Origin of the sequence: Tessaracoccus flavescens, assembly GCF_001998865.1 — a bacterium.
In the GTDB taxonomy this organism is placed as follows: Bacteria; Actinomycetota; Actinomycetes; order Propionibacteriales; family Propionibacteriaceae; genus Arachnia; species Arachnia flavescens.
The window spans coordinates 2,053,687-2,110,108 of record NZ_CP019607.1; the positions used below are offsets into that span (position 1 = coordinate 2,053,687).

Genomic DNA, 56,422 nt, shown 5'->3' on the forward strand with positions numbered 1-56,422 from the left:
TTCCAGCGCTTGTCCGGTCGGTCGATGCGTTCCATCAGGCGCCTTGCCTGCTCGTCGTAGGACGGCATCAGGGCGAACTTCAGCACGGTCGTCCCGCCGTTGACGAGGGTGCGCTCCCAGCGGTTGATCTCGGCGAAGCGCGGCTCCCACACGTCCTGGTCGACCAGGTTGTCGACGCGCACGACGAGCACGTCCTCGTACTGCGAACGGTCGAAGACGCCGATCAGGCCCGGCTTCGGAAGGGCCTTCTTGATCCGCCAGAGGTAGTGGTGGCTGCGCTCCTCAGCGGTCGGCACCCCGAAGCTCCTGAGGGCGACGCCCTGCGGGTCGACCATGCCCATCACGTGGCGGACGATCCCGCCCTTTCCAGCGGTGTCGAGGCCCTGGATGATCACCAGGACGTTGCGCTTGCCGCCCGCGCGCCCGTTGGCGAAGAGGCGTTCCTGCAGTTCGGAGAGGAGCTTTCCGCGCTCGGCGGTCAACGTCTCGGCGGCGGCCTTGTCCCCGGTGAACCCGGGGGTCGAGGCGCGGTCGAGGCTGTCCAGGTCGAACTCTTCGCCCGCCCGCAGCGCCTCGCGCGGGTCAACGGTCCACAGGTCAGACATCGGTGTCCTCTCGTCGTCGGATGGAGAGAGAGTCTAGTGGCCGCCGTCCGAGGTTGTCTGATGCTATGCGGGTATCCGACCGCCGCCGATCGACGGCCGTCAGGGGGCTGCGTGGATGAAGAGCGGCGGCCCCTACGAAGGGACGGGTGCCGCCGCCCAGTTCATGGGTTCAGCCGACCGACAGGCGGATCTCGTTGTTCCAGGGGTCGAGCACCGACATCGTCCTGCCGTCGAAGGTGGGCTGGAAGCCCTTGTGGCGGAGGCGCTCCTCGGCGCGACCCAGCTCGTCTGACTGCGGAACGAGGATGTCGACCACGCCCATGCCGAGGGTGTTCTGGCGAGGCCCGGCGCCCGCCGAGTTCCACACGTTCATCGCCATGTGGTGGTGGTAGCCGCCCGCCGAGACGAACAGCGCGTTGCCCGGCATGGCGAAGGTCTCGTCGAAGCCGAGCCCGTTGACGTAGAAGCCGCGGGCCGACTCGAGGTCGCCGACCTGCAGATGGACGTGGCCGAGCGTCGCCTCGGTAGGCGCCATCGTGGCCAGGTCGACGCCCGCCAGGTGGCGGTTCACGAACTCGTTCGGGTCGACGTAGAGGGTGTCCATCTGGACCTTCCCGTCGATCCAGGTCCACTGGTCGCGCGGGCGGTCGTGGTAGAGCTCCACGCCGTTGCCCTCCGGGTCGGTGAAGTAGAAGGCCTCCGAGACGAGGTGGTCGCCGGTTCCTGCGTACCGGTCGGCGTAGGAGTTGGCCATGCTGACCACGGTCCTGGCGAGCGCCTTCGGATCGTCGTAGAGGACGGCGGTGTGGAAAAGGCCGGCCTCGTTGCGACGGGCGGGGCGCAGGTCCTTCGATTCGGTGAGCCGGACGATCGGCCGTCCGCCGTGGCCGAGCGTCACGGCTCCCGGCTCGTCGCTGATCGGCTCGAGTCCGACGCCTTCGGTGTAGAAGGCGAGCTGGCGTTCCATGTCACGGACCCGCAGCTCGAGGCGACCCATGTGGGTCTCGGGGGCGAAGCTCTCGGTGGTCATCTCAATCCATACTTGTCTCTACAAAGGTTTAAGCTTCAACTATTCTATCACGATGTGGCTCCAGCGCAAGGGCGGGTAAGAGGGGGCGACCGGATGGTTCCTCTGGCAGGCAGGCGGCATGACCCGCCAGCGACTCGTCCATCTCGCAGGGACCCACAACACTCCGTGACACCGGTGGCTACCGCGCCGGTGCCTCCGTGACGCGATGGGAGCGCTCTTCAGGTCGGATGTCATCCACCGGATCGACGACGCCGGGCGCAGGAAGCTGGCTGAGCTGGGCGTGAGCCGCGTCGTCGACCTGCGCAGCGACCATGAGATCGATGCCGCACCCAACCTCGTCGACGGGCTCGGTATCACTGTGCACCGCGTGCCCGTCTTCGACGGTGCGGCGCCGACGGCGCAGATCCCGCAGGACATCACCCTTGGCGCGCTCTGCCGGAACATCGTCGACGTGCCGGACGGCGGGTCGGTCGTCGTGCACTGCACGGCGGGCAAGGACCGCACGGGCCTCGTGGTCGCCCTCGGCCTCGCTGCGGCGGGGCTCGCCCGCGGCGATGTCGTGTCGGACTACGCGCTGACTGAGGGAGACCTCCGCGGAGCCTGGGCCGATGCGATGCTCGCCGGAATCGTGGCCAAGGGCATCGAGTTGACCCCTGGGCTGATCGAGATGGTGAGGGCCAGCCCGGCGTCTGTGATGGAGGAGGTTCTCGCCGACCTCGAGGCCGCCCATGGCACCGTCGCCGGGTGTCTGCGGGCCAACGGCCTCTCGGAGGCGGAGCTGTCGGCCGGCGTCCATCGTGGAGGGCCGCACCCCGGCTGAGACGACGAGACCCCGCCACCTGCCTGGGTGACGGGGTCTCGAGGCGGCACTCAGCTGGCCTGCTCGGCCTCCACCTGGTCGATGGCGCCGGAGAACTGCGACTGGTACAGATCGAAGTAGACGCCCTTCTTCTCCAGCAGCTGCTGGTGGTTGCCCTGTTCGACGATGGCGCCGTTCTCCATGACGAGAATCAGGTCGGCGTCGCGGATCGTCGACAGGCGGTGCGCGATCACGAACGACGTGCGCCCGCTGCGCAGAGCGGACATGGCGTGCTGGACCAGCAGTTCCGTGCGGGTGTCGACCGAGCTCGTCGCCTCGTCGAGGATCAGGATGCTCGGATCGGCGAGGAAGGCGCGCGCGATCGTGATCAGCTGCTTCTCGCCGGCGGACACGTTCGAGCCCTCCTCGTCGATGACCGTGTCGTAGCCCTCGGGCAGCGAGTGGACGAAGCGGTCGACGAAGGTCGCCTTCGCGGCCTCCATGATCTCCTCCTCCGTGGCGTCGGGCCGGCCATAGGCGATGTTCTCGCGGATGGTGCCGCCGAACAGCCACGTGTCCTGCAGCACCATGCCCATGCGCGAGCGCAGCTCGCCGCGCGGCACCGTCGAGATGTCGGTGCTGTCGAGCATGATCCGCCCGCCGTCGAGGTCGTAGAACCGCATCAGCAGGTTGACCAGCGTCGTCTTACCCGCGCCGGTGGGTCCGACGATCGCCACCGTTTGGCCCGGCTGGGCGACGAGGTTCAGGTTGCGGATCAGCGGCTTGTCCGGGGTGTAGGAGAAGTCGACGTGCTCGAAGGTGATCCGGCCATTGGCCGTGCCGAGGCGACCTGCCGGTTCGGCCGACATCTCCTCGGCGTCGAGCAGCTCGAAGACGCGCTCCGCGGACGCGACGCCCGACTGGAGCAGGTTCGCCATCGAGGCGACCTGGGTGAGCGGCTGGGTGAACTGGCGCGAGTACTGGATGAACGCCTGGACGTCGCCGATGTTCATGGTGCCCGAAGCGACGCGGAGGCCGCCGATCACGGCGATCACGACGTAGTTCAGGTTCCCGACCAGGAACATGACGGGCATGATGATGCCCGAGATGAACTGGGCGCCGAAGCCCGCCTTGTAGAGCTCCTGGTTACGCCGGTTGAACTCCGCCTCCACCTCGCGCTGACGGCCGAAGACCTTGACCAGCGAGTGGCCGGTGAAGGCCTCCTCGATCTGGGCGTTGAGCTCACCGGTCGACTTCCAGTTCTGCGCGAACAGCTTCTGCGAACGCTTGCCGATCACGCCAGTCACGACCATGGCGATCGGCACCGAGACCAGCGCGACCAGCGCAAGCGTCGGCGAGATCCAGAACATCATCACCAGCACGCCGATCAGCATGAGCAGCGAGTTGAGCAGCTGCGACATGGTCTGCTGCAGCGTCTGCGACACGTTGTCGATGTCGTTGGTGACGCGGCTCAGCACCTCGCCGCGGGCCTGCTTGTCGAAATAGCCAAGCGGAAGCCGGTCGAGCTTGGCCGAGACCTCCTCGCGCATCTTGTAGATGGTGCGCTGGACGGCCCCGTTGAGCACCCAGCCCTGCACGCACGAGAACGCGAAGGAGGCGACGTACAGGCCGAGCACGATCAACAGGACCGAGCCGATTCCGCCGAAGTCGATCCCCTCGCCGGGGACGAAGTCGAGGTTGCGCAGCATGTCTGCCTGGTCGTTCTGGCCCTGGGCGACGAGGCCGTCGATCACCTGCTGCTTTGTGGTGCCAGGGGGCACCTCCTGGCCGACCTGTCGCCCGATGATGCCTGCGAGCATCAGGTCGGTCGCCCTGCCGAGGATCTTCGGGCCGACGACGCCGAGCGCCACGGACAGCACGCCCATGGTGACGGCAACGATCAATCCGACGCGCTGGGGCCTCAGGTTCGACATGAGGCGGCGGAGGGAGACGCCGAAGTTGGCCGCCTTCTCGCCTGTGCCGCCCATGCCGTGGCCGGGGCCGGGGCCGCGCTGGGGGCCGTACTTGGGGCGTTCGTTCGCCTTGACGGGGGTGGTCTTCTCGCTCACGCCGCGGCCTCCTCTGCGCTCAGCTGGGACTCGACGATCTCCTGATAGGTCGGGTTCGACGCGAGCAGTTGCTCGTGCGTGCCCCGTCCGACGATCTCGCCGTCCTCGAGGACGAGGATCTCGTCCGCCGAGGTGATGGTGGACACGCGCTGCGCGATGACAAGCACCGACGCATCGGCCGTCTCGGGCTCGAGCGCGGCACGCAGCCTGGCGTCCGTCGTCACGTCGAGGGCCGAGAAGGAGTCGTCGAAGACATAGACGCTCGGCTTCTTGACGAGGGCGCGCGCGATGGCGAGCCGCTGTCGCTGGCCACCGGAGACGTTGGTGCCGCCCTGCGCGATGGGCGACTCGAGCCGGCCGTCCTTCTCGTACACGAAGTCCTCGGCCTGGGCGACGCGCAGAGCGTCCCAGAGCTCCGGCTCCGTCGCATCGGGCTTGCCATAGCGCAGGTTGGAGGCGATGGTGCCGGTGAACAGGTACGGCTTCTGCGGGACGAGGCCGATCCTCGCCCACAGGTCGTCCGGCTCGTAGTCGCGCACGTCGACTCCGTCGACGAGCACCTTCCCGCCGGTCGCGTCGAAGAGGCGCGGGATGAGGTTGACCAGCGTGGTCTTTCCCGAGCCAGTGGAGCCGATGATGGCCGTCGTCCTGCCAGGGGTGAGGCGGAAACTCAGGTCCTTGAGCACGGGGGACTCGGCTCCCGGGTAGGCGAAGCTGACGTGGTCGAACTCCACGACGCCCTTCGCCGCGGGGGTCGCGGCCGGCTGCTTCGGGGGAGCGACGGAGGTCTCGGTGTCGAGCACCTCCATGATCCGGTCGGCGCTGACGGCCGCACGCGGGGCGAGCATCAGCAGCATCGTCGTCATCATCACCGAGATCAGGATCTGCATCAGGTAGGAGATGAAGGCGGTGAGCTGGCCGACCTGCAGGTCGCCGGTGTCGATCCGATGCGCGCCGAACCACATCACGCCGACCGTCGAGATGTTCATGATGAACGTCACGAACGGGAACAGGAAGGCCATCAGGCGCCCGACCGTCGTGGTGGTGTCGACGAGGTCGGCGTTGGCCCGCTCGAAGCGGCGGCTCTCGTGCGGCTCACGGACAAAGGCGCGCACGACACGGATGCCGGTGATCTGCTCGCGCAGGACCCGGTTCAGCGTGTCGATCTTGGTCTGCATGGCCTGGAACAGCGGGCCCATCTTCGTCACGAGGACGCCGATGCCCGCGCCGAGCACGATGACTGCGACCAGGATGATCCAGGAGAGGCCGACGTCCTCGCGCAGCGCCATGAACACCCCGCCGACCATCGTGATGGGGGCGGAGACGAGCATGACGCAGGTCATGAGCACCAGCATCTGGACCTGCTGCACGTCGTTGGTGTTGCGGGTGATCAGGCTCGGAGCGCCGAACCTGTTCATCTCCTTTGTCGAGAACGACAGCGCCTTGTCGAAGATGGCGGTGCGCACGTCGCGGCCGAACTGCATCGCGGTGTTCGCACCCGCCCACACCGCGCCGATCTGGGCAGCGGCCTGGACGGCGGACAGCAGCAGCATGACGGCGCCGGTGCGCCAGATGTAGTCGGTGTCACCCGTCACGACGCCCTCATCGATGATCCGGGCGTTCAGGGTCGGCAGGTACAGCGACATGATGGTCGCGATGATCTGGAGGACGATCACGACCGACAGGAGGCCCCAATAGGGTCTGACGTAGCGGTTGATGAGCCGCCCGAGTCGGGAAATCACAGTTGATCCTTTCGCAGGGCGCCGCCCAGGGCCATGGAGGCGGCGGTGTCGAGGTCGATCTCGGTGTCCAGGTGCAGGACTGAGCCGGTGGCGAGCAGTCTCAGGAATGAGACGTACTGGGTCGGGGAGAAGCGCAGTTCGTCCGCGTGCTCGGCGAACCGCTCGCTGAGCCATCCGTCGAGCTCGAGGCGCCTGGCCTCCAACTCGTCCTTGATGCAGTGGTCTGGGTGACCCTGCGTGTGGTGGATGGCCATCATCAACGAGCGGATGGTGTCCAGATGCCTGGTCAGCAGGGAGAGGGTCGAGCGGGTCTTCGTCTCGAGGTCAGGGCCGAGGTCGACGCCCTCGAGCATCTCGAGGAGCTTCTCGCGTGAGAAGGCGGAGACGATCGTGGCCTCGACCAGATCCTGGAGCGAGTCGAAGACGCGGAAGATCGTGCCCTCGGCCACGCGGCTCGCCTCCGCGACCTGCCTGGTGGTCACGGCTGTGCCGTGCCGGTGGATGAGGGGGAGTGTCGCTTCGATGATTGCGGCCCGGCGTTGCTCGGGCGGCATAGGGGTTGCACGCGTCACCGGGCCATCGTAATGAGTGAATACTCACTCATCAAATGGCGCCTACCCGAGGTTTTCTGTCGTTCCTGGCACGACGGGTCACACCTGGTCGCCCTGCTCAGCCCTGCGACAGTGCCTCACGCAGCGCCACGAGCAGCCGGGCAACCGTCGTGGCGCGGCCGGAGGCGGTGTCGTCGTGCCCTGTGAGAGGGTGCTCGCCTCGCCGACGAGAGAGGCCCCTTCACCCAACTCGAGGCTGCACTTGACCGCGAGGGCGGTGTCGCTGGGCCAGCAGTCGGCGCCGTCCATCCGCGCGGCGGTGGTCATGGGTCGGGCGGGCGCCTGATCGTCCCCGAACCGGAGCAGGGTGACATTCCCCTGCGGCGCATCCGGGTCGGCGTCCACGGTGTAGGACCCCGTCGCCGACAGTGCGGAGCCGGAGGACAGCCAGCCCTCGACCGCGAGCCAAGCAGGCGAGGTCACAGGGGGGCAGCGCCGTCAGCGCCGACCGCCACGGCGCCGTGGCGCGGGGTTCGCGGTCGCTCAGCCGCGAAGGGTAACCGCGGTGCCGTAGGCGGTCAGCTCGGTCACGGTCTCGCTGATCTTCCCGCCGTCGAAGCGGACCCCGATGATGGCGTGCGCACCCGCCTCCTGGGCCTGCTGCACCATGGCGCCGATCGCGTCCTGTCGCGCAGCGGTGTTGACGTAGCCCATCTCTGGGTTGTGCGCCATGTCGCGGGGTCGGGTCGCGATGCCGACGACGACGCCGACCACTGCGTCGATCTCGAGGCCGGGCAGGGTCTCGGTCGTGCTCACGGGGAGGGCGAAGCTGACGAAGCTCGGACGGCGCGGATCCACGTCACGCTGCGGAAGCGGCGAGATCGGCTCGGGGACTGGCTGCGCGCCCGGGGTCGTTACGTCGGCGGGGCGCGGGGAGGCCGACTCCTGGGATGGCGGGGCCGACCCCTGCGGCTGATCCTGCGCTGGCTGCGACCAGGTCGCCGAGGGCTGCTGGGCGGCAGGCTGACCCGATCCGTGCGGCTGCTGTCCGGGGGCGGATGGCTGATCGCGCTGCGCCCGGGGCTGCGGCTTCGGGGGCTTCACCGGGGCGGAGCCCTGGGGGTGCGGTGCGGCGGTGCGTGGCTGGGTTGGGGCGGAGCCTTGGGGTTGCGGTGCGGCGGTGCGTGGCTGGGCCGGCTGCGGGTTGGAGTGTGTCAGAGGCTGACCGCCCCGGGGAAGGCGTATCGGAGGGCCGGGCTGAGGGCGTGGCCTCGGCGTTCCTGCTGATCCCATCGGCGGCTGGCTCATCCCGACAGCCTACTGGCAGGTCGTTTCGTCGGCCCCGGTTGCGGGCTCGTGGTCGGGTTTCACCTTGAGCACTTTTCCGGGTTCGTTAGCGCTCAGGCGCGGTGGGAACGGTTCCGGGTGCAACGAGTTCGGGAAAGTGCTCATCGCAGCCTCCCTCCCGCAGCGCGGCGAGCTACCCGCGCGCGATGGGTTCCGCGCGCGGGTCGGGCTTCATCGCACCCTCTCCCCACGGTGCACCGCGAAATGGCCCACCGTGTCCCGGACGGTAGGATGTCGGCCGTGACCGACACGCCTGAACAGATGCCAAGCGACTCCGAGCAGACCACCATCCGCAAGGAGAAGCGCGAGCGTCTCCTGAGCGCAGGCGTGCAGGCGTATCCGGCCGACCTCGTGCGGACCCACAGCCTCAAGCAGATCCGCGACGGCTGGGGTCACCTCGAGGCCGGCGAGGAGACGCAGGACGTCGTGTCCACCGGCGGCCGCGTCGTGTTCATCCGCAACACCGGAAAGCTCGCCTTCGCCACGCTGCAGGACGGCTTCACGCCCGACGAGAACGGCGAACGGCTGCAGGTCATGCTCTCGCTCGCCGAGGTCGGCGAGGAAGCGCTCGCGGCGTGGAAGTCCGACGTGGACCTCGGCGACTTCGTCTGGGTGACCGGTCGGGTCATCTCGTCGCGCCGCGGCGAGCTGTCCATCATGGCGACCGAATGGAAGATGGCGGCCAAGGCGCTGCGCCCGCTGCCCGTCATGCACAAGGACCTCTCGGAGGAGGCCCGCGTCCGTCGTCGCTACGTCGACCTGATCGTCCGCGACGAGGCCCGCGACATCCTCCGGAAGCGCTCGGCCATCACCCGTGCCGTGCGCGACTGCCTGTACGACCGCGGCTTCCTCGAGGTCGAGACCCCGATCCTCCAGTTGGTCCACGGAGGCGCCGCCGCGCGCCCGTTCGAGACCCACATCAACGCGTTCGACATTGACATGTCGCTGCGGATCGCGCTCGAGCTGCACCTGAAGCGGACCATGGTCGGCGGCGCCGACCGCGTCTTCGAGATGGGGCGCGTCTTCCGCAACGAGGGCATCGACTCGAGCCACTCTGCCGAGTTCACCATGCTCGAGGCCTACATGTCGTGGGGCGACCAGCAGACGGTTGCGCGCCTGATCCAGGACATCGTTGTCGCCTCGGCCGACGCTGTCGGCTCCCGGGTGGTCGAGACGTCGAAGGGCGAGATCAACCTCGACGGCGAATGGGCCTGGGTGCCCGTGTACCCGGCGCTCTCGGAGAAGGTCGGCGAGGAGATCACCGTCGACACCCCGCTCGAGAAGCTGCAGGCCATCGCCGACGCCCACGAGATCGAGTACGACCCCAAGCACGGCGCGGACAAGATGGTGATGGAGCTGTTCGAGGAGCTCGTCGAGCCCTCGCTGATCCAGCCCACCTTCGTCTACGACTACCCGTCGATCGCGCAGCCGCTCGCTCGCCCGCACCGCGCAGAGCCGGGAAAGGTCGAGGCCTGGGACCTGATCATCGGGGGCATGGAACGCGGAACGGGATTCACCGAACTCGTCGACCCGGTCGTCCAGCGCGACGTGCTTGTCGCGCAGTCGCTGAAGGCCGCCGCGGGCGACCCCGAGGCGATGCAGCTCGACTCCGACTTCATCGAGGCCCTCGAGTACGGCGTGCCGCCGATGGGAGGCCTCGGCCTCGGCATCGACCGCCTGATCATGCTGCTGACCGGAGTAGGCATCCGCGAGACGATCCTCTACCCGCTGCTGCGTCCCCAGGGCTGAGCCTCTGCGGCGGGGCGCGCCCGTCCCTCGATCCGGTTAGGTTGGTGGGAACAGGCAACCGAGGAGCCCCATGGCGGTACTGATCGACCCACCACGCTGGCCCGCGCACGGCACGGTGTTCGGCCATCTCGTCTCCGACTCCTCGCTCGACGAGTTGCACGCCTTCGCCGCCCGGGCGGGCCTGCCGACGCGCGCCTTCGACCACGACCACTACGACGTTCCCGAGTCCCGTTACGCGGTCCTTGTCGAGGCGGGTGCCCTTCCGGTCGACGAGCGCGAGCTCGTCCGGCGGCTCGTCGCCTCCGGGCTCAGGGTCCGAGTGCCGGACAAGACTCCGACCCGCGCCCAGGCGCTCGAGCTGCTGCGCGCCGACTGGGCCAGCTACGGCCTTCCCGGATCGATCCGCGACGACCTGCTGGCCCGCTGGTCGCAGCCACACCGGCACTACCACGACGTGCGGCACCTCGCGTCCTGCCTCGGGGCCCTCGACGCGCTCGGCGGCACCGGACGGGCGGTCCGGCTGGCGGCCTGGTTCCACGACGCCGTCTATGACGGCAGGCCGGGCGAAGACGAGGAGTCGTCCGCCCAGCTCGCGGTCGAGCTGCTCACCGGGATCGTGGACTCCGATGAGGTCGACGAGGTGGCGCGACTCGTCCGGATGACCGCGGACCATCGCCCCGACGACGAGGCGGCCGCCCTCCTGTCCGACGCCGACCTATCGGTGCTCGGCCAGCTCCCCGGCAGGTACCACGTGTATCTGCGCGACGTCCGGCTCGACTACGCGCACGTCGACGACGAGGCCTGGCGGCGCGGTCGGCTGGACGTCGTCGACTCGCTGCTCGCCCTCGAGCCGCTCTTCCATACCGAGACCGGCCGACGGCTGTGGCAGGCGGCGGCAGTCGCCAACCTTGCAGCGGAGCGGGCCACCCTCACGCGGGGATGAGTGACGATCCCACGCCGAGTCGTCGCAGTGGCGTGGCCAAACCTGCGACGCCGTGCCCGCGACGAGCACCTCACTGGTACGGGCCGACGCCTGCGCCCCCCAGCGGGGGCCTGGACGCGGTCCGGGCAGGGAGACGATGAGCACTATTCGGGACTCGTTGACCGTCCAGCCGCGTTGTCTGCAGTCAATGCAGAACCAGGCGTGACGAACCCGGAAAAGTGCTCAAGATGACAGACCGGCCGCGCCGACGCAGAGCCCCTCGCGGGCCCCGTAAGCGGCCCCGGCAGGGGGAGCAGACGAGCACCTTCCTGGCCTGGTAGCGGTGTCGTCCGGAGAGTGCGGCAGGGTCAGGCGACGAGGCGGGCCAAAACGACGAGGCAGGGTCAGGCGTCTCCCCGCAGCAGGGTCAGGCGATGCGGCTGATCCGGACGCCCTCGTCGGTGTTCTCGAACGACAGGTCGGCGAGGGTGTCGACGCACCAGTCGGCGCCGATTTCCTGGTCAGTGTGGTGCGTTCGGATGCCGATCGTCGCGCAGCCGGCGTCGCGAGCACCACGCACACCGGCCGGAGCGTCCTCGAGCACCACGCAGCGCGCCGGGTCGACGCCCAGACGATCGGCGGCCAGCAGGAACGAGTCGGGGGCAGGCTTGCCGTTGACGACCATGTCGCGCGTGACCGTCACGTCGGGCAGCGGCAGCCCGGCCGCGGCCATCCTTGCCGTGATCAGCCGGTCGGTGCACGAGGTGGCGATGGCCAGGCGTGCCTGGGGAACGGCATCCAGAGCGGCGACGGCGCCCGGCAGCGGCACCACGCCCTCCGTGTTGGACGACTCGAGCTCGTCGATCCGCAGCCCCGCGGCGGGCGCGATGTCGGCGGGGAGCAGGATCCGGGCGACTGCCTCCGTCGGCATGCCCGTGTACCGTTTCGCCTCTTCGAAGTCGATGCCGTACTCGTCGGCGAAGATGCGGTAGGCCCGCATCATCGAGGCGTGCGAGTCGGCGAGGGTGCCGTCGAAGTCGAAGACGACCGCGTCGAAGACACCCAGCAGGGTTCGGCTCACTTCCAGAGCGTCATGAAGGAGAAACAGGCGACGATCAGCCCGAGGCCGATCGCGACGTTCCAGTCGCCAAGCGCACGCATGAACCCGATCGACTGGCCTGCGAGGTTGTAGACGACCATCCAGGCGACGCCGAGCAGGCCGACTGGGATGAAGACGGCGGGAACCCAGTTGCGGCTGGTCGGAGCGAGACGCGCGGTCTCTGCTCGCTTCTCTGCGAGCTCGACCTTGTCCCGGGACTTCTTCCTGGACTCGGCCTTGTTGCGGACCTTGGACTCGGGCACGGGTGCCTCCTCTAGCTGTCTTCTGACCGGCTAAGCCTAATTGAGCCGGACCCGATTGCCCACTTTCGCCCCGCACGCGTCACCGCGGCTGCCCGCTGAGGGCCGTGGCCGAGGCGGCGGCAGGTACGCTGGCGGGCATGAGTCTCTGGGGTCGCATCGCGCAGCGGGTTCCGCGCGTGCGCGCCAACATCGGCCGCAACCAGGAGCGGCGCCGATCCCCGAAGGGACGCATCGCAACAGTCCTGGTCTGCGTGCTCGCCGGGCTCATGATCACGGTCGCCGCCATCGCCGCCCGCGGCACCGACCTGCGCAGCGACCGCGGCGCCGACCTACGCGACCTGATCGTCACCCAGGGTCAACGCAACGAGGAACTACGCGACCAGGCCGCGTCGCTCAATGCCGAGGTGAACAGCCTCACCGATGCCCAGCCGGGCAGCATCGACCTCACGCAGGTGACGGCGGCGGAGGAGAACGCGAGCCTCGTCCCCGTCACGGGGCCGGGTGTGCGGGTGACCCTGACCGACGCCCCCAACGACGTGAAGCCGGCAGGCGTCGACGACGATGCCCTCGTGGTGCACCAGCAGGACATCCAGGCCGTGGTCAACGCCCTCTGGGCCGGTGGGGCCGAGGCGATGACCATCCAGGGCCAGCGGGTGATCTCCACCACCGGCATCAAGTGCGTCGGTAACACGGTCGTCCTGCACGGCATCCCTTACGCCCCGCCCTACGTGATCGAGGCGATCGGCGACCAGGAGGGCCTCATGGCCGGGCTCGACGACTCCCGCGCGGTCCAGATCTACCGCCAGTACGTCGATGCGTACGGGCTCGGCTACTCGGCCGAGAAGCGCGACGCCCTCGAGTTGCCCGGCTACAGCGGCCAGGTGGGCCTGCGGCACGCCAGGCAGGGGTGACGCCGGTTCTCCTCAGCTGAGGGTCGTCGACACCAGCGGGCTGAGCCCGACCGCCCGGACAGGGGCGCCCTCGTCGCCGCACTCGGCGAGCCAGTTGGCCAGCATCTGGTAACCACCCTCCGTGAGCACCGACTCCGGATGGAACTGGACCGCCTCGACGGCGAGCTCGCGGTGCCGCACGGCCATGATCACGCCCGTGTCGGTGCGGGCCGTCACCTCGAGCACCTCGGGCACCGTGTCCTCGACGATCGCGAGCGAGTGGTAGCGGGTCGTCGTGACCGGCGACGGCAGGCCGGCGAAGACGCCGACCCCGTCGTGGAAGACGGGCGAGGTCTTGCCGTGCAGCAGTTCGGGGGCCCGGTCGACCACGCCGCCGTAGGCGACGGCGATCGACTGCAGGCCGAGGCACACGCCGAACAGCGGAAGCACTCCGCCGAGGGTACGCACGACCTCGATGCACACGCCCGCCTGCTCGGGTGTGCCGGGACCGGGGGAGAGGAGCACGCCGTCGAAGCTGGCATGCCAGTCGGCCTCGTCGAAGCGTGGGTCGTCGTTGCGCCACACCTCGACCTCGGAGCCGATCTGGGCGAGGTAGGAGACGATGTTGTAGACGAACGAGTCGTAGTTGTCGATGACGAGGATGCGGGCCACGGGGCAATAATGCCATCGGCCACCCTCAAGGTTCAGAGGGTGGCCGATGGCTGGTCAGGCGGAGGTCAGGACTCCTCGCCGCCCGGCGTCTGGGACGCGCTGGGCGGCGGGCTCGCCTCGGCCTTTGCGACCGTGATGGTGATCGGCTCGCTGCGTGGAGCGGTCGCGCCGGCCTTCGGGTTCTGGTCGGTGACCTGGCCGGGCTGCGCACCGAGCACGACCTTCTCCTCGACCGTGACCTGGAAGCCTGCGTTGCGCGCCCGCTCGGTGGCGGCTGCCGCGGGGATGCCCGTCAGCTCCGGCACGACCGAGTTGCCGGTCGCGACGGTGAGCGTGATCTCGGTGTCGGCGGAGGCCGTCGAGCCGACCGGCGGGTTGATGGCAGTCACCTCGCCCGGGGCGGCGTCGGGACTCTCCTGGCTGGGGTCGGCGTCGACCCGCTTCACGTTCGTGAAGCCGAGGTCGGTGAGGACCGCCTCCGCCTGGTCGACGGACAGGCCGAGCACCGAGTCGGGGATCGTCTGCTGTTCGGGGCCGGTGGAGACGATCAGCTCAACCGGCGTCCCCGGGTCGAACTCGCCGGTGCGCGGGTTCTGGTCGATGACGGTGCCCGCCTCCTCGTCGCTAGCCCGCTCGGTGATCTTGTACGTGAACCCCAGACCTCGCAGTTCGCCGACGGCCTCGGTCTCGTTCATACCGATGACGTTGGGCACCGCAATCTTCGGCGTGGGGCTCGGGCTCGGCGTGGGCGTGGGCGACGGCGTGCTGGGTTCGGCAGTCGGGCTGGGAGCGGGGGAGACGGCGGTCGGGGTCGGGCTTGGCGTGGGGTTCGGCCCGGTCCTCGGCGGGTTGAGCAGCATCACGAGTCCGATGATCAGGCCGATCACGACGAGGCCTGCGATCACCAGAAGAGCGATCAGGCCCTTCTTGGACTTCGGCTCCTCGTCTTCGGGCGGAAGCTCATCGACCGGTGGCTCGTCGATCGGGGACGGCACGGGCGCGGGAGTGACCGCCGTCGCCGCGGGGGTGACGCCGCGCCTCGCGGTCGTCGTCATCGGGTCGCTGGGGATCATCCTGGTCGGCTGATCGGCCTGGTTCATCGCCAGCACCGGCTCGCCCGCGAGGCAGCGGTTGATGTCGTCTCGCATCTCGCCGGCGTCCTGGTAGCGGTCGCGGGCGTCCTTCTCCAGCGACTTCAGCACGATGGCGTCCATCGCGGGGGTGATCTCGGGGTCGAGCTGCGACGGCGGGACGGGGATCTCGCGAACGTGCTGATAGGCGACCGACACGGGCGAGTCGCCCTTGAACAGCGGCTGCGAGGTGAGCAGTTCGTACAGCAGGCAGCCGACGGAGTAGATGTCTGAGCGGTTGTCGACCTTCTCGCCGCGGGCCTGCTCGGGGGAGAGGTACTGGGCGGTGCCGATGACGGCGGCCGTCTGGGTCATGGTGGCCGACGTGTCGGCGACGGCGCGGGCGATGCCGAAGTCCATCACCTTGACGGTGCCGTTCGGCGTGAGCATCACGTTGGCCGGCTTGATGTCGCGGTGCACGATGCCCGCCCGGTGGGCGTAGGCGAGCGCGTCAAGCACGCCTGCGGTGAACTCCAGGGCACGCTCGGGCACGATCTTGCGGCCGTCGCGCAGCACCTCGCGCAGGGTGACGCCCTCGACGAGCTCCATCACGATGTAGGGCACCGACACGTCGGAGACGGCGTCGCGCTCCTCGCCGGTGTCGTAGACGGCGACGATGTTGGGGTGGTTCAGGCCGGCCGCCGACTGCGCCTCGCGCCGGAACCGGGCCTGGAAGGTCGGGTCGCTCGCCAAGTCGACACGAAGCCGCTTGACCGCGACGTCGCGCTCAAGTCGGATGTCACGGGCGCGCCACACCTCGGCCATGCCGCCGCGCCCGATGATCGCATCGAGCTGGTAGCGGCCGCCGAGCAAGGCTCCTCGCTCTGTCATCGCTGCCGATCCTTTCGGTTTGTCATGCACCATCTTGCCGAATGGTTATGAGAGGAGTCTGAGAACTTCACCGGAGCGCCTCCAGAACCTTGCGGAAGATGGGTGCGGCGAGTTTGCCGCCGGAGATGTCGTCGCGTGCCACGTCAGCGTCCTCGACGAAGGCCACGATCGCGACCTTCGGGTCCTCGGCGTACCCGACGAACCACGCGTAGGGCGGGCGGTCGGGAGCGGTCTGGGCCGTTCCCGTCTTGCCTCCGATGGTCACGCCGGAGATCTGGGCGGGGGTTCCCGTCCCGTCCTCGACGGTGGCGACCATCATCTGGCGCAGCAGTTCTGCGGTCGACTCGCTGACCGGCCGCGACTGCTCCTGCGGGGAGGTCGAGCTGAGCACCGTGAGGTCGCGGTTGGTGACGGTGCTGACCAGGTAGGGCTTCATCATGCGGCCGTCGTTGGCGATCGCGGCGACGACCTGCACCATCTGGAGCGGCGAGGCGGCCACGTCGTACTGGCCGATCGCCGTCAGCGCGGTCTGCGCCTCGTCCAGCTCGCCCGGGAAACGCGACTTGGCGGCGGCGATGTCGACGGTGGGGTCCTGGTTGAAGCCGAAGGCCTCCGCCATCTGGGTCATCTTGTCCGCGCCGAGCTCGAGGCCGAGGTTGCCGAACGCCGTGTTGCAGGAGGTCTGCATCGCCTGCTGGATCGTGACCCGGTCACCGCCGCAGTTGGTCGAGTTGCCCATCGAGCGGCTCGAGTTGGGCAGGGGAAGCGAGTCGGGGGCGTCGACCATGGTGTCTGGCACCATGCCGTCCTCCAGGGCGGCCGCCGCAGTGATCAGCTTGAAGGTCGATCCGGGCGGGTACACCTCGCGGGTGGCGCGGCCCTTGAGCGGCTCGTCGTCGGCGTTGAGCAGCTCGCTCCACGCCCTCTGCGCTTCGCCGAGGTCGACGGTGGCAAGCAGGTTGGGGTCGTAGGTGGGGGTCGACACGAGGCTGAGGATCTCGCCCGTCTCGTAGTTCATCGCCACGACCGCGCCCCGCTTGTCGCCGAGCGCGTCGACGGCGGCCTTCTGGGCGGCAGGATTGAGCGTGGTCTGGACGTTGGCTCCGGACGACTGGCGCCCGGTCAGCAGGTCGATCACGCGGGCGAACGACTGCTCGGACGACGTGCCAGCGAGTTGCTGGTTGAACGACTGTTCGAGGCCGGAGCGGCCGTAGTCGTAGGAGTACCAGCCCGTCACGGAGCTCCACAGCTCGCCGTCGGGGTAGGTGCGCACGAACGGGAACCGCCCGCTGCGGGGGACCGACTCGGCGATCGGCTCGTTGCCGACGAGGATGGCGCCGCGGTTGCGGGAGAACTCGGCGTCGCGGACCCGTCGGTTGCGGGTGTCGTTGTTGAGGGAATCGGTGCGCACCACCGAGATCCAGGTCGTGTTGACCAGCAGCGCTGCAAGCAGGAGCGACACGAAGATCGTCACCTTGCGGATGGGTCCGTTCATCGGGAGATCACCGCCGTGTGGGCCTCGAGGTCGCCTACCTCCTGCGGGGCGGCGGTGGCCGCCTGCGGCATGCGGGCCCGGTGCGAGATGACCATCAGGATGCCGATGATGATCCAGTTGGCGATCAGGCTGGAGCCGCCCTGGGACATGAACGGCGTGGTGAGGCCGGTGAGCGGAAGCAGACGGGTGACGCCGCCGATGATGGCGAACACCTGCAGCGCGAACACGAAGCTGAGCCCCGCGGCAAGCAGCTTGCCGAAGCCGTCTGGCGCGGTGAGCGCGGTCTTGAAGCCGCGGGCGATCAGGAGGCCGTAGACCATGATGATCGCCATCAGGCCGAGCACCCCGATCTCCTCACCGAGGGCGGCGGCGATCATGTCGCTCTTCGCAAGCGGGGTGAGGCCGGGCCGTCCGAGGCCCCAGCCGCGCCCGAAGAGGCCACCCCAGGCGAACCCGAACTGGGCGCTGATGATCTGCAGGTTCTTGTCATAGTCGCTGAACGGATCGAGCCAGGCGTTGACCCGTCGCGGGACATGGTTGGTGAACTTGTACGCGGCGAGTGCCGCCCCGATGAAGAGGGTGCCTGCGAGGATCGGCCATGCAGGCCGCTCCGTCGCGATGTAGATCATCACGGTGAAGAGGCCGAAGAACAGCAGCGAGGTGCCGAGGTCGTTCTGGAACACCATGACGGCGAGCGAGGCGCCCCACATGATCATGATCGGGCCGAGGTCGCGGGCCCGCGGCAGTTCGATGCCGAGGAAACGCCGTCCGGCGAGCGCCAGCACCTCGCGCTTCTCGTAGAAGTACGCCGCGAACGCGATGGCGAGCATGATCTTGGCGATCTCGGCAGGCTGGAAGGAGAACCCGGCGACCCGGATCCAGATCTGCGCTCCACCCGAGGCGTGGCCGATGCCGGGCATCAGGGGCAGCAGGAGCAGGAAGAGACCGCCGATGAACATCAGGTAGGGGTAGCGCTGGAGCCGGCGATGGTCGCGCAGGACGATGATCACGGCAGCGAACAGGATCAGTCCCAGCCCGGTCCAGATCAGCTGGGTCATCGAGTCGTCCTTGATCGGTTCCGGGATCTGGTCGATCCGGTAGATCATGGCGAGCCCGAGCCCGTTGAGTAGGAAGACGCACGGCAGGATGATCGGGTCGGCATAGGGCAGCAGGAAGCGCACGACCAGGTGCGCGGCGACGCCCATGCCGTACCAGATGCAGGCCACCACGATGAGGTTCGACGGCAGCTCGCCGTAGAGGTTCAGATCCGTGATGATCCAGCCGGCGAAGCCGAACGACTGGGCCAGCAGCAGGAGCAGAAGCTCCACGCCGCGGCGCTTGCGGTAGACGATGACCTCGTCGGAGACCGCTGGCTGCACTTGCTCGGACATCAGCAGGCCTCCGGGTCGGCCTCTTCGGTGGCCGTCGGTGTCGCGGTGATGCCGAGGTTGCCCTCCTGGACGCTCGGGGAGGCGGTCGGGTGGAGGGGAAGCCCGGGGCCGGGGGTGCCGGTGGGCCGGGGAGTCGGGGAGACCGTGATCGTCGGCTTCGGCTTCTGACGCTCGCGCCTGACCTCGACGCAGCGCTCGGCCAGGACGCGCAGCTCGGTGGTGGTTCCCTTCGCGGCCTCGGTGCTCTGGACGGCGATCGTCTGCTCGACCTGGCGTCGGAAGAAGCGTGGCAGGTCGGCGACGGGGATGTCGGTTCGTTCGACCAGCGTCGACATGTCGATGCCGAGGAAGCCGCCCGGGAGGCCGTTGTAGACGGCGACGTATCCGTCGTCGGCGCCCACGAAGTAGCGGCTCTTACCGTAGGCGTACAGGCCCCATGCGCCGCCGCCGAAGACCAGCGCGATCGCGAGGATCAGGGCCAGCAGGCCTGGCCAGCGGCGCTTGTGGTCCTCCGGCGCGTAGCGGGCCACCTCGGTGGCGTCGTGCTCCGGGGAGTTATCCGGCTCCGGCTTCGGGTACGGCGCCCCCTTGTCGGTGCCGCCTCGTTCCATGGCCAGCTGGCCGGTGCGGGGGATCTTCACCTCGGTGGCGGACCCGACGAGCACGCCTTCGACGGCGTCGAGCTCGTCGTCCTGCTCGGTCACCTCGCCGATGATGACGGTGATGTTGTCGTGCCCGCCGTTGTCGTTGGCGGCCTGCGCGAGCTGCGCCGCCGCCTCGTCGAGGTCCTCGGTGGCGAGCAGTTCGGCGATGGTGTCGTCGTCGATCAGCCCGCTGAGGCCGTCGGAGCAGAAGAGGAGTCGGTCGCCCAGTTCGGCGTCGATCAGCTCGTAGTCGGGATCGAACTGGTTCTGCCCGTTGAGCACCTTTAGGATCAGCGAGCGGTGGGGATGCACGGCCGCCTGGGCGGGGGTGATCTTTCCCTCGTCGATCAGCGACTGCACCCAGGAGTGGTCATGGGTGACCTGCGTCAGCTCACCGTCGCGGAGCAGGTAGCCGCGCGAGTCGCCGATGTGGGCGAGGCCGAACTGCTCGCCGTTGAACAGGGCGCCGCAGAAGGTGGTGCCCATGCCGTCGAGCTGCAGGTCCTCGTCGATCAGATCGGTGAGCTTCGCGTTGGCCCGCGCCATCATGCCTGCGATCCGCTCGAGCATCTCCTCGCCGTCGGCCGCACGATGGTCCGAGCGGGCAGCCTCGGTGGAGGCGACGGCGGAGGCGAGGTCTCCAGCGGCCGCTCCGCCCATGCCGTCGGTGACGAGCAGCATGGTCGGCGAGGCGTAGCCGGCGTCCTGGTTGTTCTTTCGGACCCGGCCGACCTCGGAGTGGGCGGCGAAGCGGAGGCTGAACACTAGTGGCGCGCCCCCGGAATCTGGATGCGGTTCGTCACTAGATCTCCAGCCTCATCAGCGTCTTGCCGATGCGCACGACGTCGCCGACGGTCACCTTGACGGGCTCCGTGACCGGCTTGCCGTTCAGGTAGGTGCCGTTGGTCGACTGGAGGTCGGTGAGGATCCAGGTGGTGGGGTCCTTCTGCACGAGCTGGGCGTGGCGGGCGGAGGCGTAGTCGTCGTCGAGCAGGAGGGTCGAGTCGGCTGCGCGACCGAGGTTGATCACCGGTTCGACGGGGACGGAGGCGCCCTGCTGGGGGCCGGCGGTGATCGCGAAGCGGGTCGGCAGCTTGGAGCGCCCCTTACCGCGGCCGCGGTCGGCCGGGATGGCCGTCAGCGAGGACGCGGGCACGCGCCGTCCGAAGAGGTCCGTGCGCACGGTGTTGGCCACGAACAGGATGAACAACCACAGCAGGACCAGGAATACGATCTTGATCGCCGCGACAATCAGGTCTGACACGGTCTAGGACTCCGACGGGGTGTAGATCAGCATGCGTGTGTTGCCGATCTCAATCCGGGCGCCCTCCCCGACGCGGGTCTTGCTGATCCGACTCCCGTTGACGTGGACTCCGTTCGTGGAGCCGAGGTCCTCGATGGTGATCACCGGATGGGCCGGGTCACCGGAGACGTTGATGACGGCGTGGCGACGCGAGACGCCGGGGTCGTTGAGGCGGAGATCGGCCTCGGTGCCGCGGCCGATCACGAGGCCCGGCGGGACGAGCGGGTGGCGCACGCCGTTGACCTCGAGCACGAGCTGGCCTGCGGACGTCGGGCGCGCCGAGTTCTGTGAGGAGACGGCCTCGCTCGCGACGGTGAACTGCCCGGTGGGGAGGGATTCGTCGAGCACGTAGTCGATCGAGATCGGGCCGTTGAAGACGTAGTGCCGGTCGGCCGCGTGGTCGCGGATGCCTGGCAGGATCTCGGCGTTCAGCGTCTTGGAATACGGGGCGAGGCGGTCGTAGTCGGCCTGGGAGAGGCCGATCCGGAACGCGTTGGGCACGAGGCGCTTGTCGCGGCTCAGGAGCTTTGCCTCGGCGTCCAGCTCACGCTGGATGCCTGCGACGATTTCCACTGGGTGCACGTACCCTTTGAAGGCACGTGCAAACACCTTGCCGACGGCGGATTCGATCCGCTTCTCGGCTTTGTCAAAGACCCCCATGTGCCTCCTTCCCACGCGTCAGACTAGTCAATAACCATCCGAAGTCTACCTGCAGGCCGGACTCCGGCGCGTCCCGCTGCGGTAGGAACCCGGGTGCTCGACGGTCGCGCTCAACCCTGATCTGACGCCCAGGGGAGCGTGGCGACCGAGCGCGCGAAGGTGCGCAGGATCTCCTGAGCGCCCTCCAGTGCGGACAGCGACTCGTCGGCGAGTTGGGCCTCGACCCGCTCCGCCGTCGCGCGCACCTCCGGTGAGGTGCGCAGCGCCTCCATGAGCTCGTCGCGCACCATGTTCCAGAGCCAGTCGCGCTGCTGGTCGAGGCGTCGGGCCGCCAGCGTGCCCGACTCCTCGAGCTCGGCGCGGTGCTTCGTGACGGCGTCCCACACCTCGTCGAGCCCCGCGCCGGTGTACGACGAACAGGTCAGCACGGGCGCGCGACGCTTCGAGTTGTCGCTGGTGATCAGCTTCATCGCGATGCTCAGTTCGCGGGCCGCGACCCGGGCGGCCTGCTCGTTGTCGCCGTCGGCCTTGGTGATGGCGATCACGTCGGCGAGCTCGAGGATGCCCCGCTTGATGCCCTGCAGCTGGTCGCCGGTGCGTGCCACCTGCAGCATCAGGAAGGTGTCGACCATGCCCGAGACGGCGACCTCGGACTGGCCGACGCCCACCGTCTCGACGAGGATCACGTCGTACCCCGCTGCCTCGAGCACGAGCATCGACTCGCGGGTGGCGCGGGCGACGCCGCCGAGGTGCCCGCCGGAGGGCGAGGGACGGATGAAGGCGTCCTCACGCTGGGCGAGCTCGCCCATGCGGGTGCGGTCGCCGAGGATGGAGCCGCCGGTGCGCGACGAGGAGGGGTCGACGGCGAGGACGGCGACCTTGTGTTTCCGCTCGTCGATCAGCTTCATGCCCATGGCGTTGATGAAGGTCGACTTGCCAGCGCCGGGGACACCGGAGATGCCGACGCGGAACGCCCGGCCCGTCCGCGGCGCGATCAGCTTCAGCAGCTCGTGGGCCTCCGCGCGGTGCTGCGGTCTTGTCGACTCGACAAGGGTGATGGCGCGGGCGATGGCCGCCCGCGATCCGTTCCCGATGCCGTCGGCCAGTTCCTCGACATTCACCTTCCGCATGTCTTCGACTCTACCGTCAGGGCTGTCGCGGACGACGGCGCCTCCCCGTCGGGTGGGGAATCGGTCCCGCAAAGCCCGATGGCGGGTGCTCTCACCGCACGGTTCGCAACACCGCACGGCGGCTGCTTCGGCGTGGCGGCGGTGTGGGGACCCGTTCCGGAGCGCGGGTCGCCCGCTGATAGCCTCACAAGGCTCCAACAAGACCGACCCGACGGAGGCCGCCGCCATGTCCGACCTGCTCACCGACACGATCTCCGCCATCGAGGCGCCCTCGCCGGAGGCGCTTCGGCTGGCGCAGCAGCGGCAGGCGATCCTCACCAAGCCTGCGGGCAGCCTCGGGCTGTTGGAGAGGATCGGGGCCCAGCTCGCCGCCATCGCGGGCTCCTGCCCGCCGCCGGTGCCGGAGCGAGGCGTCGTCGGTGTCTTCGCGGGCGACCACGGCGTCTGCGCGCAGGGCGTCACGCCGTGGCCGCAGGAGGTCACCGTCTCGATGCTGCTCAACATGGCCGCGGGAGGGGCCGCGGTCAACGTGCTGAGCAGGCAGGCGGGCGCCTCGCTCGTGCTCACCGACGTGGGCGTCGCCTCCGACTATCCGGCGACCGACGGCGTCCGAGACCGCAACGTCGCCCGCGGCACCCGCGACATGTCGGTCGGCCCGGCGATGAGCCGTGACGAGGCGCTCCGCGCGCTCACCGTAGGCATCGAGACGGCCGATGAGGCGGTGGCAGCCGGGGCGGACATCCTGCTGACCGGGGAGATGGGGATCGGCAACACGACCGCCTCCAGCGCCCTGATCTCGGTCTTCACCGGCGTCGGCGTGGCCACCGTTACCGGCCGGGGAACGGGGATCGACGATGACGTGCTCGCCCGCAAGGTCGACGTGATCGAGGCGGCGATCGCGCTCAACGCCCCGGATGCCTCCGACCCCGTCCAGGCCCTCGCCGCGGTCGGCGGGCTCGAGCAGGCGGCGCTTGCGGGCTTCATCCTCGGCGCGGCGCGCAACCGGGTGCCAATCATCCTCGACGGCGTCATCGCCTGCGCTGCCGCCTGCCTCGCCGTCGCACTGGCCCCGGAGGCGGCGGGTTACCTGATCGCCGGGCACGCCGGTGCCGAGCCAGGCATCACCGAGGCGCTGCGCCACCTCGGGCTCGACCCGCTGGTCGACCTGGGGCTCCGCCTCGGGGAGGGGAGCGGGGCCGTGCTCGCGCTGCCGATGGTGCAGGCCTCCGCTCGGATCCTCTCTGAGATGGCGACGTTCGAGGACGCCGGGATCGACGCGGGCCAGCGCGGGGCTGATCCGGACGGTTCTGCCACAGACCCGGCGAGGAGGGCTAGCGTTGGGTGCATGTCTGATTCCGAACAACCGCAGGAGGAACGCCTCGATCCGAAGGAGGCGATGCGCCAGGCCCTCGAGCGCAAGAAGCAGAAGGAACACTTCTCGGCTTCGCACGGCGTCGACGCCGAGCGCGGCGAGGTGCACGCCCATGGGCAGGTCGGCGGGAAGCGAGAATTCCGCCGCAAGTCGGGGTAGTCCGAAGACCGTCACAGGGGCCGTCCGGAAGGGCGGCCCCTTCACCGTGTAGCGGTGGCCTCAGGCGCTCTCGCGCCACAGGGGAAGGGGGGTGACGGTGACGTGCTCGGAAGGCTCGGCCGTCCCGTCAAGGACCCGCTCGATCAGATCAGTGACCGCCTCGGCGAGGCCGCAGTGGATCACATCGAGACTCGACAGCGGCGGGACGGTCAACGACCCGAGCGAGAGGCCGTCGGTGCCGACGATCCGCACGTCTCCGGGCACGGCGAGCCCGTCGGCGTGGGCGGCCGACAGCGCGCCCATCGCCATCAGGTCGGTGAAGGCGACCACGGTGTCGGTCTCCGGGTGCTCCCGCATCAACTGCCGGAACCCGACCGCTCCCGCGTCGATGGAGCGCAGATCCATCTCGCACACGACGATCGCCTCGCGCGAGTCGGGCCCGGCGTGCCGCTCGTAGGCTCGGCGCCGGTCGGAGTGGCGGTAGTCGCGGGTGACCAGGTTCGTCTCGAGCAGGCCGAACCGCTTCGATCCGCGCTGCCGCAGGCCCTCGAGCAGGGTCTCGACCCCCGTGCCGAAGTCGATCGAGACCGAGTGGAGGCCCGGTAGCTGCGGGGCCTAGACGATCAGGATCACCGGGATGGCCTGCGTCGCCGTGACGAGCTCGAGCGGGTCGCTGTCGAAGTAGCCACCACGACGTCGACCTCCCCGGCGAGGCGCCGCGGCAGCTCGAGCGGCGAGGCGACCTCCTGCGAGGAAACGTTCATCTGCCACCCGCGGGCCGCGGTGAGACTCAGCAGTTCCGCGGTGAACTCGCTGTAGTAGGGGTTGCGGAACGACTCGACCACGAACCCGATGGCCCTCGTCTTGGTGTTGCTTGCCAGGTTCTTCGCGAACCGACTCGGCTGGTAGCCGGGCCGCCTGCTGGCCTCGAGCACCCTCTCCCGGGTCTGGGGGCTGATCCGTGGCGCGCGTGACCGTCTGCCTCGACCCCCCCACCTCGGCGGCGATGTCCTCGATCGTCACCCGTCGCTTCACTCCGCTCGTCGTAGTAGTCGGTGAACAGCGCGACGGCCGCCTCGCCGTCCTTGACGGCCGGGACGTTGGCAGCCGCGTCGTCACGGGCGGCGACCAGCAGCGCCTTGTAGTCCCCGACGGCCTTCGTGACCTGTGCCTTCTGCTCCGCGCCGGTTCCGGAGAGCGAGAGGGAGACGTCACCGAGGGCGTCGTCGGGCTCCTGCCACGCGGCCTCCTGTGCAGGTGGCCTTGGCGAACGCGGCGGGCTCGACGCCCCCGTACTCGGGTTCGCCCGCCCCGCACCCGGCAAGGGCGAGGCAGGTCACGGTCACGGTGATGGCTGGCAGGCGCACGTTTCTCCTCGGATCATCCGGCCGCGGTTCGCGACCGGAGCGGGCCACGATAGCCAGCGCTGGGGTCAGGGCGACGCGCGTTACGGCCAGACGCAGAAGGGCCCGGACGCGGTGTGCGTCCGGGCCCCCTTGCGGAACCGGTGTCAGTCGTCGAGCTGAGCCGTCAGCTTGGTCAGCAGATCGACGGCGGCCTCGGGGATGATCGTGCCTGGAGGGTAGATCGCGTCCGCGCCGGAGTTGCGCAGCTCCTCGAAGTCCTGGCTCGGGATCACGCCACCGACGACGATCATCAGGTCGTCGCGGCCGAGCTTGTCCAGCTCCTCACGCAGCGCGGGCACCAGGGTGAGGTGTCCGGCGGCGAGCGAGGAGACGCCGACCACGTGCACGTCGGACTCGACGGCCTGGCGTGCGACCTCCTCCGGCGTCTGGAACAGCGGGCCGACGTCGACGTCCATGCCGAGATCGGCATAGGCCGTCGCGATGACCTTCTGGCCGCGGTCGTGGCCGTCCTGGCCCATCTTCGCGATCAGGATGCGAGGACGGCGCCCCTCCCTGGTCTCGAACTCCTCGACCAGCTTCCTGGCCGCCTCGATGGTCTCGGACGAGCCCGACTCCTTGTTGTACACACCAGAGATGGTACGGATGTTCGCCGTGTAGCGTCCGTAGACCTTCTCGAGCGCGTCGGAGATCTCGCCGACGGAGGCCTTCGCGCGGGCCGCGTCGATGGCGACCTTCAGCAGGTTCCGGTCGGGATCGGTCGGGTCGGGGTTGGCCGCCGCCCACGAGACGCGTTCGAGCATCTCCTGGGTGACGGTCTCGTCCCGCTCGGCGCGAAGGCGCTCCAGCTTCGCGATCTGCGCCGCGCGCACCGTCTTGTTGTCGACCTTGAGCACCTCGAGCTCGTCCTCGTTCTCGAGGCGGTACTTGTTGACGCCGATCACCGGCTGGCGGCCGGAGTCGATGCGGGCCTGGGTGCGGGCCGCCGCCTCCTCGATGCGCATCTTCGGGATGCCTGCCTCGATGGCCTTCGCCATGCCGCCTGCCTGCTCGACCTCCTGGATCCGCTCCCACGCCTTGCGAGCGAGCTGTTCGGTCAGCTTCTCCACATACGCAGAGCCGGCCCACGGGTCGACCGTGCGGGTCGTGCCCGACTCCTGCTGCAGGAACAGCTGGGTGTTGCGGGCGATGCGGGCCGAGAAGTCGGTCGGCAGTGCGATCGCCTCGTCGAGCGCGTTCGTGTGCAGCGACTGGGTGTGGCCCTGCGTCGCGCCCATGGCCTCGACCGCGGTGCGGATGACGTTGTTGTACACGTCCTGCGCCGTCAGCGACCAGCCGGAGGTCTGCGAGTGGGTGCGCAGCGACATCGACTTCGGGTTCTTCGGGCCGAACTGCCGCACGAGGCGCGCCCACAGCAGACGCGCGGCGCGCATCTTGGCGACCTCCATGTAGAAGTTCATCCCGATCGCCCAGAAGAAGGACAGGCGGGGGGCGAACTGGTCGACGTTCAGGCCGACCGACTCACCCGCCCGGATGTACTCGACGCCGTCGGCGAGGGTGTAGGCCATCTCGATGTCGGCCGTCGCCCCTGCCTCCTGCATGTGGTAGCCGGAGATCGAGATCGAGTTGAACCGGGGCATGTTCGCCGAGGTGTAGGCGAAGATGTCGGCGATGATCTTCATCGACGGCTGCGGTGGGTAGATGTAGGTGTTGCGGACCATGAACTCCTTCAGAATGTCATTCTGAATCGTTCCGGCGAGCTGCTCGGGCTTGACGCCCTGCTCCTCCGCGGCGACGACATAGAGCGCAAGCACCGGGAGCACCGCGCCGTTCATCGTCATCGACACCGACATCTGGTCGAGCGGGATGCCGTCGAACAGCTGGCGCATGTCGAGGATCGAGTCGACGGCGACACCAGCCATGCCGACGTCGCCGGAGACGCGCGGGTGATCCGAGTCGTAGCCGCGGTGGGTGGCCAGGTCGAACGCGATCGACAGGCCCTTCTGGCCGGCCGCGAGGTTGCGCCGGTAGAAGGCGTTGGACTCCTCGGCGGTGGAGAAGCCAGCGTACTGGCGGATCGTCCACGGCTGGTTGACGTACATGGTGGCGTAGGGGCCACGCAGGAACGGCGGGATGCCGGGGGCGGTGTTCAGGAAGTCGAGGCCCTTCAGGTCGCCGTCGCCGTACAGCGGCGGAACCAGGATGTGCTCCGGGGTCTGCCAGCCGGCGGAGTGGCCGAAGTGGTCATTGCGGGCCTCGAACTCGGCGGCAGCGCCAGCGGGAACCGATGCGCCGCCCAGCTCGACATCTGTGAAACGGGGGATGGTCATGGTCAGGCTCCCAACTTGTTCAGGGTGTTGGTCAGCAGCTCGACGACGTCCATGCCGTCGAACACGTTGCCGTCGACGGCGTCCGCGCCGCCCTCGCCGAGCTCCTTGATCTGCCCGGCGACGAGGACCTCTTCCGCCCCGGCCTCGCGCAGCGCCTTCGCGACGGCGACACCCTGGTCGGCGTAGACCTTCGCGGAGGAGACGAGCACGACGACCTTTGCGTCGTTGTCCTTCAACTGGCGGACGTAGTCCTCGGGGGACGAGCCCTCGGCCAGGACGGTGGCGATGCCGCCGACGTGGTAGAGGTTCGACGTGAAGCCCTCGCGGCCGCCGAAGTCGCGGCGGGCGCCAAGGGCGGCGAGCATGACCTTCGGCTCGTTCCCAGCGGCGCGTGCCGCGTCTGAGCGGTCGCGGAGATCCTCGAAGACCTGCGAGTCGCGAACGGGCTGCAGACCTGCGAGCTCAGGCGCCTCGGGGCGGGCCTTCCGCTCGAGCTTCGCCTCGGTGTAGTTCGGGAACATCGAGACGCCGGTCAGTGGGATCTTGCGGGTCGCCAGCTGCTTGGCGCGGGCCGCGTTCAGCTCGTCCAGCTGGGCCTTGACGGTGCCGTCAGCCAGCGCCGCGGCGAAGCCCTCGGCGTCGAGCGCCTGGAAGATCGCCCACGCCTTCTCGGAGAGCTGCCTGGTCAGGGACTCGACGAACCACGAGCCGCCGGCGGGGTCGTTGACCCGTCCGATGTTCGACTCCTCGGCGAGCACGATCTGCGTGTTGCGGGCCACGCGGCGCGACATGTCGGTCGGCAGCCCGGCCAGCGTGTCGAACGGAAGCACCGTCTGGATCTCGGCACCGCCCGCCGCCGCAGCGAAGGTGGCGATGGTGCCGCGCAGGATGTTGACGTAGGCGTCGTCGCGGGAGATGACGCGCAGCGAGGTGACCGCGTGCTGGATCGCGCCGCGCCTCGACTCGGTGACGCCGAGGACCTCGCCGACGCGTGACCACAGACCGCGCAGGGCGCGCAGCCGGGCGATCGTGGCGAACTGGTCGGTGGTGGCCGACACGCGGAAGATGACCGAGCCGAACGCGTCGTCGACGCTGGCCCCGGCCTCGACGAGCGCGCGGACGTACTCGACGCCGACGGCGATCGCGTAGGCCAGCTCGTGCACGTCACCGGCACCGGCGTTGTGGTAGATCGTCGAGTCGACGACCAGCGGCGTGACGCCCGGCAGGCCGTCGGCCAGCTCGGCGGCCTTTGCCACGACCGACAGGTCGGCCGTGGTGCCCGCGAGGGCGGCGGCGCCGATCGGGTCGACGCCGAGGTTGCCTCGGATCGACTCGGCGTCCACGCTTGCGGCGCGGAAGGTCTCGGCCAGCTTCGTGGCGGCCTCGAGCTGCTGGGTGCGGCTGGTCACGTAGACCGGGGCCAGGTCCAGCAGCACGCCGTCCAGCACGTTCGCCAGGTCCTCGACGCGGACGGCATCGGGATCGACCCGGACGAACGCTGCGGTGTTGCCGCGCTCGAGGTCGTTCAGGATGTCGCGGCGTGCCTCGGTGACGTCGGGGTTCTCGTGCAGCTGCGCGACCTCCCAGGCGTCCATCTCGCCCGTGCGGACCGTCGTGCCGCGCACGAACGGCGCGACACCGGGGTAGCCGAGCTCCTCGACGCCGTCTTCAATGGTGTACAGCGGCTTGATCGTCAGCCCGTCGACAGTGGTGCTGGTCAGGCGCTTGTAGGCCTGATCGATGTCCAGCTCCCTGCCTTCGGGGCGCTTCCGGTTGAGGACTTTCAGAACCTCCTTCTCCCAGTCCTGCTGGGAGGGGGTGGTGAAGTCCGCGGCCAGGCTGATGTCGGCCGCACTCGTGGCTTGATCGCTCATCGCTCTCCGTCTTTCTCAGGGGTTCTCAACCCGGTAGCAACCCTAGACCAGGCGACTTTGGCCGATGCGGGAGGGTCGCGATAGGTCAGACCATAGCGCCGTGCTATGCGTCGCATGGGAGGTCCTCATCGACCGGGCTCCTCGATGAGGGTCAGCTGGGTTCCGTCGGGATCGACCAGGTAGCCGATGCGCAGACCCGACTCCTCGATGCGCGGACGGTGCAGCCTCGGCTGGCCTTGGCTGGAGACACGGACCCCCGCCGCGTGCACCGCCCCCCACAGTTCGTCGAGGTCGGCGACGCGCACCGTGCACTGGAAGTGGCTTGCCTTCGGCTCGAGTTCGGGATGGTGGAAGAACTCGAGGGTGAGCGTGCCGCGCGAGAGGATCATCCACGCCTCGTCGCGGTACCGCTCGACGAAGCTGAAACCTGCGTAGAAGTCGAGGGTGGTCGCCAGGTCGCGCGACGGGAGGTTCGGCATGGCCCTGTCCATCGTCCCTCCTGATGATCGCGCCCGTCAGGCCATCGTAGGTGGACGGCGGCACCCGCGGTGGCCGGCAGAGGGTTGAGCTGATCGACGCGCCGTGCTTCACGGCGCCGGTGAAGCTGTGGTGGCGGAAACGACGCTGGGTGTGTCCCGAGCCGATGTGTCCGGTGAACTCGTTCATGGAGCAAGACCCCGATGTGGCGCGACCCAGGGCGCTGCTCACCAGTCGCGCGACGTCGTGGGCGATCGGGCAGATCCGGCGGGAGAACGCCTCCGTTCAGGGGATGGCCCGGCAGCTCGGCTGCGCCTGGAGGACACTGTGGCGAGCCGTGAAACCGATCCTTGAAGCCGCCGCCGCCGACGAGGCCCGCTTCGCCGGGGTCACCTCGCTTGGCGTCGACGAACACATCGTGCGCCACGAGGCGCTGTTGTATCGGATGGAGGTGGGGGGTCCGCTGAAGGTTTGGTTGACCTCCGGGTTTATGCCGCCAGTGTAGCGGCTGGGTTCATGATGAGTTCGAACTCGATGGGGGTGAGTTTCCCGAGTCGGCGTTGACGGCGTTTGCGGTGGTACTTGCCCTCGATCCAGGACACGATGGCCAGGCGCAGTTCCTCTCGTGTGCCCCAGGATCGACGGTCGAGGACGTTCTTCTGCAGGAGCGCGAAGAACGACTCCATCGCGGCGTTATCGCCACATGCCCCGACCCTGCCCATCGAGCCACGTAGCCTGTGGCGCTTCAGCGCCTTGCGGAAGCGGCGCGACCGGAATTGGGACCCTCTATCGGAATGGACGATCACCCCAGCGGGCCGGCCTCGGTGGGCCACTGCCATCTCGAGCGCGTTGACGGCGATCCGGGCCTTCATCCGCGAATCGATCGAGTAGCCGACGATCCGGTTGGAGAACACGTCCTTGATCGCACACAGATACACCTTGCCCTCGCGGGTGCGGTGCTCGGTGATATCGGTCAGCCACACCTGGTTAGGCCCGTCAGCGCTGAACTGCCTGTTGACCAGGTCATCGTGAACCGGCGCGCCGGCCTTCTTGTAGCGAGTCTTACGCCTGGCGAACACCGACTGGATCCCGGCGACCCGGCACAACCGCCACACTCTGCGCTCGGACAACTCGTAGCCCAACTCAGCGAGGTCGTCTGCCAGCACCCGGTAGCCGCCCTCCGGGTCGTCGTTGTGAAGCTGATGCAGCACCGAGATGAGCTCTTGCTCCTCGGCCTCACGGGCTGACACCGGTTGCTTGAGCCACTTGTAGTAGCCCTGTTTGGAGAATCCCAGTATCCGGCACGCGACCGCCACCGGCACCCTGACCCGGGCACCGGCCGCGGCCATCTCCTTCACGAGCGGATAGATCATTTTGGGGGCGTGATGTGAGCCTGCGACAGATACGCCGCCGCGCGCCGTAGGACCTCGTTTTCCATCTCCAACTCCCGGATCCGACGCAGTGCCTGCGACATGTCCTTGCGCGCCTCTGGATCGGTGGTCGGGGTCATCCCATGGGACTTGAACCTCGCGTCACGGAGCCACGCCTGCAGCGTGGTTTTCGCCACTCCGAGGTCCTTGACGACCTGCTTTTGCGGGATACCCGACTCGACCAACGCGACCGCGTCGCGCTTGAACTCGTCGGTGTAGGTGATCTTCGGCATGGTTGCCATCCTTTCAGCACGACGCCCTCTCAGGAATCATGCGGTCTTGGAGTCAACCAAACCTTCGGCAGTCCCAGGCGTTCCTGAAAGCGGGAGTGCTCACCACGGTGGGCACGACCGAGGGGACGATCACCGGCACCCCACAGGGCGGGATCTTGTCCCCGCTTCTGGCCAACATCGCCCTATCAGTCCTCGATGACGAGTTCGCTCGCCGCTGGGACCATGAGATGGGCACGGCCGGAAAGCGGGCCTGGCGCCGTGACCACGGCAAGGCGTCCTACCGGCTGATCCGTTACGCCGATGACTTCGTCATCGTGGTGAAGGGCAGCCAAGAACACGCCGAGCAGTTGCGTCACGAGGCGGCAGACGTACTCGCCCCGATGGGGTTACGGCTGTCACCGGAGAAGACCCGCGTGGTCCACATCGACCACGGGTTCGACTTCCTCGGCTTCCACATCCGACGGATGCGGAAACGAGGAAGCAACAAGTGGTACGTCTACACCCTGCCCGCGAAGAAGGCCATCGCCTCGATCAAACAGCGGGTGAAGACCATGACCTACAGGCACACCCTGCACCGGGACCCGGGATACCTCATGGACTATCTCGGGCGGGTGCTGCGGGGATGGGCGAACTACTTCCGACACGCGGTGGCCAAAGCGACCTTCGCCGCGATCGACTCCTACACGTGGGAGCGGATCACGGCATGGCTACGCAAGAAGCACCGCCGACTCGGATGGCCAGAACTCCGCCGCAGGTACTGCCTGCCCGGAACCTGGCGCCTCGCTCACAACGGGAAACGGTTCACCGGCGCCGCGAGCGTCCCGGTGACCAGGTACCGCTACCGCGGCTACCACATCCCTACCCCCTGGGACCGGCCAGCTGTCACCACCAGCTGAACCAGCCCTCTCTCATGGAGAGCCGGATGCGGTGAAAGTCGCACGTCCGGTTCGGCGGGCGGCCTGGGGAAACGGACCGGGAGCAATCCCGACACCGCGCCCCAGGCCGACCCAACTGGCATCACGTTTCCACCCGCCCCGTCGACCAGGGCGGACGCGGCCCGAAGGAGTTCACCGGAATGGTCGATCTCACCCGCGACAAGGACGGACGCGTCCGGGCCCGGCTCCTCGATCTGGTCCCGGGCCGATCCGGTGAGGCCTACAAGACCTGGCTGCGTGACCGCGGCGACACGTTCCGCAAAGGCATCGAGATCGCCACCCTGGACCCGTTCCACGGCTACAAGAACGCCATCGACGACCAACTCGAAGACGCCGTCGCAGTCCTCGACGCGTTTTATGCCGAGGTCCTGGTTATGACGATGTGAGGGGGACGAGGCGGTTGTGGGGTGGGCTGAGGTGGCGTGGATGTCGGCATAATCAGAGGCCGTCGAGGAAGGCCAGGAGGGTGTCGTCGGTGACGGTGTAGCGTCCGGGGCTGGCGCCGGTGGGTCGAGTTCGTGCGAGGGCATCTTCTTTGGTCTTGATGTTGGCGTGGAGGTAGACCTGGGTGGTCTCGATGCTCTCGTGGCCGAGCCAGAGCGCGATGACGGTGCTGTCGATGCCCGCGGTGAGTAGCCTCATCGCTGCGGTGTGGCGCAGGACGTGCGCGGTGACTGTCTTCCCGGTGAGGGTGGGGCAGGCTGCGGTCGCGGCCGCCGTGTGGAGCGCGAGGCGTGCGGTGACAGCGTCGTGACTCATCCTTGTTCCATCGCGGGTCGGGAACACGAACGCGTCCGGTGACCTCCAAGCCGAGCTCATCGAGCCGACAGAACGAGGACAGGTCAGGGCAGGCGAACCCCGCCACAGGGGTAGCATCAGACACGTCGAGGTCTTCCAGATGGGCAGTGTGAGAACTTCCATCATCGGGAGACCTCGACCCCTACCCGGCCCGACGCGCCGAACAGCCCCCTACACCCTCATCTGTGATGAGCCCCGTTAGCGGGCGTCTCTCCGCCTGCGACTCGGCACCCGGCAGGGCCATATGATGACCAGCCGAGCCGGTCGCCTGCTTGTGCATGGATCCACACGCTCGAGTTCTGTGTCGTCGACGACCGTGCTCGTGGCTGACGGTGGAGCTATCTTCAGCATGGTGCGCACGACTCTGGACCTGGGTGTGAGAATCAGCACGCCAGCAGTTCCCCGCTCTATAGAACCAGGAAGCCCTCTCCCAACGGAGGGGCTTCCTCATTGTGAGCCTCGGGTGCTGTACTCGCGTCAGCCGCGCGTTGCCGTTCTCAGCTCGAACCTAGTTCCATTGGAGGGCATCGATGGCCGAGACAACCTCAGTACGGGGACTCAAACATGTGAGCTCCAAGGGGATCCAGACATGCACGGCCTGCCCGCTCGCGTTGACAGCAAAGAGATAGGGAAGAGTCACGTACTGCGCATTGCAGGAAGCATCCAGGTCTTGGGGTGTGTCTGGCAGGGCAAGTGCGTGAACTAGCGGTTCTGCGGCGTCTCTGGTTGAGAGTCTAGTGACTCCGCCATGGCCGTCGGGAACGCAAAGCACCCAACTGGACGGGAGGAACTCTGCTGGAAGATGCGCTCCGGGAGGGTTAGCCATGATGGTCGCATCGTCGGGGCAGGTTGCAGCATCGAGGATGTCAACTTCGCTGGGGTTTGGAACCGAGACGGACGCCGTGGGGCTAGGTTCGGTTGTCGCGTCAGGCACGGGGGAACACCCGGCCAGGAGAACCACTGTCAGCAGCAGTGCTCTCCCGGCTACCCGGGCCATAGGCTTAGCGGGTAGTAGGTGACGATCCGGTCAATCGGAACATAGAGCAAGTTGCGCTCCTCCTCAGCTATTTGGACCTAGCTAGTAGAACACGAGTTGCGTTGGGAGGCGGCGAGATCGCAGAACCCGGCGGGGGGTGTCCCTATGGTGTCTGTCAAGCTGCGACGGCTGGTCTTGGCTGGTAGTAGGTCCCGTTGCGGAGCATGGCGTGGAGGACATCGACCGGCCGCACCATGCCCCACGCGCTGCGACGCGTCGGCGGCGACGACGACCTCATCGTTCGTCAGCCCGCCCAGCAGGCCTCCCGGCCCCACGAGGCTGACGCCCTGCTCCTTCGCCTGCGCAAGCAGCTGCTCGGCGATCTGTTGCTGATCGATGATCTCTCCCGTCACAGGATCGATCATCTCGATGGTCTGGCTCATAGCCCTTCCTTTCGGTCAGGCCAGTCCCAGATCCACCGTTTTGCTGACAGTCCCCCAGTTTCCAGTGCTCCACAGCGTGAGCGTATCGGCCGACGATTTACCTAAATAGGGGGTCCTGTAGTTGGTCTCCGAGCGGGGAGCCGGCAGCTGCAGCGACGTCCAGGTCTTCGCCCTGGAGCGCGGCTTCACGGAGGGCGATCGCGCGACCCGCGCGCCGCGTTTGTCGCGGAGGGGTGATCCGATGGTGTGTCGTCGTTCGTGTCGATGCCGCCTGAATAATGACCCCCAGGTGCCGAGCGAAAGTTGACCCCCTCGGTCAGAGTGAGGGAGTGATCAGCGTGGAGGATTGGGCCGAGATCAGAAGGCTCCACAAGTCGGAGAAGATGGCGATCAAGGCGATCGCCCGCCAGTTGGGGGTGGCGAGGAACACGGTGCGGGCGGCGTTGTCCTCGGATGGTCCCCCGAAGTATGAACGAGCTCCTGCGGGGTCGGTGGTGGATGCGTTCGAGCCACAGATCCGGGCGTTGCTGTCGAGGACGCCGACGATGCCGGCCACGGTGATCGCGGAGCGGATCGGGTGGACGCGGTCGGCATCGGTGCTGCGGGCCAAGGTCGCCGAGCTGCGGCCGTTGTTCGCGCCGTCGGACCCGGCCGACCGGACCGAGTACCAGCCTGGGGAGATCGTGCAGTGTGATCTGTGGTTCCCGCCCAAGATCGTGCGGGTGGCTGCGGATGTTTGGGTGGCGCCTCCGGTGCTGACCGCGGAGGGGGTTTGTCTCCGTCAGCGGCCCCGGTCGCTGCGAGCGGGGGGCCGGTCGCCCCGGATCGACGCGACCATGTCGAGCACCCGCCTTGTCGCCCGGACGTCGTGTGCGCGGAACACCGTCGCACCCTGCCAGGCCGCGATGGCTGTGGCCGCGAGCGTTCCCTCCAGACGCTCGTCCGAGGGGAGGTCGAGCGTCTCGCCGACGAAGTCCTTGCGGCTGATCGCCTGCAGGACGGGGTAGCCGAGGTCGACCACGCGCGAGGTCTGTGCGACAAGGGTCAGCGAGTTGAGCGTCGTCTTCCCGAAGTCGAGGGTGGGATCGATCAGGATGTGCTCCTGCGGCAGCCCGGCGGCCTCCGCGCGCGCGGCTCCCTTCGACAGGACGCGGACCACCTCGTCGACGACGGCGTCGCCCGGGCCGTAGTCCACCCCGACCGGGTCGGTGCGGGGAGGAAGGCCGCCGGTGTGGGAGACGACATAGCCGACACCGTCACGGGCGGCGACGCCCAGCAGGTCGGGGTCGGCGCCCTGCCACGTGTCGTTGACGAGGTCGACCAGGCCGGAGCACGCGTCTGCCACCTCGGCCCGCCAGGTGTCGAGCGAGGTGAGCAGGTTCGGCAGGGCCTCGCGCAGCGCGGCGAGGACGGGGCGCACACGGTCGATCTCGGTGGCCTCGTCGACCCAGTCGCCCTCCTGGCCGGCGCGAACCCCGCCGACGTCGACGATGCTGACCCCCTCGTCGAGCATCGCGGCGGCCCGGGCGACGGCGCTGTCGACGTCGCCATGCCTGGCGGGGGCGTAGAACGAGTCGGGTGTCCGGTTGACGATGCCCATGACCGCGGGGCGTGCGGCGTCGAAGCGCTGGCCGCGCAGGATCAGGGGCGCTGGGGTCGGTTGGCTCACGCGTCGAGTCTGCCAGCCCCGGCGAACCGGTGGCGGATGCAGAGGGTGAACTGGACCAGGCTCGGGCCCTGGTTCGGGCCGGCGTCGGCTCCATCGTTGCGTCGCCTGCCCTCGCGAGCCAGTGTCGGCTGGTGACCCGAACGGTCGTCGGCGAACCGGTGGCGGGTGCAGAGGGTGAGCTGGGCCACGGCTCTACTGGTTGAAGGATCCGGCTGACGCTCGTCGCCGGCGATTGCAGGGGAAGCCGGCGGCAGACCGAGCGCAGCGAGACGCGAGCCGGTGACACCTGGGGCGGCGCGGATCGACGGGGAAGCGGAGCCCGCCGGCCGGCGTGGGTCGGGCAGGGGTGATGAGCACCTTTCCGGGTTCGTTTTCGCTATGCCGCCGCGAGACGGTGGAGGGCAAGTGCTGCGGCGAGCGTCTCTGGGCGATGCGGGTGGAGATGCGGCTTCGGGGCAGGCGACTCGTCGGTCTCGGTCGGGTCAACTGCGGGTCGGCGGCCGACCGACGAGCGTGATGCCGGAGGTCGTTCCGGTCGGCTCCGCGGGGATGTCGACCGTCGCTTGGCCATTGACATGCAAGGAGCGCTCGAAAGCCGGGGCCACCGCGCTCATGGCCGATGTCGGCCAGGAGTGCGAAACGCCGACTGCCCAGGCAGTCGGCGTTCGGGGCGTTCGGTCAGTTCGTGATGGCGTCCGGGCCCTCGGCCTGCAGTTCGACCAGGCGCGTGTTCACGGAGGCGAGCACCTCGGTGGTTTCGGCGTTCAGGGCCTTCATGGCCTTCCGCCGCGCCTTGCCGCTGTTGGCCGTCCAGGCCAGCTCGCCGCGCATCCGCAGCGCCTTGGCCTGGCGGCGCCAGCCGTCGGGCTCGGTGGCGTGGGGGAAGGTCTCCTCGACGGCGTTGGCCGCCGCGTCTATCGCGCCGAGCTTGGCGTCGAAGCGCAGCTTGGGGTTCTCGGAGTTCGTCGCTTCCTTCAGCTTGCCGATGGCCGAGTCGACGCTCTGCCCGATCTGCGGGTTCTCGCGCAGGGCGGTCAGCAGGGCGGCGGTGGTGGCGATGACGCCACCCGCGGTCTTGACGATGATGCTGAACTTGCTCACGTACTCCAGTGTAGGTGGGGGGCCTGTAGCGCGTGGCCGAGAACCGGCCCTGCGTTGGCATTCGCGCGCGGCACTCGTAGTATCGGATCAGCTTTAGTTGCAAGGAGGCACAAAATGGTGAAGGTGGCTGGCATCGACTCGTCGACGCAGTCCTGCAAGGTCGTCGTCGTGGACGGCGACACGGGGGAGATCCTAGCCTCGGGGCGCGCTTCGCATCCCGACGGCAGCGAGGTCGCGCCAGCAGCCTGGTGGGACGCGCTGCAGCAGGCCGCCTCGCAGGTCGACCTGAGTGACGTCGCCGCCGTGGCGGTCGCGGGCCAGCAGCACGGCATGGTCTGCCTCGACGCCGACGGCGAGGTGATCCGCGACGCGCTGCTGTGGAACGACACCCGTTCCGCGCAGGCCGCGGTCGACCTCGTCAACGACTTCGGCGACGGGGACGCGGAGGCGGGCGGACGCTGGTGGGCCGATGCCGTCGGCTCCGTGCCAGTTGCCTCCTACACCGTCACGAAGCTGCGCTGGCTGGCAGACAACGAAACCGACAACGCGGCAAAGGTGGCCGCCGTCGCGCTCCCGCACGACTGGCTCACCTGGAAGCTGCTCGGTACCGGACACCTCGAGGACCTGGTCACCGACCGATCCGACGCGTCGGGCACCGGGTACTTCGACCCGGTCAGCAACCAGTACCGACGCGACATCCTCGCCGCCGCGCTGCGCATCGACGAGGCCGCGGCCGAGAAGATCGTCCTCCCGCGAGTCGCCGAACCCGGCGAGGTGGTTGGGAAGGGCACGCTCGGAGGGGCGAGCTTCGACGTCGGGGCTGGCATGGGGGACAACGCGGGCTCGGCGCTCGGAATGGGGCTGAAGGCCGGCGACATGGTCGTCTCCATCGGCACCTCGGGCGTGGTGTGCGGGGTCTCCGAGACGCCGTCGCGCGACGCCTCGGGCCTCGTGTCAGGGTTCGCCGACGCGACCGGCCGCTTCCTTCCGCTGGCCTGCACCCTCAACGGCGCGCGCGTGCTCGATGCCACCGCGCGGACGCTCGGCGTCGACCACAACGAGCTCAGCGACCTCGCGCTCGCGGCCGACTCCGGGTCCGACGGGCTCGTCTTCGTCCCGTACATGGAGGGTGAGCGGACCCCGAACCTTCCCGACGCCACCGGAAGCCTGCACGGCCTGACCCTCACGTCGATGACGCGCGAGAACCTCGCCCGCTCCGCCGTCGAGGGCATCGTCTGCTCGCTCGTCGACGCCCTCGACTGCCTCGTCGACAGCGGCGCCCAGGTCGAGCGCGTGCTGCTGACCGGCGGCGCGGCCGCGTCGAGCGCGGTCCAGTCGGTCGCGCCGAGGCTGTTCCCGGTGCCCGTCGCGATGCCCGCCGCGGGGGAGTACGTCGCCCTCGGCTCTGCCCGCCAGGCCGCCTGGGCGCACTCGGGTGAGGCTGAGCCGCCGACCTGGAAGCTCGAGGTGACTGACCTGCCGAAGGGCGAGCCCGATCCCTCGGTCGTCGAGCGCTACCGCTCGGTGCGTCCCTGGAGCTGAGCTCGCTCGACCAGCGTTGCGGCCATCGTCCTTGACGTTCTGGTTGGCGAGGTCGAGCGGGTCCTCCCGTCGGCCGAGCCGCGGTGCCCTGTGGTGGCGCAGGCATGTGCACAGATCTACGGTGAGCGCGTTTCGTGCCAATAGAGGCACTGGTCGCGCTCACCGAAGGTTTGTGCCCGCCAACGCCGCCACGGCAGGTGGCGACGAGCTGAACTCAGGCCGGATCGGTGTCGTCGGGCTCGACCTCGACGATCGTCGGCTCGCCGACCGCAGGGACGACGTAGTTGCCCCAGCGCTCGATCTTCCAGCCGTCGGCGGTGCTGCCGTTGAGCACGATCCACTGGGTGTTCTCCAGCGGGTGCGCGTTGTCCATGCCGACGGAGGGGTCCTGCGTGATCGCCCAGACGCGGAGCGCGGCGCCGTGGCTGACCAGCGCGACGTGTTCGTGACCGGCCTCCTCGACCTTCGCCACCGCTGCGTTGAAGCGGGCGAGGAACTCGCGCGCCGTCTCGCCGTTCTCCAGGCCGACATCGAGGTTGTCCGGTGCCCACGACATCAGCACCTCGAGGTACTTTCGCCAGTCGGTGCTCATCTCCTCGACGCCGGCCGAGATCTCCTGGATGCCCTCGATCACGACAGCCTCCATGCCGCGGGACGCGGCGAGCGGGGCGGCCGTCTGCTGTGCGCGGGTCAGAGTCGAGGCGTAGAGCGCATCGATGCGTTCGTTCTCGAGGGAGGCGACCAGCGCCTCGGCCTGGCTCAGGCCGAGTTCATTGAGCGGGAGTCCGGGGTGGGCGGTGTCGAGCTGGCGGTTGACGTTGGCCTCGGTCTGTCCGTGGCGAATGAGAAGCAGACGCATGACCTCACCCTACCCGAGTGCCTCGGACGTCTTACCCGTGCCTGGGAGGGACCAAACCAGAGCGACCACGGGTCAGAGGTGACCGAAGCCCGTCCCGATCAGGCCGACCGAGGTGAGGATCGGTTCGCTCTGGCCGCCCGAGTGGGTGATGGTGGCGCCGTCGTCGTGAACGGTCAGCTGGGTGCGGTGGTGACGCAGCGCGCCGGCCACCTGCGGCAGGTAGGGCTCGAGGGCGAACCAGCGGTCTGCCTTGTCGCGGTGCGGGGTGAGCGCGGCGAACGGGAGGCCGAGCCGGGCGGCGGCCGCCTTTGCCACCTCGTTCATCCGGACGTGGTCGGGATGCCCGTAGCCGCCGTCATCGTCGTAGCTGACGACGAGGTCAGCCCCGATGTGACTCAGCCATGCCACCGCGTCGTCGGTCTCCTCAGCGAGGTCGGAAAGGGTCAGCGAACGCTCGCTCGCCCGGTCGCCCGGACCGGCCACGCCCTCGCTGATCCATTCCATCCCCGAGTCGAGGTAGCGGCGCGGGTCGCCGCCCTTCGCCCGCGCCGGTGGCATGCCGAGGTAGGCGTGGGAGCGGACCCCGAGCGCGGCCAGCGCGCCCGCCAACTCGGCCTCGCGGCGCTCCTGCAGTTCAGGGGTTCCCTCGAGCGGGGAAAGGGGACCTGGCACGACTCCGCCCATCTCGCCGCGGGTGGCGGTCAGGACGGAGGCCTCGAACCCCTGGTCGACCAGGTGCGCGATCAGCGCGCCGGAGGCGAGGGTCTCGTCGTCGGGATGGGCGTGCAGGAAGGCGATCCTGCGCACGGGGCCCGAGGCGATGGCGCGACGGTAAGCGGCGCGGGTCTGCTCGGCGACATGGGTCCAGCTCATCCGCAGGGAGCGGGAGCGGCCGGTGCGCGACATCTGCGCGCGCAGTTCCGGGTCGGCCAGGAGCGAAGATATGGCCTTCGCCCACGCTGCCGGCTCGTGGCTCGGAACCAGGACGCCGGTGTGCGTGTTGCACACCGCCTCGGTCAGGCCGCCCGCCGCCGCAGCCACGACCGGCACCCCGGAGGCCGACGCCTCCAGAGCGACGAGGCCGAACGTCTCCGAATGCGACGGGACAAGCATCAGCGAAGCGTGCCGCAGGATCCGCGCGAACGACTCCCTGTCCTGGCCGGGCAGGAACGTCACCTTCTCCGTGAGGCCGCGCTCGGCGACGAGCCGGTGCAACTGCGACTCGTAGTCGGCAAAGTCGGCCGAGGACTGCCCGACGACGACCAGTTCCGGGCGGTGCGCCTCCGGAAGCAGGGCGAGCGCCTCGATGGCGACATCGGGCGCCTTCAGGGGCTGCAGCCGTGCGGCGAACAGCAGGTAGCCCGCGGCGACGCCATCCGGCGTCCAGGACGATCCGGGTGCCGCCGGGTGGAACAGTTCGGTGTCGACGCCCGGCCGCACCACTACGACGCGCTCCGGGTCGGCCTGGCAGCGGCCGATCACGACGGCGGCCTCGTGGCGGGAGACGGCGATGATCAGGTCGGACTGGGTCGCGCAGACGATCTCGCCCTCGAGCCGCGCCGGGGACTCCGCGGGCTCGCCCTCGCGAAGGGAGGAATTGGGGTGTGCGGCGACCGAATGGAAGGTCATCACGTGCGGGATGCCTGCGGCCCTCGCGAGCGGGAGCGCGGCGACGCCGGACATCCAGTGGTGAGAGTGGACCACATCGAACGCGTCGAGCGGGCCGAGGTTGTCGCGGAACTCGTCGATGAACGCGTCGATATCACTCTTCGGCAGCGGCCTCGCGGGTCCCGCGGTGACGTGATGGACGACGAGGCCGTCGTCGAGGGTGACGGTGTCCGCCTGGTCCGGGCTGGAGCGACGCGTGAAGAACTCGACGTCGACCCCGATCGAACGCAGCGCGCCCGCAAGTGCGCGGATGAGCACGTTCATGCCTCCGGCGTCGGCGGTGCCCGCCCGCTCGGCGGGCGAGGTGTGCAGCGAGATGAAGGCGACGCGCATGCGTTGGAAGCTACCACCAAGCACCGAGGCCGCCGGCACCCTCGTCCGTGGTCAGAAGCCGACGCACCGGTCGCCGACGCGCACGCGCATCTGGCCGATCACCTGGCCGAGCCAGCCCGTGAACGCCCAGCCGTTCCGACACGGCGGGCCCTGCCCCGATACCGGCCCAGTGCTCACTGTCGCCACGCTTGAGTGTCTGCAGATTTCGCGGCGTCGTCAGCAGGCGTCGTCGCCTCAGTAGGGCAGCGGGCTCAGATGTCCTTGAGCGCCTCGCGGACCTCGACGACGAGCCCCCGCGAGTGCAGTTCGGCTGCCGCGCCGTCGCCGGCCGAGACCGCCCGGGCGAGCTCGACGTGTCGGTGCAGCGCCTCGCCCTGCGGGTGTGCGGGCTGCAGTCCGAGGTTCGTGCGCCCGATCAGGACCTCGGCGATGGCGTCCGAGAGGGAGGCGAACATGTCGTTACCGGAGGCCTCGAGCAACAGCGTGTGGAACTCGATGTCGGCGTCGAGAAACTCCTGCTGGTCTCCACGTCCACTCGAGCCCAGCTCGTTGAGGAGGTCGGCCAGTTCGACGAGGCGGCCGCGTTGCACATCGGTCGCACGCTCGGCTGCGTGCATGGCCGCCATCGGCTCGACGGCCGCCCGGAGCTCGGTCAACGTGCGCAACTGGGTGTCATGCCTGGCCGAGCGCAGCTGCCACGAGATCACCTTGGGGGAGAAGACGTTCCACCTGGCACGCGGGAGGACCCGGATCCCGATCCGCGGGCGGGCCTCGACGAGCCGGAGATCCTCGAGCGAGCGCATCGTCTCGCGCGCGACGGTGCGGGAGACGTCGAAGCGGTCGGTGAGGTCCTGGAGGGTGAAGGCCTTCCCCGAGGCGAGCGTGCCGTCGACGATCTCGACGCCGACGCGGTCGAGGACCGAGTCGGCGAGTGGGGCGATGCGTCCGCGAGACATGGGGACAGGGTACAGACACGCGATCCCGGTTGCCTCGCCCGTGCAGGGTCTTCTCGTCGAGGCCCATGCGGCCCTTGAGTGGACCATCGAAAGTCGTCGAATGCGGAGCGGTTTCCTCTGATCCCTTGCATTGGTGCTACCAAGCTGTAATGGTGTGATTATTCATTGAGGGTCACCGTCGGCCCTCCGGTACAAGGGAGTACTTCCAATGGAAGAGTGGACTCAGAGCCTCGGTGCGGGGCCGTTGCTGCTCATCGCGGGCGCCGCCATCGCCCTGATCCTGTTGCTAGTCATCAAGTTCAAGGTGCACGCGTTCCTGGTGTTGATCATCGTCTCGTTGGCAACGGCCATCGCGACAGGCCTTCCGATGAACGCCATCGTCAAGGTCATGATCGACGGATTCGGGGGAACCCTCGGATCGGTCGCCCTGCTGGTCGGCCTCGGCGCGATGTTGGGGCGCCTCGTCGAAACCTCCGGCGGAGCGCAGGCCCTCGCCGGCGCCCTGATCAGGGCTTTCGGCGAGAAGCGGGGGCCGTTGGCGCTCGGCGTCGCGTCGCTCATCTTCGGCTTCCCGATCTTCTTCGACGCAGGCCTGATCGTGATGCTGCCGATCATCTTCGCCGTCGCCCGCCGCATGAACGCGCCGGTCCTGCTCTACGGCCTCCCTGCCGCGGGCGCCTTCTCCGTCATGCACGTGTTCCTTCCCCCGCATCCCGGCCCGATCTCGGCGGCCGAGCTGTACCAGGCCAACACCGGCATCATCCTGCTGATCGGCCTCGTCGTGGCGCTGCCCACCTGGTGGGTGACCTGCTACCTGCTCGGCAAGTGGCTCGGCCGCAAGTTCCCGCTCCCCGTCCCCGACCTGCTCTCGGGCGGGCCGAAGGACGAGGACCAGCCGGTCAACCCGCCCTCGGCAGGCACGATCATCGCGCTGATGCTGCTGCCCGTCGCCCTGATCTTCCTCAACACCGGCCTCAACTTCGCAGGCTCGCTCGGCTGGGTCGACCCGGAGGCCCAGTGGGTCCAGGTGCTGCGCATGTTCGGCGAGACCCCCGTCGCCCTCCTGATCTCGGTGCTCGTCTCCTCGGTCGTGCTCGGCACCCGCCGCGGCAAGAGCGGCTCGGCCATCGAGAAGACGCTCGACAGCGCGCTTGGCCCCGTCTGCTCCGTCATCATCGTCACCGGTGCGGGCGGCATGTTCGGCGCCGTCCTGCGCGCCTCGGGCATCGGCGACGCCCTCTCCGGTGTGATGAGCGACCTCGGCGTCCCGCTGATCCTCGCCGTCTTCCTGATCGCGCTGATCCTGCGCATCGCCCAGGGCTCGGCCACCGTCGCCCTCGTCACCACCGCAGGCCTGATGGCCACCGCCGTCGCGGCAGCCGACCTCAACCCGATCCAGCTCGCGGCCATCGTGATCGCGACCGCGGCCGGCTCGGTGGCGGCCTCCCACGTCAACGACTCCGGCTTCTGGCTGGTCGGCCGCCTCATGGGCATGGACGTGGCCACCACCCTCAAGACGTGGACCGTGATGGAGACGGCGATCGCCCTGATGGGCTTCGGCATGGCCGTCGGCATCTACGCGGTGGCAGGGGCCTTCTGATGTCGGGCCCGGTGCACATCGTCGTGATGGGAGTGGCCGGAACCGGCAAGACGACCATCGCAGAGGGCGTCGCCGACTTCTTCGGCCTTCCCTTCGCCGAGGGGGATTCGTTCCACTCCAAGGCCAACAAGGACAAGATGGCCGCCGGGCACCCCCTGACCGACGAGGACCGCTGGCCCTGGCTGCGGTCGCTGCGCGACTGGATGACTGAGCACGCAGAGGAGGGGACGTCGACAGTGGTTGCGTGCTCCGCGCTGCGTGAGGCCTACCGCGACGTGCTGCGCGAGGCGCTGGGCGAGGTCTTCTTCGTCCACCTCGTGCTGCCCCCGGAGGTCAACGCCGAGCGCCTCGCCTCCCGCAAGGGGCACTACATGAAGTCGGGCATGCTCGACTCCCAGCTGGCCACCCTCGAGCCGCTGAGTGAGCGCGAGGACGGCGTGGAGGTGCTCAACACAGGCGCTCCGCGCGAGGTGATCGCCGAGATCAACCAACAGCTGGCCACGCGCTTTCCGCAGCTGGGCTGAATTGGCCCCGACGCCGGGCAGATGCTAGTGTTTGGCGTCGGGTCGCAAGGCCCACTGCGCGCGTGGCGGAATGGCAGACGCGCTGGCTTCAGGTGCCAGTGCCCGCAAGGGCGTGGAGGTTCAACTCCTCTCGCGCGCACGGTAGAACCCCAGGGAGACCTGGGGTTCTTTCGCGTTCAGGACCCTCGCAGCGCGACGCCGATTTGATCCTCTGGTGGCGCGACTGGGCTCGTGGTCATGCGCGAAGACGTGGGAAGGCAGCTGCCGAACCTGGTCGAGCTCGCCGAGGCGGGCGACGATCAGGCCGTGCGCCGCGCCCTCCTCGGCTGGTCGCCCGCAAAGCTCGTCTCCGCCACGGGCCAGGGGCGCAGGAGATACGGCGCGACCGGGGTGGGACGCGTCGACGGGTGCGGCATGGGGGTGTCCTGGCTGCTTGCCATCTCCTGGGACGGCCGGTGCCGCGAGGCCTCCGTCGTGCGGATGACCACCGACCGCTCACCGCTGGCCGACCGGATGCTCGCGCTGCTGCTCAGCGACCACGTCGAACAGGTCCGCCGGCGGGCCTGGCGGGCGGTCGAGCAGCGGCTCGACCCAAACCGGGCGGCCCACACGCTTCCTGTGCTGGTCGCGTTGCGGTCACGGCAACGCGGTAGGCAGGCGCTCGACGGCTATCGAGACCTGGTCGCCGAGCGGCTCGCCGTCGAACCGTGGCGGTTGGCCTGGCTCAGCGACGATCTGCCGACCCGGCGCTGGGCCGCAGAGGAGTGGCTGGCCACGGGGCCGACCCTGACCGAGGTCGTCGAGCGCCTGGAGACCGAGACCGAGCAGTACGTCGCCTCCACCTTCATCCGGCACGTCTCGCAGCAGGCGAAGGCCGCCGACTCGAGCCTGCTGCTCGCCTCCAGGCACGGTCGGCTCCGGGCGGACGGGGCCTGGCTCTCCTCCGACCCTTCCGTCCTCGAACGGCTGCTGGGTGACCGCTCCGCGCTCGTGCGTCGCGCGGCGCAGAGCAGGCTGGCCGCGCAGGGCTTCGACGTCGTGGGCTGGAATGAGCGCAACCGGAGCCAGTCGCGGGCCCTGAGGGCGCTGCGCGCGGCGATCGAGGTCGGTGTCGAGATCCCCGTCGACGACCTGCTCGACCTGGCCGAGGGCGACGACCCCGCCGACCGCAGGCGGAGCAGGTGGCGCGGATCGTCTCGCTGCTGGACCGACCACGGCTCGCCGGTGCGGCCGCCGCGGCCCTGAGGCAGATCCCAGGCTGGAGCTTCGACGAGCTCGCCCCCCGTTGGCGGGATGCCGGAACGGCCGACCGCCGTCGCCTCGCCCCGCTGCTCGCCAGCCGCGGCGGGTGGGACCGCGTCCGCGCAGCGCTGCTGGCGGCAGCCGACGGTGACCCGTGGCTGCGCGACTTCGGAATGAGGAACCTCGGTGACGCTCTGTCGCTCCAGCGCGATCCGAGCCCGCAGCAGCACGACCAGCTCGCGGACCTGCTCGCCGCGAGCGAGCTGCCAGGGGACCGGGTGTGCACTCTGCAGGAACGGCTCGACCTGCCCGTCGCCCCGTACCGGGGGAGCGGGGCGACGGATGGAACGACGCGGACGCCGCCGTCCTGCTGGCGCTCTCACGCAGCGGGAGGATGCTGCGCCCGAGCCTCGGACCCGTCGCGGTGCTCCGCTCGGCAGGCTTCGCGCTGGGTCGGCGCATCTCCCGGGAGTCGCTCGACGCGATCGTCGGGCGTCTCGTCGGGGTCGGCCTCGTCATCCCTCCGCGCGCAGAGGATTACGCCCTCACCGCCGACGGTCGCGCGCTGGTCAAGGGCCTGCGCCCCCACGCCCCCGGCGCGCTCGAGGCCGCGCGGATGCGGCTCGACGCCGTCGAGGCTCCTGCCTGACGCCGTCCGTACCCGGGCCCGCCGCCACCGCTCGGCGGGGGAAGCAGATGAGCAGCCGACCCAGTCCTAGCGGGCGAGGAGATCCTTCAGCCAGCGGATCTGACGCAGGCGCTGGCGGTAGGCGCCGCCCTCGTGGTCGTTGAACTCGTAGACCTCGACCGATTTCTCCGCCGCGTAGGAGTGGTAGGCGGCCATGACCGTCGACGGCGGGCAGATGGTGTCCATCAGCGCGACCGAGAACAGTGCACGCGACTCGGCGCGCTTGGCGAAGTTGACCCCGTCGAAGTAGCTGAGGGTGGAGAACACCGTCTCGGCGTTGTTGCGGTGGACCGAAAGGTAGCGGGTGATCTCCGTGTAGGGGTCCCGGTCGCAGATGTCGACGGCGCGACGGAAGTGACACAGGAACGGCACGTCGGGCATCACCGCGGTCAGGTCGGGCACGAGGCCGGCCACGGCCAGCGACACCCCGCCGCCCTGGCTGATGCCGTTGACGGAGATCGTGGCCGCGTCCACCCCCGGAAGCTGTCGTGCGGCCTCGGTCGCGCGCACCGCGTCGGTGAACAGTCGCCGGTAGTAGTACGTGGCGGGATCGTCGATGCCCATGGTCATCACGCCAGGGGTGTGGGGCACCGAGCCGTGCGGGTCGGGCGTGGCGCCGCCGGTTCCCCAGGAGGAGCCCTGCCCGCGGGTGTCCATCAGGAGATGGGCGAAGCCCGCGTTGGCCCACTGGAGGTGCTGGCCAGGCAGGTCGCGTCCGCCCCCGTAGCCGATGTACTCCACGACGACGGGCAGCGGGCCATCGCTGGCGGTCGGGGTGATCAGCCAGCCCGAGACCGGGTCGCCGCCGAATCCGGAGAACCGGATGTCGCGGATGTCGACCGACGTGAAGGGGTGCTCGACGGGGGAGAGGCGCAGATCGAGATCGTGTCCGCGCGCCTCGCTCAGCGTGGCGTCCCAGAAGGCGTCGAAGTCGTCGGGCTCGGCCACCTGCGGCCGGTAGGTGCGCAGTTCCTCAAGTGAGAGGTCGGAACGTGCCATGTGGGTGGTTCTCCTTGTCAGCCGGCGACAGCAGCGCCGGTGGTCGAGTCGAGCACGCGCAGCAGCGGCGCGTAATGGGCCTGGACGGCGTCGCGGTAGGCCTCAAGGTCGCCGGACTTCGCGGCGTCGAGCATGTCCTGGTGCGCGCGGACAGTGTCTGCCATGTCACGCGGGGTCGGGACGCCGAGCCTCGGGCCGACAAGCGTGTACACGTCCCAGAAGGCCGCGACCAACTGTCCGTAGAGCTCATTGCCGATCAAACCGGCGATGGTCAGGTGGAACTCCCGATCCTCAGACGCGAAATTCTCTCCTCGCTCACCGCGATTGGCCATTTCGACACAAACATCGCTCAACTCGGGGGTCTCGCGACCTTCCAACTGCTCCACGACTTGGGGCGCAATGGCCAGATCGAGGGCTAGCCGAACCTCCACGACCTGCCTGAGGGTCTCGAAATCCTTACCCGGCAGGACCACCCCCTTGAAGGTCAGTCCCTCGACAAGCGGACGCAGCGACATCTCGCCAACGAACATGCCGGTGCCATGACGCACCTCGATGATGTCGAGCGTAGCCAGAGTGCGAATGGCCTCCCGCAGATTTGCCCGCGAGACGTCGAGCAACTCCGCGAGTTGGACCTCTGTCGGCATCGGATCTCCTGGCTTGAGCCCCTTCGAGATGATGAGTTCCTTGACCGCGTCGATGCTGGCTCGGAGCCTCTGGGGCTCACGAACTTTCGTCATTTCGCCTCCCTGATGTTGACTGACCGTCTGATTGTGGCAGAGTATCGGACATCAGATGTCTGATAACCCAGAGTTTTTACACGTCTAGGAGACTCAATGACGAATCCCACCTCGGTGCCCCGACGGGATATTTTCAAGTTTGCTGGTGCCATGGGTGCCGCAGCCGCCTTCACCGCGACGCTGTCGGCATGTGGCAAGCAGGACCCGATCACCAACACTAGCTCCGCACCCACCGGTGCCGCGAGCACCGGCACCTCCGCGGCGCCTGCGGGTTCCGACGGCACCATCATCGCCGCCATCTCGTACGAGCTCGGCACCAACGGCTACGACCCGATGACCACGACCGCAGCCCTCACCCAGGCCGTGAACTGGCACACCCTCGAGGGCCTCACCGAGCTCAACCCCGCAACCCGCGAGGTCTCTGCGGCCCTCGGCGCGGACATGCCGAAGGAGGTCGACGAGACGACCTACGAGGTCGCCCTGCGCGACGGTGCCGTGTTCCACGACGGCACCCCGGTTACCGCCGACGACGTCGTCTTCTCGTTCGAGCGCGTGCTTAACCCCGACAACCAGTCGCTGTTCGCCTCCTTCATCCCGTTCATCGACTCGGTGACCAAGAAGGACGACAAGACCGTCACCGTGAAGCTGAAGTTCCCCTTCTCGCTGGTGCCCGAGCGTCTCTCCGTCGTCAAGATCGTCCCGAAGGCCGCCGTCGAGAAGGACGCGAAGGCGTTCGACCTCAACCCCGTCGGCACCGGCCCGTGGAAGATGACCGACAACGGAGCCAGCTCCCAGCAGGTCGTCTTCGAGCGCAACGACGACTACACCGGCCCGCATCCGGCAAAGGCCAAGTCGATGACCTGGCAGATCATCCCCGACGACTCGACCCGCACCAACGCGCTGAGCTCCGACACCGTCCAGGCGATCGACACCGTCCCCGCCGCCAACCTGGCGACCCTCTCGCAGACCAAGTCGGTCGCGGCCGAGCAGGGCTTCGGCCTGCTCTTCGCCATGTTCAACTGTGGCCTCGCCCCGATGGACGATGTGCGCAACCGTCAGGGCGTCATGTATGCCCTCGACTACGAGAAGATCTGCAAGGTCGGCATGTCCGACCTCGCCACGCCCGCCACCAGCTACCTGCAGAAGGAGCACCCCTCCTACAACCAGGCGAAGGTGCAGTACGTCGGCCAGATGGAGAAGGCGAAGGAGCTCTTCGCCGAGACTGGCCTCAAGGCCGTGCGCGTGCTCGCCTCCGACCACGGCTGGTTCGCCGCCGTCCGCCCGATGATCAAGGAGTCGCTCGAAGCCGCAGGCCTGACCGTCACCTACGAGGAGAAGAAGTCCTCTGACGTGTACGCGACGATCGACTCCGACCCGAACGCGTTCGACATCGTGATCGCCCCCGGCGACCCCTCCGTCTTCGGCGACGACGCAGACCTGCTGCTGCGCTGGTGGTACACCGGTGACACCTGGACCGACGCCCGCATGCACTGGAAGGGCCAGGACTCCTACAACAAGGTGCAGGAGCTGCTCGACACGGCAGCCAAGTCGACCGGAGACGACCAGAAGAAGGCCTGGTTCGAGATCTTCGACGTCGTGAGCGAGGCCGTCCCGATGTACCCGATCTTCCACCGCAAGTCCCCGACCGCCTTCGACGCAGAGACCCTCCAGGGCTTCAAGCCGATCGCGGTGACCGGCCTCTCCTTCATCGACGTCGCGTCGACGAAGTAGTCAGCCACACCCTTCACCGGAACAGGGTGGCGCGCCCTGTCGTGCCACCCCGTTTCCATCCCAACTCTTCCCCCGGGGCCCAGCATCGCGCCCCGTCCCTCTCCCCAAGGAGAAACTGCAGTGTCCAACCTCCTCCGCTTGCTCGGCCGGCGCCTCGTCGCGCTGCCGATCATGGTGCTGGGTGTCACGCTGCTGGTGTTCGTCGTCATGTCGTTCTCCAGCGCTGACCCGGCGCGTCTAGCTCTCGGCGAGAGTGCCTCCGCCGAGGCCCTCCAGGCCTACCGTGAGACACACGGCCTCAACGATCCGCTCCTCGTGCGCTACGGCCGCTACCTCGCCGGACTCGTCCAGGGTGACCTCGGCGAGTCGTTCACCGGGGTGCCGATCTCGCAACTCGTCGGCCAGAACTTCCCCGTGACACTGCAGATCACCTTCGTCGGCCTGCTGATGGGCGTCGTGCTCGCCCTCGTGCTCGGAGTCGTGGCCGCCCTCTACCGGGACCGCTGGCCCGACCAGGTCATCCGCATCTTCTCGATCGCAAGCCTCGCCACCCCGTCGTTCTGGCTCGCGCTGCTGCTGATCCAGGCCTTCGGGAATGTTCCGGGCGGCACCTACACGTTCCCCGCAGTGGTCACCGAATGGGTGAAGTTCAGCCAGAATCCCGGCGGCTGGGCGACCCAGATCTTCCTTCCAGCCCTCGCCTGCGCCATCCCGCTCAGCGGATCGCTGACCCGCGTCGTGCGCACCTCGATGGTGGAGGAGCTCGACCGCGACTACGCCCGCACCGCGATCGGGGCAGGCGTCCCCCGCGGCGAGGTCGTCGCCCGCAACGTCCTGCACAACGCCCTGATCACCCCGCTCACCGTGCTCGGCCTCAGGATCGGCTACATGATGGGTGGCGCCGTCGTCATCGAGATGATCTTCAACATCCAGGGCATGGGCCAGCTGATCTTCCAGGGCATCTCCCGCAATGACGTCAACATCGTCCAGGGCGTGACGATCACCATCGCCATCGCGTTCATTCTGATCAACATGCTCGTCGACCTGCTGTACGTCCTGGTCAACCCGCGAATCAGGAGCATCTGATGCTGTCGTCTGAATCCCGCAAGAAGCTGACCTCGCAGGCAGGCCTCCGGTTCCAGGGCTTCAAGGCCCTCCCGATCGGGTCCAAGATTTCCATCGTCGTCCTGACCCTGCTCGCCCTCCTCGCGATCTTCGCACCCCTCATCACCGCCTACGGCCCCGGAGACAGCGGCCTTGTTCCTCCCGACATGGTCGTGGAGCAGGAGATCACCATCGAGGGCGTCGGCACGACCGTCGTGCCGGACAACTCGATCGCTCCCAACTCCCAGTTCTGGTTCGGCACCGACGACAAGGGACGCGACCTCTTCACCCGGGTCATCTACGGCACCCGCGTCTCGCTGGTGGTCGGCCTCGCCGCCACGGCGCTCGCCCTCGTGGTCGCCGCCGTCCTCGGCTCGATCGCAGCGACCGCGAACAAGGTCGTCTCCGAGGTGCTGATGCGCATCCTCGACATCATCATGAGCTTCCCCGGCATCGCGCTGGCGGCGGTGATGGTGACTGCGCTCTCCTCGAGACTGCCGATCCTGCCCGTCGTGATCATCTCGATCGCCTTCCTGTACGTGCCGCAGCTCACCCGCGTGGTCCGAGCGAACGTGCTCGCCCAGTTCGGTGAGGACTACGTGTCGGCCTCGAAGGTGATGGGCGCAGGTACCCCCTGGATCCTGATCCGGCACGTCGCCCGCAACTGCCTCGCCCCGATCATGGTCTTCGCCACCGTGCTCGTCGCCGACGCGATCGTCTTCGAGGCGTCGCTGTCGTTCATCGGCTCCGGCATCACCTCGGTCAACACTCCGACCTGGGGCAACATGCTCAGCGAGGGCAAGGCCCTGCTGCTTTCGGGCCACTGGTGGGCGACCTTCTTCCCGGGGCTGTTCATCCTGATCACGACGCTCAGCCTGAACATCCTGTCCGAGGGCCTCACCGACTCGCTCGCGTCGCCGAAGATCAAGACCCGCGCCAACGTGCAGGCAGATGAGGACGCAGGAAAGGGCGCGGCCACCTCGATCGCCGAGTCCTACGCAACCCAGACCGCAGCGCTCGACCGTCGTCTCGACGACCTGCGGGTCGCCGAGCTCGCCCGCGACGACCGGCTCGTGCTCCCCGCTCCCGACGCCGAACCGCTGCTCGATGTGCGCAACCTCTCGATCTCGTTCCCCAGCGCCCACGGCGACGTCAAGATCGTCGACAACGTGTCCTTCTCGGTGCGCCCCGGCGCGACGATGGGTCTGGTCGGCGAGTCGGGCTGCGGCAAGTCGATCACCGCGATGGCGATCATGGGGCTGCTGCCGCCGTCGGCGAAGTTCGAAGGCTCGATCATGTTCGAGGGCCGCGACTTGCTCAAGCTCAGCGAGAAGGAACGCAACGCGCTCCGCGGCCACGAGATGAGCATGGTCTACCAGGATGCGCTCAGCTCGCTGAACCCGTCGATGCTGATCCGCGCCCAGATGAAGCAGCTCACCAAGCGCGGTGGGCAGCGCACCGCGGAGGAACTGCTCACCCTCGTGGGCCTCGACCCCGTCCGCACGCTGAAGTCGTACCCGCACGAGCTCTCCGGGGGCCAGCGTCAGCGCGTGCTGATCGCCATGGCGCTGACCCGCAACCCGCGTCTCGTGATCGCCGACGAGCCGACCACGGCCCTCGACGTCACCGTCCAGGCCCAGGTCGTCGACCTGCTCAACGACCTGCGCGAGAAGCTTGGCTTCTCGATGGTGTTCGTCTCCCATGACCTCGCCCTCGTGGCGAAGGTCGCCCACCGGATCACCGTCATGTACGCGGGCCAGGTCGTGGAGCAGGCCACCACGAGCGAACTGCTGACCAACCCGATCCACGAGTACACCCGCGGCCTTCTCGGTGCGGTCCTCTCCATCGAGGAGGGACACGGGCGGCTGCACCAGGTGCCCGGCGTCGTGCCCTCGCCGCGCGAGTTCGTCGCGGGCGACCGGTTCGCCCCGCGCTCCTCGCACCCGAATGTCGGCCTCGACGAGAAGCCGACCCTTCGCAAGGTCGACGGCGTCGACCACGTCTACGCACGCACAGACGCCCTCGTCTCCGTGCTCGCAGAGGAGGAGCAGCGATGACCACCCCAGTGATCGAACTCAGCGACGTCCACGTCGTGCACAAGGCCCGCACAGGCAAGCTGTTCCGCCCCGACAGGGTGCACGCCGTCAACGGTGTGAGCGTCTCCGTCAGCAAGGGCGAGACGCTCGGACTGGTCGGCGAGTCCGGCTGCGGCAAGTCGACGCTCGCCCGCGTCATGGTCGGCCTGCAGCCGGTCACCTCCGGCTCCATCCGCCACCTCGGCAAGGAGATGAAGCTCAACGAACGCGGACGCAAGGAACTCGGCCGGGCAGTCTCGGTCGTCTTCCAGGACCCCGCAACGGCGCTCAACCCCCGCATGCTGGTGCGCGACACGCTGCTCGACCCGTTCCGTGTGCACGGAATCGGCAGCGAGAAGGAGCGCACCGCCCGGGTCCGGGAACTGCTCGACCTGGTCGGGCTGCCCCAGTCGGCGCTCGACGTGCTTCCCCGCCAGATCTCCGGCGGCCAGCGTCAACGGGTCGCGATCGCCCGCGCCCTCGCGCTGCGACCGGACGTGATCATCGCCGACGAGCCCACCTCAGCCCTTGACGTGTCGGTTCGCGCCCAGGTGCTCAACCTCCTCGTCGACCTCAAGGAGGAGCTCGGCCTCGGGCTGGTGTTCATCAGCCACGACATCAACACCGTCCGCTTCATCTCCGACCGCATGGCCGTGATGCTCGCCGGACAGATCGTCGAGACGGGTCCAGCCGACGAGGTCTTCAACAACCCCACCAACGACTACACACGCGCCCTGCTGAGCGCCGTGCCTTCACTTCTGTAACCCCGAATAGGAGCTCCACCCACCATGACTGACTTCCGAGGCGTCGTTCCTCCCGTCATCACCCCCATGAACCCGGACGGCTCGCTCGACCTCGAGGGCCTCGACCGCGTGGTCGACCACCTCATCGACGGCGGCATGCACGGGCTGTTCATCCTCGGCTCCTGCGGCCAGGTCGCCTACCTCACCGACGCCGAGCGCGACGCCGTCGTCACCCGTGTCGTCGAGCGGGTCGCTGGTCGGGTCCCCGTGCAGGTCGGCACCCCCGACTTCACCGCCCGCCGCATGTCCGAGAGCGCCCGCCGCGCCCAGGAACTCGGCGCGGACGCCGTCGTCGTGTCGGCACCGGTCTACGCGCTCAACGACGAGGCCGAGATCGAGCGCCACCTGCGCATCGTCGCCGACTCCGTCGACATCCCCGTGTTCGCCTACGACGTGCCCGTCCGCGTGCACACCAAGCTCGGCCGCGACCTGCTGATCAACCTCGGCAAGGACGGCGTGCTCACGGGCGTCAAGGACTCATCCGGTGACGACGTCGCCTTCCGACGCCTCGTCGCCGCCAACGGCCTCGCGGGGCACCCACTGCAGCTGCTGACGGGCCACGAGGTCATGGTCGACGGCATGCTGCTGCTCGGTGCCGACGGCGCCGTCCCCGGGCTCGCCAACGTCGACCCCGCAGGCTACCGCCGACTCTGGGACGCCGCGCAGGCCGGCGACTGGGCCGCAGCCCGCGCCGAACAGGACCGCCTCGCCGAGCTGTTCGAGATCGTGTTCGTGCCCACCGGTCGCTCCGGTGACGCCGGCGGCATCGGAGCCTTCAAGGCCGCGGCGGCGAGCCTCGGCATCATCGACTCCGCCGCGATGCCCTCGCCGCTCGAGGGGCTGACCCCGGCCGACGTCGAGCAGATCGACGAGATCCTCACGAAGGTGGGACTGCTGGCATGAGCCACGCCATCGGCGTCGACCTGGGCGGCACCAAGACCGCCGCCGCCCTTGTCGGCGACGACGGCAGCCTCGGCGAGATCATCACGGCACCCACGCCGTCCTCGACCGGGCCGGACGCTGTGCTCGACACCGTCGCGGCCCTGGTCGGGCGGCTCTGGCGCGACGACGTGGTCGGCCTCGGAGTGGGGACCGCCGGGGTCGTCGACGCGACCCGCGGCACCATCATCTCCGCCACCGAGACGTTCTCCTTGTGGGTGGGTACCGACCTGCTAGCCGGGCTGCGCTCCCGGCTCGGGCTCGGCGCAGACACGCCTATCGAGATCCGCAACGATGTCGACGCCCACGCCCTCGGCGAGCACTGGCTCGGCGCGGGCCAGGGGCACGAGTCGATGCTGATGGTCGCCGTCGGCACCGGGGTCGGCGGGGCGGTGATCGTCGACGGCGCCCTGCGAACGGGGGCCCATCACGTCGCGGGGGAGATGGGCCACGTGCCCACCCCGGGCGCGGACGACCTGCGCTGCGCCTGCGGAAGGCTCGGCCACCTCGAGGCCATCGCCGCTGGCCCCGCCATCGAACGCCGCTACGCCGCGCTCAGCGGAGCCGCACTGTCGGGCCGCGAGATTATGGCCCGCGCGGAGTCAGGGGAGCTGGCCGCGCTCGAGGTCGTCCAGGGTGCGGCCGTCGGCCTCGCGAAGGCGATCTGCGGCCTCGTCACCGTGCTCGACCCCGGCTGCGTCGTCGTCGGTGGGGGAGTGGCGCTCGCCGGTGAGGTCTGGTGGAACCCCCTTCTGGTCACCTGTCGCGCCGACCTGATCGACGCGCTCGCCGACATCGATATCCTGCCTGCACGGCTTGGCACCTCCGCTGCGCTGCTCGGGGCGGCGCGCACCGTCTTTGACGCCAGCGACATCGACCAACCTAGGAGAAGTCATGAATGAACTGCTGAACTCCCTCAAGGGACGCCTCATCGTGTCCTGCCAGGCCTACCCTGGCGAGCCGATGCTCGATCCCAGGACGATGGCCCAGGTCGCCCAGGCCGCCGTCGCGGGCGGCGCTGCGGCGATCCGCGCAAAGGGCCTCGACGACCTGCGTGCGATCCGGGCGGAGGTCGAGGTGCCGGTGATCGGGCTGGTGAAGGTCGGCAAGTCCGACGTCTACATCACCCCGACCCTGCA

At 68.7% G+C, this 56,422-nt stretch carries 55 protein-coding genes, 1 tRNA gene and 1 pseudogene (2 of these 57 running past the window's edge); 22 read left to right on the forward strand and 35 right to left on the reverse strand.

Annotated elements, in window-relative coordinates; genetic code table 11:
- Together BW733_RS09770 and BW733_RS09775 are read right to left on the reverse strand one after the other, a co-directional pair.
- Nucleotides 1–605: the beginning of a PPK2 family polyphosphate kinase gene (locus tag BW733_RS09770; RefSeq protein WP_077350069.1), read on the reverse strand. It extends 625 nt beyond the left edge of the window; 605 of the gene's 1,230 nt are visible here — the first part of the coding sequence; the start codon lies at nt 603–605; the stop codon falls past the left edge of the window.
- Nucleotides 606–774: 169 nt separating this feature from the next.
- Nucleotides 775–1,635 (reverse strand): VOC family protein, encoded by an 861-nt coding sequence (locus tag BW733_RS09775; RefSeq protein WP_077350071.1) that lies wholly within the window; start codon nt 1,633–1,635, stop codon nt 775–777.
- 205 nt (nt 1,636–1,840) lie between these two features.
- On the opposite strand from BW733_RS09775, the gene BW733_RS09780 reads away from it, so the two are divergent.
- Entirely contained in the window at nt 1,841–2,455 is a 615-nt protein-coding gene (locus tag BW733_RS09780; RefSeq protein ID WP_077350073.1) for a tyrosine-protein phosphatase, read from the forward strand.
- 50 nt (nt 2,456–2,505) lie between these two features.
- Here BW733_RS09780 and BW733_RS09785 read toward each other — a convergent pair whose 3' ends face one another.
- The 5 genes from BW733_RS09785 to BW733_RS09805 all read right to left on the reverse strand — a co-directional run bounded on the left by BW733_RS09785 (nt 2,506) and on the right by BW733_RS09805 (nt 7,900).
- Nucleotides 2,506–4,503, reverse strand: a complete 1,998-nt coding sequence (locus BW733_RS09785) for an ABC transporter ATP-binding protein (protein WP_269466370.1) — start codon at nt 4,501–4,503, stop codon at nt 2,506–2,508.
- Nucleotides 4,500–6,245 (reverse strand): ABC transporter ATP-binding protein, encoded by a 1,746-nt coding sequence (locus BW733_RS09790; protein ID WP_237268142.1) that lies wholly within the window; start codon nt 6,243–6,245, stop codon nt 4,500–4,502. Before BW733_RS09790 ends, BW733_RS09785 begins: the two co-directional genes overlap by 4 nt.
- A complete protein-coding gene (locus BW733_RS19400) occupies nt 6,242–6,727 on the reverse strand; it encodes a TetR/AcrR family transcriptional regulator (RefSeq protein ID WP_237268143.1) in 486 nt (161 codons plus the stop codon). The genes BW733_RS09790 and BW733_RS19400 overlap by 4 nt, the downstream gene beginning before the upstream one ends.
- 168 nt (nt 6,728–6,895) lie before the next feature.
- The gene (locus BW733_RS09800; protein ID WP_077350078.1) at nt 6,896–7,279 is read right to left on the reverse strand and encodes a hypothetical protein; all 384 of its coding nucleotides are present in this window, start codon (nt 7,277–7,279) and stop codon (nt 6,896–6,898) included.
- A gap of 60 nt (nt 7,280–7,339) precedes the next feature.
- Nucleotides 7,340–7,900: a YbjQ family protein gene (locus tag BW733_RS09805; RefSeq protein WP_161490202.1), complete on the reverse strand. Its 561-nt coding sequence runs from the start codon at nt 7,898–7,900 to the stop codon at nt 7,340–7,342.
- Nucleotides 7,901–8,374: 474 nt separating this feature from the next.
- Between BW733_RS09805 and lysS the strand changes: the two genes are divergently transcribed.
- Nucleotides 8,375–9,892, forward strand: a complete 1,518-nt coding sequence (lysS, locus tag BW733_RS09810; RefSeq protein ID WP_077350082.1) for a lysine--tRNA ligase — start codon at nt 8,375–8,377, stop codon at nt 9,890–9,892.
- A 70-nt stretch (nt 9,893–9,962) separates the two neighbouring features.
- A complete protein-coding gene (locus BW733_RS09815) occupies nt 9,963–10,835 on the forward strand; it encodes a DUF4031 domain-containing protein (protein ID WP_077350084.1) in 873 nt (290 codons plus the stop codon).
- Nucleotides 10,836–11,241: 406 nt separating this feature from the next.
- Here the strand turns inward: BW733_RS09815 and BW733_RS09820 are convergent, their stop codons facing one another.
- Together BW733_RS09820 and BW733_RS09825 are read right to left on the reverse strand one after the other, a co-directional pair.
- Complete coding sequence (locus BW733_RS09820; RefSeq protein ID WP_077350086.1) at nt 11,242–11,895, reverse strand: HAD family hydrolase; 654 nt, start codon at nt 11,893–11,895, stop codon at nt 11,242–11,244.
- The gene (locus tag BW733_RS09825) at nt 11,892–12,176 is read right to left on the reverse strand and encodes a cell division protein CrgA (RefSeq protein ID WP_077350088.1); all 285 of its coding nucleotides are present in this window, start codon (nt 12,174–12,176) and stop codon (nt 11,892–11,894) included. Before BW733_RS09825 ends, BW733_RS09820 begins: the two co-directional genes overlap by 4 nt.
- Nucleotides 12,177–12,313: 137 nt before the next feature.
- On the opposite strand from BW733_RS09825, the gene BW733_RS09830 reads away from it, so the two are divergent.
- The gene (locus BW733_RS09830; RefSeq protein WP_237268144.1) at nt 12,314–13,087 is read left to right on the forward strand and encodes a DUF881 domain-containing protein; all 774 of its coding nucleotides are present in this window, start codon (nt 12,314–12,316) and stop codon (nt 13,085–13,087) included.
- Between the two features lie 12 nt (nt 13,088–13,099).
- On the opposite strand, the gene BW733_RS09835 is transcribed toward BW733_RS09830, so the two are convergent.
- From BW733_RS09835 to meaB, 8 genes are all read right to left on the reverse strand, one after another.
- Nucleotides 13,100–13,738 carry an aminodeoxychorismate/anthranilate synthase component II gene (locus tag BW733_RS09835; protein ID WP_077350090.1) on the reverse strand — a complete coding sequence of 213 codons (639 nt, stop codon included), beginning with the start codon at nt 13,736–13,738 and terminating at the stop codon, nt 13,100–13,102.
- A gap of 65 nt (nt 13,739–13,803) precedes the next feature.
- Nucleotides 13,804–15,699, reverse strand: coding sequence for a Stk1 family PASTA domain-containing Ser/Thr kinase (gene pknB / locus BW733_RS09840; RefSeq protein ID WP_077350091.1), 1,896 nt, complete (start codon nt 15,697–15,699; stop codon nt 13,804–13,806).
- 67 nt (nt 15,700–15,766) lie between these two features.
- Nucleotides 15,767–17,194, reverse strand: a complete 1,428-nt coding sequence (locus tag BW733_RS09845; RefSeq protein WP_077350093.1) for a peptidoglycan D,D-transpeptidase FtsI family protein — start codon at nt 17,192–17,194, stop codon at nt 15,767–15,769.
- A complete protein-coding gene (locus BW733_RS09850; RefSeq protein ID WP_077350095.1) occupies nt 17,191–18,585 on the reverse strand; it encodes an FtsW/RodA/SpoVE family cell cycle protein in 1,395 nt (464 codons plus the stop codon). The genes BW733_RS09845 and BW733_RS09850 overlap by 4 nt, the downstream gene beginning before the upstream one ends.
- Nucleotides 18,585–19,910: a PP2C family protein-serine/threonine phosphatase gene (locus BW733_RS09855; protein WP_077352880.1), complete on the reverse strand. Its 1,326-nt coding sequence runs from the start codon at nt 19,908–19,910 to the stop codon at nt 18,585–18,587. The genes BW733_RS09850 and BW733_RS09855 overlap by 1 nt, the downstream gene beginning before the upstream one ends.
- Before the next feature lie 121 nt (nt 19,911–20,031).
- Nucleotides 20,032–20,493, reverse strand: coding sequence for an FHA domain-containing protein FhaB/FipA (locus BW733_RS09860; RefSeq protein ID WP_077350097.1), 462 nt, complete (start codon nt 20,491–20,493; stop codon nt 20,032–20,034).
- Nucleotides 20,494–20,496: 3 nt separating this feature from the next.
- Complete coding sequence (locus BW733_RS09865; RefSeq protein ID WP_077350099.1) at nt 20,497–21,192, reverse strand: FHA domain-containing protein; 696 nt, start codon at nt 21,190–21,192, stop codon at nt 20,497–20,499.
- Between the two features lie 110 nt (nt 21,193–21,302).
- Complete coding sequence (gene meaB / locus BW733_RS09870; RefSeq protein ID WP_077350101.1) at nt 21,303–22,322, reverse strand: methylmalonyl Co-A mutase-associated GTPase MeaB; 1,020 nt, start codon at nt 22,320–22,322, stop codon at nt 21,303–21,305.
- A 226-nt stretch (nt 22,323–22,548) separates the two neighbouring features.
- Between meaB and cobT the strand changes: the two genes are divergently transcribed.
- A complete protein-coding gene (cobT, locus tag BW733_RS09875) occupies nt 22,549–23,853 on the forward strand; it encodes a nicotinate-nucleotide--dimethylbenzimidazole phosphoribosyltransferase (RefSeq protein ID WP_077350103.1) in 1,305 nt (434 codons plus the stop codon).
- A gap of 60 nt (nt 23,854–23,913) precedes the next feature.
- On the opposite strand, the gene BW733_RS09880 is transcribed toward cobT, so the two are convergent.
- The 6 genes from BW733_RS09880 to BW733_RS09900 all read right to left on the reverse strand — a co-directional run bounded on the left by BW733_RS09880 (nt 23,914) and on the right by BW733_RS09900 (nt 29,912).
- A complete protein-coding gene (locus tag BW733_RS09880) occupies nt 23,914–24,435 on the reverse strand; it encodes a substrate-binding domain-containing protein (protein ID WP_077350105.1) in 522 nt (173 codons plus the stop codon).
- A 47-nt stretch (nt 24,436–24,482) separates the two neighbouring features.
- The gene (locus BW733_RS09885) at nt 24,483–24,788 is read right to left on the reverse strand and encodes a LacI family DNA-binding transcriptional regulator (RefSeq protein WP_077350107.1); all 306 of its coding nucleotides are present in this window, start codon (nt 24,786–24,788) and stop codon (nt 24,483–24,485) included.
- A gap of 276 nt (nt 24,789–25,064) precedes the next feature.
- Nucleotides 25,065–25,220 carry a hypothetical protein gene (locus BW733_RS18270; protein ID WP_161490203.1) on the reverse strand — a complete coding sequence of 52 codons (156 nt, stop codon included), beginning with the start codon at nt 25,218–25,220 and terminating at the stop codon, nt 25,065–25,067.
- A gap of 143 nt (nt 25,221–25,363) precedes the next feature.
- Complete coding sequence (scpA, locus tag BW733_RS09890) at nt 25,364–27,547, reverse strand: methylmalonyl-CoA mutase (RefSeq protein ID WP_077350109.1); 2,184 nt, start codon at nt 27,545–27,547, stop codon at nt 25,364–25,366.
- A gap of 2 nt (nt 27,548–27,549) precedes the next feature.
- The gene (mutA, locus tag BW733_RS09895; protein ID WP_077350111.1) at nt 27,550–29,421 is read right to left on the reverse strand and encodes a methylmalonyl-CoA mutase small subunit; all 1,872 of its coding nucleotides are present in this window, start codon (nt 29,419–29,421) and stop codon (nt 27,550–27,552) included.
- Between the two features lie 125 nt (nt 29,422–29,546).
- Nucleotides 29,547–29,912 (reverse strand): bleomycin resistance protein, encoded by a 366-nt coding sequence (locus BW733_RS09900; RefSeq protein ID WP_077350113.1) that lies wholly within the window; start codon nt 29,910–29,912, stop codon nt 29,547–29,549.
- 38 nt (nt 29,913–29,950) lie between these two features.
- Here BW733_RS09900 and BW733_RS19410 point away from each other — a divergent pair, with 38 nt between their 5' ends.
- Nucleotides 29,951–30,403 (forward strand): helix-turn-helix domain-containing protein, encoded by a 453-nt coding sequence (locus BW733_RS19410; RefSeq protein ID WP_077350115.1) that lies wholly within the window; start codon nt 29,951–29,953, stop codon nt 30,401–30,403.
- Here the strand turns inward: BW733_RS19410 and BW733_RS09910 are convergent.
- A protein-coding gene (locus BW733_RS09910; protein ID WP_237268146.1) for an IS3 family transposase occupies nt 30,387–31,561 on the reverse strand; the annotation gives its coding sequence in 2 pieces (ribosomal slippage) (nt 30,387–31,282 and nt 31,282–31,561; 1,176 coding nt in all). The two genes, BW733_RS19410 and BW733_RS09910, sit on opposite strands and share 17 nt — an antisense overlap.
- Before the next feature lie 95 nt (nt 31,562–31,656).
- On the opposite strand from BW733_RS09910, the gene BW733_RS09915 reads away from it, so the two are divergent.
- Nucleotides 31,657–32,457, forward strand: a complete 801-nt coding sequence (locus tag BW733_RS09915; RefSeq protein WP_237268147.1) for a group II intron maturase-specific domain-containing protein — start codon at nt 31,657–31,659, stop codon at nt 32,455–32,457.
- A 179-nt stretch (nt 32,458–32,636) separates the two neighbouring features.
- Entirely contained in the window at nt 32,637–32,882 is a 246-nt protein-coding gene (locus BW733_RS09920; RefSeq protein ID WP_202970169.1) for a transposase, read from the forward strand.
- 52 nt (nt 32,883–32,934) lie between these two features.
- Here the strand turns inward: BW733_RS09920 and BW733_RS09925 are convergent, their stop codons facing one another.
- On the reverse strand, nt 32,935–33,255 hold the full coding sequence (locus BW733_RS09925; RefSeq protein ID WP_237268148.1) for a tyrosine-type recombinase/integrase: 321 nt from the start codon (nt 33,253–33,255) through the stop codon (nt 32,935–32,937).
- Between the two features lie 1,113 nt (nt 33,256–34,368).
- Nucleotides 34,369–34,713 (reverse strand): hypothetical protein, encoded by a 345-nt coding sequence (locus tag BW733_RS09930; protein ID WP_077350121.1) that lies wholly within the window; start codon nt 34,711–34,713, stop codon nt 34,369–34,371.
- Between the two features lie 329 nt (nt 34,714–35,042).
- Between BW733_RS09930 and BW733_RS19415 the strand changes: the two are divergent.
- Nucleotides 35,043–35,423, forward strand: a pseudogene (locus tag BW733_RS19415) (helix-turn-helix domain-containing protein); the annotation flags it as partial.
- Nucleotides 35,424–35,494: 71 nt separating this feature from the next.
- Here the strand turns inward: BW733_RS19415 and folP are convergent.
- The 3 genes from folP to BW733_RS09950 form a co-directional block, all read right to left on the reverse strand.
- Nucleotides 35,495–36,382 carry a dihydropteroate synthase gene (gene folP / locus BW733_RS09940; RefSeq protein ID WP_237268149.1) on the reverse strand — a complete coding sequence of 296 codons (888 nt, stop codon included), beginning with the start codon at nt 36,380–36,382 and terminating at the stop codon, nt 35,495–35,497.
- Nucleotides 36,379–36,570: a hypothetical protein gene (locus tag BW733_RS09945; protein ID WP_077350125.1), complete on the reverse strand. Its 192-nt coding sequence runs from the start codon at nt 36,568–36,570 to the stop codon at nt 36,379–36,381. Before BW733_RS09945 ends, folP begins: the two co-directional genes overlap by 4 nt.
- Nucleotides 36,571–37,060: 490 nt before the next feature.
- The gene (locus BW733_RS09950; protein WP_077350127.1) at nt 37,061–37,483 is read right to left on the reverse strand and encodes a hypothetical protein; all 423 of its coding nucleotides are present in this window, start codon (nt 37,481–37,483) and stop codon (nt 37,061–37,063) included.
- Nucleotides 37,484–37,597: 114 nt separating this feature from the next.
- On the opposite strand from BW733_RS09950, the gene xylB reads away from it, so the two are divergent.
- Nucleotides 37,598–39,025: a xylulokinase gene (gene xylB / locus BW733_RS09955; protein WP_077350129.1), complete on the forward strand. Its 1,428-nt coding sequence runs from the start codon at nt 37,598–37,600 to the stop codon at nt 39,023–39,025.
- Nucleotides 39,026–39,239: 214 nt separating this feature from the next.
- Here xylB and BW733_RS09960 read toward each other — a convergent pair whose 3' ends face one another.
- The 4 genes from BW733_RS09960 to BW733_RS09970 all read right to left on the reverse strand — a co-directional run bounded on the left by BW733_RS09960 (nt 39,240) and on the right by BW733_RS09970 (nt 42,841).
- Nucleotides 39,240–39,884, reverse strand: a complete 645-nt coding sequence (locus BW733_RS09960; protein ID WP_077350131.1) for a histidine phosphatase family protein — start codon at nt 39,882–39,884, stop codon at nt 39,240–39,242.
- 72 nt (nt 39,885–39,956) lie between these two features.
- Entirely contained in the window at nt 39,957–41,885 is a 1,929-nt protein-coding gene (locus tag BW733_RS09965) for a glycosyltransferase (RefSeq protein WP_077350133.1), read from the reverse strand.
- A gap of 51 nt (nt 41,886–41,936) precedes the next feature.
- Complete coding sequence (locus BW733_RS19780) at nt 41,937–42,062, reverse strand: hypothetical protein (RefSeq protein ID WP_257787445.1); 126 nt, start codon at nt 42,060–42,062, stop codon at nt 41,937–41,939.
- Between the two features lie 74 nt (nt 42,063–42,136).
- Entirely contained in the window at nt 42,137–42,841 is a 705-nt protein-coding gene (locus BW733_RS09970; RefSeq protein ID WP_077350135.1) for a FadR/GntR family transcriptional regulator, read from the reverse strand.
- A 208-nt stretch (nt 42,842–43,049) separates the two neighbouring features.
- Here BW733_RS09970 and BW733_RS09975 point away from each other — a divergent pair, with 208 nt between their 5' ends.
- The 5 genes from BW733_RS09975 to BW733_RS09995 all read left to right on the forward strand — a co-directional run bounded on the left by BW733_RS09975 (nt 43,050) and on the right by BW733_RS09995 (nt 46,856).
- On the forward strand, nt 43,050–44,441 hold the full coding sequence (locus BW733_RS09975; protein ID WP_077350137.1) for a GntP family permease: 1,392 nt from the start codon (nt 43,050–43,052) through the stop codon (nt 44,439–44,441).
- Nucleotides 44,441–44,965, forward strand: coding sequence for a gluconokinase (locus BW733_RS09980; RefSeq protein WP_077350139.1), 525 nt, complete (start codon nt 44,441–44,443; stop codon nt 44,963–44,965). Before BW733_RS09975 ends, BW733_RS09980 begins: the two co-directional genes overlap by 1 nt.
- Before the next feature lie 56 nt (nt 44,966–45,021).
- Nucleotides 45,022–45,104: transfer RNA gene (locus BW733_RS09985), tRNA-Leu, on the forward strand.
- 98 nt (nt 45,105–45,202) lie between these two features.
- The gene (locus BW733_RS09990) at nt 45,203–46,210 is read left to right on the forward strand and encodes a hypothetical protein (protein WP_152024651.1); all 1,008 of its coding nucleotides are present in this window, start codon (nt 45,203–45,205) and stop codon (nt 46,208–46,210) included.
- Nucleotides 46,211–46,487: 277 nt separating this feature from the next.
- Nucleotides 46,488–46,856, forward strand: coding sequence for a hypothetical protein (locus BW733_RS09995; RefSeq protein ID WP_152024652.1), 369 nt, complete (start codon nt 46,488–46,490; stop codon nt 46,854–46,856).
- 66 nt (nt 46,857–46,922) lie between these two features.
- Here the strand turns inward: BW733_RS09995 and BW733_RS10000 are convergent, their stop codons facing one another.
- On the reverse strand, nt 46,923–47,894 hold the full coding sequence (locus tag BW733_RS10000; RefSeq protein ID WP_077350145.1) for an acetylxylan esterase: 972 nt from the start codon (nt 47,892–47,894) through the stop codon (nt 46,923–46,925).
- A gap of 17 nt (nt 47,895–47,911) precedes the next feature.
- Nucleotides 47,912–48,631 (reverse strand): FadR/GntR family transcriptional regulator, encoded by a 720-nt coding sequence (locus tag BW733_RS10005; RefSeq protein WP_077350147.1) that lies wholly within the window; start codon nt 48,629–48,631, stop codon nt 47,912–47,914.
- A 150-nt stretch (nt 48,632–48,781) separates the two neighbouring features.
- Here BW733_RS10005 and BW733_RS10010 point away from each other — a divergent pair, with 150 nt between their 5' ends.
- From BW733_RS10010 to BW733_RS10040, 7 genes are all read left to right on the forward strand, one after another.
- Nucleotides 48,782–50,362, forward strand: coding sequence for an ABC transporter substrate-binding protein (locus BW733_RS10010; protein ID WP_237268150.1), 1,581 nt, complete (start codon nt 48,782–48,784; stop codon nt 50,360–50,362).
- 120 nt (nt 50,363–50,482) lie between these two features.
- On the forward strand, nt 50,483–51,448 hold the full coding sequence (locus tag BW733_RS10015; protein ID WP_077350151.1) for an ABC transporter permease: 966 nt from the start codon (nt 50,483–50,485) through the stop codon (nt 51,446–51,448).
- The gene (locus BW733_RS10020) at nt 51,448–53,523 is read left to right on the forward strand and encodes a dipeptide/oligopeptide/nickel ABC transporter permease/ATP-binding protein (protein ID WP_077350153.1); all 2,076 of its coding nucleotides are present in this window, start codon (nt 51,448–51,450) and stop codon (nt 53,521–53,523) included. The genes BW733_RS10015 and BW733_RS10020 overlap by 1 nt, the downstream gene beginning before the upstream one ends.
- Nucleotides 53,520–54,305 (forward strand): ATP-binding cassette domain-containing protein, encoded by a 786-nt coding sequence (locus BW733_RS10025; RefSeq protein ID WP_077350155.1) that lies wholly within the window; start codon nt 53,520–53,522, stop codon nt 54,303–54,305. Before BW733_RS10020 ends, BW733_RS10025 begins: the two co-directional genes overlap by 4 nt.
- A 24-nt stretch (nt 54,306–54,329) precedes the next feature.
- On the forward strand, nt 54,330–55,247 hold the full coding sequence (locus BW733_RS10030; RefSeq protein WP_077350157.1) for a dihydrodipicolinate synthase family protein: 918 nt from the start codon (nt 54,330–54,332) through the stop codon (nt 55,245–55,247).
- On the forward strand, nt 55,244–56,185 hold the full coding sequence (locus BW733_RS10035; RefSeq protein ID WP_077350159.1) for an ROK family protein: 942 nt from the start codon (nt 55,244–55,246) through the stop codon (nt 56,183–56,185). Before BW733_RS10030 ends, BW733_RS10035 begins: the two co-directional genes overlap by 4 nt.
- Nucleotides 56,178–56,422, forward strand: the 5' end (the start) of a protein-coding gene (locus BW733_RS10040) for an N-acetylmannosamine-6-phosphate 2-epimerase (protein WP_077350161.1). It continues 439 nt past the right edge of the window; only the first 245 of its 684 coding nucleotides appear in the window; the start codon lies at nt 56,178–56,180; the stop codon falls past the right edge of the window. Before BW733_RS10035 ends, BW733_RS10040 begins: the two co-directional genes overlap by 8 nt.

Bases quoted from the DNA above. Each gene is read 5' to 3' on its own strand.
- BW733_RS09965 (WP_077350133.1), bottom strand. From the start codon at position 41,885: ATGCGCGTCGCCTTCATCTCGCTGCACACCTCGCCCGCCGAGCGGGCG.
- BW733_RS09775 (WP_077350071.1), bottom strand. From the start codon at position 1,635: ATGACCACCGAGAGCTTCGCCCCCGAGACCCACATGGGTCGCCTCGAG.
- xylB (WP_077350129.1), top strand. From the start codon at position 37,598: ATGGTGAAGGTGGCTGGCATCGACTCGTCGACGCAGTCCTGCAAGGTC.
- BW733_RS10010 (WP_237268150.1), top strand. From the start codon at position 48,782: ATGGGTGCCGCAGCCGCCTTCACCGCGACGCTGTCGGCATGTGGCAAG.
- BW733_RS09975 (WP_077350137.1), top strand. From the start codon at position 43,050: ATGGAAGAGTGGACTCAGAGCCTCGGTGCGGGGCCGTTGCTGCTCATC.
- meaB (WP_077350101.1), bottom strand. From the start codon at position 22,322: ATGCGGAAGGTGAATGTCGAGGAACTGGCCGACGGCATCGGGAACGGA.
- BW733_RS09845 (WP_077350093.1), bottom strand. From the start codon at position 17,194: ATGAACGGACCCATCCGCAAGGTGACGATCTTCGTGTCGCTCCTGCTT.
- BW733_RS09815 (WP_077350084.1), top strand. From the start codon at position 9,963: ATGGCGGTACTGATCGACCCACCACGCTGGCCCGCGCACGGCACGGTG.
- scpA (WP_077350109.1), bottom strand. From the start codon at position 27,547: ATGACCATCCCCCGTTTCACAGATGTCGAGCTGGGCGGCGCATCGGTT.
- BW733_RS10035 (WP_077350159.1), top strand. From the start codon at position 55,244: ATGAGCCACGCCATCGGCGTCGACCTGGGCGGCACCAAGACCGCCGCC.
- BW733_RS09970 (WP_077350135.1), bottom strand. From the start codon at position 42,841: ATGTCTCGCGGACGCATCGCCCCACTCGCCGACTCGGTCCTCGACCGC.
- BW733_RS10005 (WP_077350147.1), bottom strand. From the start codon at position 48,631: ATGACGAAAGTTCGTGAGCCCCAGAGGCTCCGAGCCAGCATCGACGCG.
- lysS (WP_077350082.1), top strand. From the start codon at position 8,375: ATGTCGGCCGTGACCGACACGCCTGAACAGATGCCAAGCGACTCCGAG.
- BW733_RS10020 (WP_077350153.1), top strand. From the start codon at position 51,448: ATGCTGTCGTCTGAATCCCGCAAGAAGCTGACCTCGCAGGCAGGCCTC.
- BW733_RS10025 (WP_077350155.1), top strand. From the start codon at position 53,520: ATGACCACCCCAGTGATCGAACTCAGCGACGTCCACGTCGTGCACAAG.
- BW733_RS09830 (WP_237268144.1), top strand. From the start codon at position 12,314: ATGAGTCTCTGGGGTCGCATCGCGCAGCGGGTTCCGCGCGTGCGCGCC.
- BW733_RS09850 (WP_077350095.1), bottom strand. From the start codon at position 18,585: ATGTCCGAGCAAGTGCAGCCAGCGGTCTCCGACGAGGTCATCGTCTAC.
- BW733_RS09865 (WP_077350099.1), bottom strand. From the start codon at position 21,192: ATGGGGGTCTTTGACAAAGCCGAGAAGCGGATCGAATCCGCCGTCGGC.
- BW733_RS09855 (WP_077352880.1), bottom strand. From the start codon at position 19,910: ATGCTGCTCGTCACCGACGGCATGGGCGGAGCGGCCGCTGGAGACCTC.
- BW733_RS09780 (WP_077350073.1), top strand. From the start codon at position 1,841: ATGGGAGCGCTCTTCAGGTCGGATGTCATCCACCGGATCGACGACGCC.
- cobT (WP_077350103.1), top strand. From the start codon at position 22,549: ATGTCCGACCTGCTCACCGACACGATCTCCGCCATCGAGGCGCCCTCG.
- BW733_RS09960 (WP_077350131.1), bottom strand. From the start codon at position 39,884: ATGCGTCTGCTTCTCATTCGCCACGGACAGACCGAGGCCAACGTCAAC.
- mutA (WP_077350111.1), bottom strand. From the start codon at position 29,421: ATGAGCGATCAAGCCACGAGTGCGGCCGACATCAGCCTGGCCGCGGAC.
- BW733_RS09930 (WP_077350121.1), bottom strand. From the start codon at position 34,713: ATGAGCCAGACCATCGAGATGATCGATCCTGTGACGGGAGAGATCATC.
- BW733_RS10000 (WP_077350145.1), bottom strand. From the start codon at position 47,894: ATGGCACGTTCCGACCTCTCACTTGAGGAACTGCGCACCTACCGGCCG.
- pknB (WP_077350091.1), bottom strand. From the start codon at position 15,699: ATGACAGAGCGAGGAGCCTTGCTCGGCGGCCGCTACCAGCTCGATGCG.
- BW733_RS09920 (WP_202970169.1), top strand. From the start codon at position 32,637: ATGGTCGATCTCACCCGCGACAAGGACGGACGCGTCCGGGCCCGGCTC.
- BW733_RS09980 (WP_077350139.1), top strand. From the start codon at position 44,441: ATGTCGGGCCCGGTGCACATCGTCGTGATGGGAGTGGCCGGAACCGGC.
- BW733_RS09900 (WP_077350113.1), bottom strand. From the start codon at position 29,912: ATGGACAGGGCCATGCCGAACCTCCCGTCGCGCGACCTGGCGACCACC.
- BW733_RS10030 (WP_077350157.1), top strand. From the start codon at position 54,330: ATGACTGACTTCCGAGGCGTCGTTCCTCCCGTCATCACCCCCATGAAC.
- BW733_RS09990 (WP_152024651.1), top strand. From the start codon at position 45,203: ATGCGCGAAGACGTGGGAAGGCAGCTGCCGAACCTGGTCGAGCTCGCC.
- BW733_RS09925 (WP_237268148.1), bottom strand. From the start codon at position 33,255: ATGAGTCACGACGCTGTCACCGCACGCCTCGCGCTCCACACGGCGGCC.